Source organism: Amycolatopsis sp. NPDC034160, assembly GCF_055575355.1.
On record NZ_JBVISU010000018.1, the window covers coordinates 1 to 57,671 of the forward strand.

A 57,671-nucleotide genomic window follows, 5' to 3' on the forward strand; every position below is an offset into this window, starting at 1 on the left:
GGCAACGCCGTCGCCACCGTCCTGGTCGGCACCTGGACCAAGGAATTCGACCGCGAACGCGCCAACCGGGTCTTCACCGGACAGGCCCCGTTCGACGAAGCCACCCTGCTCGACGAGCACGACTCGTCCCCCCACGAGGATCGTGACGACGAGCGGGAGAAGGCCGTGGCGCGCGTGTAGCGCCCGGTGAAGATAAAACCGCGGTGCGAGGGTCCCCCGTCCTCGCACCGCGGTTTTTCGTTTCTGGAAAACTGAAGGACATGCCGGACGCCATCGACCGCTACGCGCGTGAGCGGTACTCGAAGCTGTTGCACGGCAACTTCGCCTCGATGATGAGCGCCTCGGGACGCGAGGTCTTCCTGCGCGAACTGGCCGAAGACGCGCGGCGGGTCACCGACGACGAACTCGAGGCACTGTTCGAAGCGGACTGGCGGCCACGGCTCACCGCGGCCTGGCTGGTCGGCGTCGATCGCCGGGCCGAATGGCGCGACCGCATCAGGGAACCGTTCCTGGGAAGCGACTTCGTCTTCGCCGGGCAAGGATATTGTTTCGCGCTGGCCCGGTTCGGCACGTTCGCCGACGCCGAGATCCTCGTGTCCTATCTGGACCATTACCTCGCCCGGCCGGAACTGCGCTACGACCAGGAATGGGCGCTCGCGGCACTGCACCACATCGACGCGGACCTCAGGACGGCGTACACCTCACGCTATCTGCGGCCCGGCGGGTTGTGGGAAAGCTGGTCCGCGGCGAACAGCACGGATCTGCCGTTCCACAAGATGTGGTTCGACCTGCTCTGCTCCCATGTCCAGCGTGCCGTGCACGCGGCAGGCGTCAGGCGCTGACCTTCTCGTCGTACACGACACGGGACTCGGCGATCGAATCCCGGTGCCGTTCCGCCCAGTGCAGCAAGCCACTCAGCGACGCGTAGAGCTCTTTGGCCATCGCGGTCGCCTCGTACTCCACCTTCGGCGGCACCGTCGGGTACACGGTGCGGACGAGCAGTCCGTCGCGTTCGAGGTTCCGCAACGTCAGGGTGAGCATCCGCCTGCTGATCCCCTCCACCGACCGCTCCAGTTCGGTGAACCGGACGGGACCGCGCGTGGCCTCCAGCAGGATGCCGATCGCCCACTTCCCGCTGATCCGGTTGAGCACCTCGAGCACGGTGCACACCTCGAGTTTTTCCGGGTCGACGACCCTGGCCTGCGCGGTCACATCGGTGTTCCCCTGGGACATGAAAGTGCCTCCTTCCGGCAGGGAAGAGAGTCACACAAGATGGGCGCTGTTACAAGTGATGCACCAAGGCGTCACCTGGGGAACTCTTCCGAATGGGACTCTTCATGCCACAGCGCGCTCTCGCTCTCGCCGTTCTTTGCGCCGTCTCGTTGATGGTCGTCCTCGACGGCTCGATCGTCGCCGTCGCGCTTCCCGCGATCCAGAACGACCTCGGCTTCACCTCGTCCTCGCTCGCTTGGGTGGTCAACGCCTACTTGATCGCCTTCGCCGGGCTTCTGCTGCTGTCCGGCAGACTGGGCGACCTGCTCGGCCGGAAACGGGTCTTCCTGGCCGGACTCGGCGTGTTCACCTTCGCTTCGCTGCTCTGCGGAATCGCACAAGACCAGACCCAGCTCATCGTGTTCCGCTTCCTGCAGGGCGCGGGCGGCGCACTCGCTTCGGCCGTCGTGCTCGGCATGATCACCACGCTCTACCCGGAGCCGCGGGCGCGGGCGAAAGCCATCGGCGTCTACAGCTTCACCCAGGCCGCGGGATCGTCGATCGGGCTCATCGCGGGCGGCACGCTCACCCAGCTGCTGGACTGGCACTGGACCTTCTTCGTCAACCTGCCGATCGGCGTGGTCGCGCTCCTGCTGGCCGTCCGGCTGCTCGAGACCGACCGCGGTGCGGGGCCGCGCGGCGGCACCGACGTCACCGGCGCCGGCCTGGTCACCGGCGGGCTGATGCTGCTGATCTACACGATCGTCAAGGCCGAGGAGTACACCTGGGCGGATGCCCGCACCCTCGGCCTGCTCGCCGTGTCGCTGCTGCTGCTCGCCGGGTTCGTGCTCCGGCAGGCGAAGGCGCGCGAACCGTTGCTGCCGCTGCGGATCTTCCGCGTCCGGGCGGTGTCCGGGGCGAACACGGTGATGGTCCTGATGGTCGCCGGTTTGTTCGGCTTCCAGTTCATCACCGCGCTCTACCTCCAACGGGTCCTCCAGCTCGACGCGCTGAGCACCGGATTCGCCTTCCTGCCCGCCCCGGTCTCGATCGCGGTGATGTCGCTGGTCTTCGCCGAGAAGCTGAACCACCGCTTCGGGGCGCGGACAGTGCTCGTCACCGGACTATCGCTGGTCGCGCTGGCGCTCGGTTTCCTCGCCACGGTCGAGGCGGACGGGAACTACACGACCGGCGTCCTCCCCTCGCTCGTTTTGATGGGCATCGGCTTCGGCGCGGCGATGCCCGCGCTGATGGGACAGGCGATGTCCGGGACCGCGCCCGCCGACGCCGGGATCGCTTCGGGACTGGTCAACACCACCCAGCAGATCGGCGCCGCGATCGGTACCGCGGTGCTCGCGACGGCCGCCGCGTCCCGGACGGGAACACTGCTGGCAGAAGGCGCGACCATGCCCGAAGCGCTGACCAGCGGCTACCGGACCGCGTACGCGCTGAGCGCCGGGTTGCTCGCTCTCGCCGTCTTCGTCGCGGCAGTGGTCCTGCGTGGTCGGAAGGTTCAGGAAGTGATCGTCGCGTAGGCCCATTCGGAGACTTCGCCGCCGAGACGTACCTCGGCGGCGCCTCCGGGTTTCCAGACCCCGCTGCCGCCGGACGCGGCCATCCCGCCGGTCTTGCCGGAATACTGGGAAAGCACCACCCACATCCCGTGGCCGGCCGCCACGCCGACCTGGTGGAGCAGCCGGTCTTCCTGACCCTCACTGAAAAGCGCGCTCAGGACATAGACCTCGGCTCCGGCTTCGGCGAGTTCCCTGGGGTGCTCCGGATTGGCGGCGTCGAGGCAGATCGCGAGTCCGAGCCGCCTGCCGCCGGCCTCGATGATCACCTGGCGCTCACCGGCGTCGAACAGCTCTTCTTCGCTGTTGTGCAGATTGCGTTTCGCATACGTGGCAACGGTTTCCCCGTCCGGTCCAAGGACGAGCGAACCGATGTACCGCCGGTCGTCCTCCAGGAGCGGGAGCCCGATGACGGCGTGCACCCCACTGGCCCGGCACGCTTGCCGGAGCGCTTCGAGGCGCGGATCGTCCCGCGTCAGCCAGAGTCCCTCTTCCGCGGCGAGCGCCTCGAATTCCAGTCCGGTCAGAGAAAGTTCAGGGAAGACACAGAAATCGGCGTCCGCGTGACGCAGCAGCCGCGTGTGCTCGGCGATATTGGCGGAGAGGTCGGCGGGGACGGTGAACGGCTGCACGGTGGCGACACGCAACGTCATGCGCGGAACCCTAACCCGCGGGCGCGAGCAGGTACCCCCGCAATCCGTGTTGCCCGCGTCGCATCATCAGCGCGTGATTGATCCGGAACACCGGCCTGGCGACGCGGTCGAGCTTGCGCAGCAAAGGTTTCCTGGCCTCGACCTCCTGCGTGATCTCCAGCCGGGTGCCGCTTTCCTCCGGGATCAGCGCGCCGGCGAGTGTTCCTTCCAGGTCGCCGCTGAGCAGCACCCGCACCCGGCCCTCGCGCTCGTCCTGCCGGTCGCGGTGCATCCGCACTGTCAGCGCGTACGGCAGTCTCGACCGGCAGACGAGTTCAGCGGTGTCTTCGTCGACTTGGCTGACCGAACGGACGTCACGCCACCACAACGGGTACGCGGCGAGGTCGACGACGGCGTCGAAAACCGCCTTCGGTGACGCGGGAAGCACCCACGTGTCACGGAAGCGGTACCGACCGCTTCCGTGACGCGCGTGCGAGCCCGTCATACCCGCGCCGACACCAGATTCCGGCCGTCCAAGGTCACGACGTCGACCGAGGCCACGTCGTCGGGGGCGACCAAGGCCGAGCCGTCGATCCCCGTGCCCTCCCGTTCGCCCTTCGCCGAGACCAGCCAGCTGCCCGCGTTGACCCGTTCACCGCTCTTGGTCACCACGACGAGCTGGCACTTCTCGCCCTCACGGACACCTTCGGCCTTCGCGTGAAGCCGGACCCAGCCCGCCGCCGGGATGACCCGGACCGCCAGCTGCGCACCCGTGCTCCGGTCGGTGGCCGCGAGATCGCGGGTGCCCGGTACCGGGGCGGTCGCCGTCGGCACCGGCAAGGCCACCGTCGAAGGTTCCGGCGACGTCTGCCGCCCGACCAGCACACCCGCGCCCAGCGCGACGACGACCAGCACGGCCGCGCCCGCCACGGCGAGGAACCGGCGCGGCTTTCGCCCCTGGGCGTCCTCTTCTTCGCGGACCTGACGCAACGTGCGCTGCAGGAGCAGGTCGCCGCCATCGGGAGGTCCTTCGAGGAACGCCTCCGGCGGCACCTCGTCGAGGTGATACCGCAGCTCCGCGAGCTCGCGCACCTCACGACGGCACGCGGGGCAGTTCGCCAGATGCGTCTCGAACGTGGCCGCTTCCACCGGCGTCAGCCCACCGAGGACGTAGGCGGCGAGCTGGCCCTGGTCGTGTCCCACCGCACTCATCGCGCTACCTCCTTCCCGGTTCCCGACATCGCGGCTCTGAGCGCCCGTAACGCGTAATAAGATCTCGACTTAACGGTACCCGGGGCGACGCCCAAGGACCTCGCCGCTTCGGCCACCGTCCGGCCCCGGTAGTAGATCTCCACCAGAACCTCACGATGTTCCGGGGACAGGCCGTCCATCGCCCCGAGCACGGCCATCGAGTCCACGACGCTCTGCGCGTGGTCCCGCGAGACCGCCGGGGTCGGCGCGCCTTCCTCGGGCTCCGGCACCTCCGGCGGCCGCGCCGCCCTGGCCCGCGCGCGGTCGGTGATGATGTTGCGGGCGACCGTGAGCAGCCAGCCCCGCACCGAACCCTTCGCGTCGTTCTGCAGGTCTTCGGCGTGTTTCCAGGCCCGGACCAAAGTCTCCTGTACGACGTCCTCCGCGGCCGCGCGGTCCCCGGTCAGCCGCGTCGCGTACGCCAGCAGGCTTCTCCCGTGTTCGGCGTACAAGTGCCGGACCAGGTCCTCGCCCTTGGCCTTTTTCGGCCGCCAGCCACCGATCGCCACTCGTGTCCTCCCGACGGTCTTCTGGGTCGGCGAGGACAGTACTGCAACCCGCACGGGCAAGGTGGATCGTTCGGCGCGCGCCGCGATCGAACCGTGCATCGGCACCGGCCTCTCCTCGCATCTCCATGGCCGCCTCCTCTTGCCTCCCACACGGACGGTGCGGGGATCCGGTTCAACCGGGTCTTGTCGATCACCGGGCGCGCTCGTATGCTGACGCCTCCGGACTCCGCCGCCGCCTGATCCCCGGGAGGGTCGAGGCGTGCCAAGGAAACTCGCGGCCGTTCTGCCGGTGATACTCTTCGCGTCGCTCGTGGCTTGTGGCGAAGAACCCGGTTTCACCGCGACACTGACGGATCCGGTGAACGTCGAGCTGAGCTGGCCGGACGACGATCCGAACGCCGCGGGCCGGATCGTCGAGTACACCACCGATCCGCGCGGGGACTACACGATCCTGCGGTTCTTGCCGCCGCGGCAGACGTCCTACCGGCATCCGGATTTGATGCCGGAAACGCGGTTCTACTACCGGATCCGGCCGTTCTACGGCGCCGTGTCCGATGCGGTCACCGTTCCCGGATCAGCTGACTCCGACACGGCCGGGCCGCCGGTCTCGCTGCGCACGGGCGGCCAGGAGGCCGCTCCCGCGGCGTTCCGGGCGGAGCCCGCCGCGGAGGAGATGGTGCGGTTCAGCTGGGCGGACCGATCCAATGACGAGGACGGATTCCTCGTGGAGATCAAGAAACCGGGTGCCGCCGACTTCGTGCCCGTCGAGATGTCGGATCCGGGGACGACGTCGGCCGGGCTCGCCTCGATGCCGGGCGAGGAGGGTTCTTCGTACCGGCTGCGCGCCTTCTACTACGGGGCCGCTTCGCCGGTGTTGGACCTCGTGAGTGGTAATGACGGTTAGAACCGTCATTACCACTCACGAGACCTCAGGCGAGAACGGTCTTCAAGAACTCGCCGGTGTAGCTCTCGGGAACCGAAGCGACGTACTCCGGGGTGCCCTCGGCGATCACGGTGCCACCACCAGAACCACCCTCGGGGCCCATGTCGATGATCCAGTCCGAGGTCTTGATCACGTCGAGGTTGTGCTCGATGACGATCACCGTGTTGCCCTTGTCCACCAGCCCGTTGATCACGCCGATCAGCTTGCTGATGTCCTCGAAGTGCAGACCGGTGGTCGGCTCGTCGAGGATGTAGACCGTCTTGCCGGTGGACCGCTTCTGCAGTTCGCTGGCGAGCTTGACGCGCTGAGCCTCGCCACCGGACAGGGTCGGCGCGGGCTGCCCGAGCCGGACGTAGCCGAGGCCGACGTCGACGAGGGTGGCCAGGTGCCGGTGGATCGCCTTGATCGGCTCGAAGAACTCGGCCGCCTCCTCGATCGGCATGTTCAGCACGTCGGCGACGGTCTTGCCCTTGTAGTGGACCTCCAGGGTCTCCCGGTTGTACCGGTCGCCCTTGCACACCTCGCAGGGGACGTAGACGTCCGGCAGGAAGTTCATCTCGATCTTGATCGTGCCGTCACCGGCGCACGCCTCGCACCGGCCGCCCTTGACGTTGAAGGAGAACCGGCCCTGCTGGTAGCCGCGCACCTTCGCCTCGGTCGTCGCGGCGAACAGCTTGCGCACGTGGTCCCAGACGCCGGTGTAGGTCGCCGGGTTGGACCGCGGGGTGCGGCCGATCGGCGACTGGTCGACGCGGACCAGCTTGTCGACGCCGGCGAGGCCGTTGACGCGCGTGTGCCTGCCCGGCACCTGACGCGCGCCGTTGAGCTTGTTCGCCAGCACGGTCGCGAGGATGTCGTTGACCAGCGTGGACTTCCCCGAACCCGAAACGCCGGTGACCGACACCAGGCACCCGAGCGGGAACGACACGTCGAGACCGCGCAGGTTGTGCTCACGCGCGCCGACGACGGTCAGCTGCCGCTTCTTGTCGACCGGGCGCCGGATCGCCGGGACCTCGATCTTGCGACGGCCCGACAGGTACGCGCCGGTGATCGAGTCCTTGTTCCGCAGGATCTTCTTGTACGGTCCACTGTGGACGATGTGGCCACCGTGCTCGCCCGCGCCGGGGCCGATGTCGACCACCCAGTCGCTGGAGCGGATGGTGTCCTCGTCGTGTTCGACGACGATCAGCGTGTTGCCGAGGTCGCGCAGCCGGACCAAGGTCTCGATCAGCCGGTGGTTGTCCCGCTGGTGCAACCCGATCGACGGCTCGTCCAGCACGTACAGCACGCCGACCAGACCGGAGCCGATCTGTGTGGCGAGCCGGATGCGCTGGGCCTCGCCGCCGGACAGCGTGCCGGAGGCGCGGTCGAGCGAGAGGTAGTTGAGCCCGACGTCGAGCAGGAAGCGCAGCCGCGCCTGGATCTCCTTCAGGACCGCACCGGCGATCACGGTCTCCCGCTTGCCGAGTTCCAGCTCGTCCAGGAACTGCGACGCCTCCGCGATCGAGAGCGCGCAGACCTCGGCGATCGACCGCTCGCCCTGGGTCTTGTGCTCCAAGGTGACGGCGAGGATCTCCGGCTTGAGCCGCGTGCCCTGACAGCCCGGGCACGGAACCTCGCGCATGTAGCCCTCGTACCGCTCGCGCATGTACTCGGACTCCGTCTGCTCCTGGCGCCGCTCGAGGAACGGGATGACGCCCTCGAAGGCCGCGTAGTACGAACGCTGGCGGCCGTAGCGGTTCTTGTAGCGGACGTGGACCTGCTCGTCGACGCCGTGCAGGACGGCCTTCTGGACCTTCGCCGGCAGCTTGCGCCACGGGGTGTCCATCCGGAAGCCGATGGTCTCCGAAAGCGACTCGAGCAGCCGGATGAAGTAGTCCGCGCTCTGGCCGCCCGCCCACGGCGCGATGGCGCCCTCACCGAGGGACAACTCGTCGTCGGGGACCACCAGTTCCGGGTCGACCTCCTTGCGGACGCCGATACCGGTGCATTCGGGGCAGGCGCCGTAGGGCGCGTTGAAGGAGAACGACCGCGGCTCGAGGTCCTCGATCGCCAGCGGGTGGCCGTTGGGGCAGGCGAGGTTCTCGGAGAAGCCGCGCACGCGATGCGGGTCGTTCTCCGGCAGGTCGACGAATTCCAGCTCGATCAGGCCGTCGGCGAGCCGGAGCGCCGTCTCGACCGAGTCGGTGAGCCGCTGCCGCGAACTCGTCTTCACCGAGAGCCTGTCGATGATGACGGCGATCTGGTGCTTTTCCTGCTTCTTCAGCTTCGGCGGGTCGGTGAGCGGGTGAACCGTCCCGTCGACCACCACGCGCGCGTAGCCCTGCTGCTGCAGGTTCTCGAAGAGGTCGAGGTACTCCCCCTTGCGCCCGCGCACGACCGGCGCGAGCACCTGGAAGCGGGTGCCCTCCTCCATGGCGAGCACCTGGTCGACGATCTGCTGCGGGGTCTGCTTGCTGATCGCCTCCCCGCACTTCGGGCAGTGCGCCTTGCCCGCGCGGGCGTAGAGCAGGCGCAGGTAGTCGTAGACCTCGGTGATGGTGCCGACGGTCGAACGCGGGTTGCGCGAGGTGGATTTCTGGTCGATCGACACCGCGGGCGACAGGCCCTCGATGAAGTCGACGTCCGGCTTGTCCATCTGGCCGAGGAACTGGCGCGCGTACGCCGACAGCGACTCGACGTAGCGTCGCTGCCCCTCGGCGAAGATGGTGTCGAAGGCGAGGCTCGACTTTCCAGACCCGGACAGGCCGGTGAACACGATCAGGCTGTCGCGGGGCAGGTCGAGATCCACGCCGCGGAGGTTGTGCTCGCGGGCGCCGCGAACAACGAGGCGATCAGCCACGCCAGGGTCCCTTCAGGTTTCATTCTCAGCTGCGGTCGCCGGCCCGGTCGATAGCTGCACGGGCGGCCGCCTCCATGCTACGAGGCACCACCGACAGAAACCGGTTCCGAGTCCTTGACCTGCGGTTTTCCGGGCTTTTCGCGTCGATCTCGGCGAGCGGTGAGCCACCGGTGGACCGGCCGCTCCACGCCCGCGGTGACCGCCCAGCCCGCCAGCACGGCGGCGGCCAGCACGATGGGGAGACGCAACCAGCCGGGGACACCGACGTTCAGCAGGGCACGGGCCAGGATGTAACCCAGTTCCTGGTGCACCAGATAAAGACCATACGAGATGCCCGCGAGCCAGGTGACAGCCGGGGCGATCCGGGCGAGACCGGGGAACCGCCAGTCCGGCCCCCGAGCCGCGAAGCAGACGGCTGTCAGCATGATCGCGAAGCCGATCAGCGAAGGCCAGCGCTCGGGATCGTTGGGCAGAGCCTGGTGGAACGGGAAGACCTGCAGGTCCTGCGCGGCGCAGGCGGCGAGCAGGAAGAGCGCGAGATGCCAGTGCGCCAGCCGCCGTTTCGCCCACAGCCAGATGGCGATCCCGATGGCGAAGACGTGCACACGGTGCAGGCCCAGGCCGTAGAAGAACGTTTCGACGAGCTTCGGCGTGGAAACCGGGTCGAACACGACGAACCGGAGGAACAGCGGGACCAGGATCAGCGCCCAGAGCAGCCCGACGGTGAGCCGGTGGGTGCGCCAGCGGCGTGGCCACAGCAGGGCGGCGGCGGTGAACGCGATGAGCTGGACCGGCAGCGTCCAGTAAGCGCCGTCGAGATAGTAGAAGAGCTCGTAGCGCCAGCCCCACTCCTGGACCATCCCCAGGTTGGCCAGCAGATCGGAGCCGGTGGGGATGTACCACGGCGACGGATCGGTCGGCGGGCCCTCCGGGGTGCCGAACAGGAACCCGGACAGGCCGGGCGGGAACGACAGTCCGCTGAACCGGATCGTCGCGTACCGGGCTACGACGTAGGTGACGGCGACGGCGACCAGGTAGGCGGGCACCAGCCGCGCGACCCGGCTCCACAGCCACCGCCGAGGTTCACCCTTTCGAAGGCTCGCGCACACGAAAAAGGCGGAGATCACCAGAAGGATGGCCGCACCGAACTGCGCGGTAACCCGGAAGGGGTACCCCACCAGTTCGGGATGCAGAAGCGCGCCCTGGTGGGTCACGTGCCCGAGCATGACCGCGAAGACTGCGACCACGCGAAGCAGGTCCCAACTGATCCGGCGCGGAGTACGCGATCCGGTCGGCGGCGAAGGGTCGGGCACGGGTGTCCTGATGGTTCGGCTGGCGGGGCGACGCGAGCCTACGGCCCACACCTGTGCGTCGCCTGTGCGGGTGGAACCGATTGCAGGCGAACGACTACCGTGTGCGCTGTGAACATCGTCGAGACCTACACCGGGCATGTCGAGCCCGGCGGTGACGCCGCCCGTCGCACCCTGGACGCGCTCACCATCACGAAGCTGTCGGTCGGTCCGATGGACAACAACGCGTATCTGCTCGTCTGCCGCGCCGAGAACGAGGCGCTGCTGATCGACGCCGCGAACGACCCGGAACGGATCTCCGACCTCATCGGCCACGGCCCCGACCGGCCCGCACTGAAGACCGTCGTGACCACCCACCAGCACCAGGACCACTGGCAGGCCCTCGGCGCCGTCGCCGGCGCGAACGGCTCGAACACCGCCGCCCACCCGCTGGACGCCGAACCGCTGCCGATCCCGCCGGACTTCCTGGTCGAGCACGGCGATACGGTCAAGGTCGGGCAGGTCACCCTCGAAGTGATCCACCTGCGCGGCCACACCCCCGGCTCGATCGCGCTCCTGTACCGGGACCCGGCCGGGCACCCGCACCTGTTCACCGGCGACTCGCTGTTCCCCGGCGGCGTCGGCAAGACGAACTCGGCCGAGGACTTCAAGTCGCTGGTGGACGACGTCTCGTCGCGCATCTTCGATGAGTTGCCGGACGAGACGTGGTTCTACCCGGGACACGGGGATGACTCGACGCTGGGCGAGCAGCGTCCGCACCTGGCGGAGTGGCGCGAACGCGGCTGGTGAGCTGAAGACGCCGGAACGGGGCTGCCTTCACAGTAGGTGGCCCCGTTTCACTGCAGGCAGCTAAATGGGGGCTGCTGGCCGCGATATCAGCGCGACTTGGCGGTCAACTTCCGGACGGACAACTCTCCCGGCCAGAGGGCGTCTCCTAGGACCAGCTGATCGAAGCACTCAGACGCCTCCGGGTATGTCCTCGGAGTGCTCCGGATACCAGTCGAGGTCGCTGTGGAGCGGGGCTGCGAATCCCTCACCCCTGCGCTGCCAGAAGCTCAAATCCTCGCCGAACACGTTCACATAGCGCTGCACGGTGTCCGATGGCCCGAACTCGACGCCTGCCAGGTCGCCTAGCTTCGCCTTGATGATGGTTGCCCTGGTAGCGGCTCAGGTAGCGCCCGACCTCGCGACGAAGTCCTCAATGGATTCGTCGTCCAACACCTGACCTGAGTTGATGGCGATCGCCTTAAGCGCCTCCCCGTTACGCCGTGCCGTCAACAGTTGTTTGGTGGCATTGACCCCAGCAAAGGCTGCTGGTGTCCGGGTCGTGCACAACGCAGAGCACCGGGATGTGGCCGTCGGCCCAGGTGCCGCCGTGGTCACCGGTCGGCACGGCGTTCCAGTCGGCCCTGCGCCACGAACGACCACCCTTAACCTGGATCTTGACCAGGTCGCCGGTGACCACCGTTCTCGCCGAAGTCGTTCTGACCGTCCACCTCCTGAATGATATGACTGTGTCGCTCCAGGAGCATCCGCAGCGCGTTGACCGCCGCAAGGCTGGGTTTGCGAGCGTTCGGCACCCTCGGCAATGGTCCCCCGGACCATGGCGCACGGCAGCCGGACAGTAGTCCACGCCTGGTGGGCGCATGTCCGTTAGGGGCGCCGCCAGAGAAATGCCGCCGTCAATCTACCGCGAGCACCTGCTACGCACAGGCATACCCCATCACCTTGAGTCACGATCACTTTCAGTAGTTTCTCCGGGACTCAACACAGCACCAAAACAGGAGGTTCTCGATGACACCGGACGGCGACGACGGCAAGGGCAGCGGCGGCGGTAACACCGGCAACTAACAGCCGGACGCCCGAAGCGAGCCACGTCACCTCTGGACGTGGCTTGGCTTCGATCAGGTTTGCGGCCAGCGGAAAGCGATGCCGTACTCCTCGCGGGGATGACAACGCTGCCCCACAAAGGTGTGCTCGACCACCCCTCTCCGGATCTCGAGCAGGTGCCGATCACCGGCCGGCGGCCGGACCTTGCGCTCGTACTCTGTCTGTTCCGCGTACCACCAGCAGGCTTCGGGGACACAGTCGTCGAAGGTGATGCTGACGCTCAAACCGCCGGTCACCTTGCCGTCGCGATCCACCACGCCCGGCCCGATTCCGTGATGGTCGACATCGACGTTGATCCACTCTCGTTTCTCGTCAAGGTGGTCGTCACAGGCGAGAGAGATGAACTCGTGCCGCTCCCCTTTGCGCAGTCGCTTTGGGAAGCGAAGGTTGACGATCAGCGGGTCCCCCGGTTGCGCTCCGGGTGAAGTCTCGACGTGACAGCCGTATATCGCCTTGACGGGAATCTCCGCCTTGTTTTCGGCCTCTCCAGTCAGCGCCCGCGCCACATAACTGTCGACGCCATCCTCGCAAGCGACGATGTCGCGCACCACCAGCCGTCGATACGCTGTTCTGTGCCGCATTTCCACGGCGACCACCATCCGTTCCACGAACACCGGCTGAGCCCCCTCCGACGGCGCACGATGACCAGAACGCCGCGACGGCGCCTCGCCGCGCTCGGACTCGACCGAGGACCGCCCGATCTCCAGGTAGCGGCACCAGGCTTCGTCTTGCTCCGCGAGTATGTCCAGATTCCGTGCTAGGCAAGGGGCCAGCTTCTCGCTCACCGCACGCCGCCAGGCCTTGTGCATCGGCGTCGTCGTACTGGGCGGCGGATCTCCGAACACCCCTGGCAAGCTCTTCAGCTGACCGAACCGATCATCAAGGGTCGACTTCCACTCCGCGCCCTTTCCCGGCCACAACCGAAACGCGGCGAGCAAAGTGTTGCGGCGCCTCGATTCGCTTGTCGATCCAACCTTGCCGATCTCGTCGAGAATCAATCCCCAGACGGCGAGTGCCCGCACCTCAGCGGTGGCCGTGGCCATGGACGCCGTCGGCCGGACCAGGCAACCGAGCGCGGCGGCCGATTCACTTGCCGGGTCTTCGATCGCGTAACGCAGGTATCTGAGCGGTCGGCCGTCTTTGCGGACCGCGAGCCAGCGCAACGCGCTCTCGACGGCGGCGGCCGCCGCCGCGGAACAGGAACCGTCAACACGTTCCTCCTCGGCCTGGATCGTCACGACGCCCTCCACCCCGATCCGATTCCCGACGATGATCGACAATTGCGCGACAAGGGAGAACAACAGTCGACAACCGGAGAACCCACCCTTGACGACAAGAAACTCCTCCTGACCGTGAAAGATCAGAGCCGGCGAAGCTTGCCGCCGGTCGTCACGCCTTACGGTGTACTAGTACACCACACGCGGAGGGTTCGACAAATGGTCAAACACGCATCAGGTGAAGAACACGAGGGAACCTTGAAGCTGATCAAGACATCCTTGGCCGGCGTGGGCGGCCTCTATTTGATCACCGGCTCCCTCCTTGTGACCGCTCTGGGTACGGCAGCCGCGATCCTCATGATTCATCTGAGCCGACTCCGGCACTAGTCCGACGTTGGCGCCGCGCCCGGCGATTCATGGGGAATCAATTCTTTCGCCGATAAGCAACGAAGAGGGCGCGGACACAAGCGCCTGCCGTGCAAGCGATTCCCACGATGACGAGCATCCGTACCGGCCAGACCGGATGGTGCTCGACCTGACCGCGGGCCCAGCTCCGACGGTATCGCCGACGGCTCGGGCGAGGGCGTCCGACTGGCCGGGACGCGGCCACTGGCGATCACGAAAGCCGATTGTCCATCCATCGGCCTCGGCGTTCGGTCCACGACACCGGTCACCGTGTTCACATTGACCGCCCCGATTCGTCTGGTCAACGACGTCGGAAAATGATCACCTGCGGGAACCCGTGGAGGCTTTCCCTGACTGCCCGGCGTTCGGTGATAAAAAGCCTTTTCGGGTTCCCGCGGTGAAAACCCCGGCACGCCCCAAAGGGCGATTTTTCGGCGAATCAGGTATCTGCGGTCCGGCATCGCGTTCCTTCCTTCCGTCAGCATCAACGCCGCTGCGAAGGAGAACCTCATGCCGACCCCACGCAATCCCGACACCCCATCTTTGGGCCCGGGTGGCGACAACCTCGAAGCGGGCCCGAGCAGTTCGGGTCTCGGAAGCTTCTCGAACAGCGAAATCGGTGAACTGGTCATCCAGGCCGCCGAAACGATGGCCGCGTCCGGTGCGGACGCCGAACGCAATTACCAGCGGAGCCTCGACCGGCTTCGCGAGCGTGCGGACGAAGTCGTCCCGGCGCTCGGCGAGCAGTACGGCGCCCTGTCCGAGGACCAGTACCTGGAACGCTGGGGCCTGGTCCAGCTGCTCACCGATCTACGGCATTCGGCGGCCGTTTCCGTACTCGAAAACGTGCTGCGGCAGCCGATCCCGCCGGAGCGTTCCGACGACCCGGCGCATGGGTTCAGCACCGTCGGCGAAGAGGTCATCATCCGCACCACCGCCGTGGAAGCGTTGGCCCGACTGGCATCCGCCGGGGATCGCGCGGCCAAGGATCTGCTGCTGCGACAGGTGCGGCACGAGGTGTTCACGGTGCGGCGCGCGGCCGTCCAGGCCATCGCCGAGACCGGTGACACCGACCTCACCGCCCAGGTGCGCGAGGCGCTCAGCGGCACCGAGGACGAACGGCTGCTGAACATCCGGCGTGTCGACGTCCGCGGTGTCCCGCAGGCCGTCGGCGGCCGCCACGTGAAGGACACACGGACCGACGACGTGCCGCCGCCGGAGCCCCCGCGCTCCTGAATCGAACGAATTCCTTCTACAGACAGGTGATCTCCGATGGCCACTTGCAGCTACACCGTGCCGGACAAGAACGTGACCGGGGACAATTTCTACGGTGCCTCGATCTGCAATCAGACCTATATCGACTACTTCTGGAACACCTACGGCTTCTCGGGCAACAAGGACTACTGGGACGACGGCTTCGGCTGGGAAGACCCGTGCAATACCGACAAGCCGCTCGCCCGGACGTTCAACGCGTGCTACCTGCTGACCTATTCGGCGGAGGACTACGCGAACGACGCCTATTCCGGGGCGATGTTGAACTGGGCACGCCGCTACGTCCGGGACAACTGTGACGACCTGCGCTCGCTTTGCGGCGACGGCAGTGCCGTCGCCCGGTCCTTCAGCGGCGCGTTCGTCGACGACCGGATCGAGGTGTACCTGGGTTTCTGGTACTCCAAGGACGTGCCCGGCCGTGCCGAGACGTTGATCCACGAGTCCCGGCACCAAGGCGGGAAGCCGCACAACGCGAATTTCCCGGCCGGTTCGGTGTTCGGCGCCGGCAAGAGCGGGGCCGACTCGACGTGGGGCTACGAAGGCGCGTGGATGTACGGCGCGCTCTACCTGTGGTGGTTCTACGCCCAGGGCGCACGCACGACGTCGGCGCTGCGTGAGCGGGCCCGCCAGCGCGGCAACCTCGTGATCGACAACGCTTTCGCGACCCACCCGGGTTTCAATATCTGAAGCCTGACCGACAGGGCCCTCTCGCTTCACCGCGAGAGGGCTTCGTCGCTATACCTCCGATGACTAAGCTAGTGTCCCACTCAACGGGGCTTGACCGCTCAAATATCACCCGCAATCATCGGATCTCTCGGTTACCACGCCCTGGATGAGAGCGGATGGTCATGAGAGTTCGAGCGCAACGCACCGCCTGGCTCGCCGTCGTCCTCGCCCTGCTCGCGGGCTTGCTCACCACGACGACCGCGAGTGCGGAGGTGCACCATCCCCGCCAGAAGTGGCTACGCGAGGCCACCGCGGGCCTTTTCCTGCACTGGGGCATGTTCACCGCACCGCGCCACACCGACTGCGCGGCCTGGGAACGCGCCGTCACCGACGGCGGCTGGAGCGCCGACTACTGGGTGGACGAAGCGCGCAAACTCGGCGCCTCCTACATCGTGCTCGCCACCTTCCACAGCAGGCTGGGATACGCGCGGCCGTGGCCGTCGAAGATCCCCGGAAGCTGCGCGACGCGACGCGACCTGCTCGGCGAACTCGTCAAAGCGGGCAACGCCAAGGGCGTCCGGACGATCCTCTACATGACCGACGATCCGCAGTGGCACAAGGAAACCGGTGTCGAGTCGCTGGATTCCGCGGCGTACTCCGCCTACAAGGGCAAGCAGGTGGACCTGACCACGCGGCCCGGATTCGGCGAGTACAGCTACGACCTCTTCCACGAGGTCATGGACCGCTACGCCGATCTCGCCGGGTTCTGGATCGACAACGACAACGAGTACTGGGAAAAGCACAAGCTCTACGAACAGATCCGCGAGAAACGGCCGTCCTGGTTGCTGAGCAACAACAACGAGGACACGCCGATCATGGACACCGTCAGCAACGAGCAGAAGACCGGCATCACACCGGCCTACGACTACCCGCAGGCCGCGTTCACCCCGATGCCGCGGCTCACCGAAGCCGACTACAAACTGCCGACCAACGGCGGCTGGTGGTACGACGGCACCGATCAGGCCGTCGACTTCCGGCTGTCCACCGGGCGTTACATCACCAACGCCGGTTCTTCGATGAAGTCGCTGATGGCCGAGACACCGATGGTGAACGGGAAGTTCCCGCCGCAGCAGGAGGCGTACAACAACTTCATGGCGAGCTGGGTACCGCCGATCAAGTCCGCGCTTCAGGGCAAAGAGGGCGGCGGGTACATGTACGGCGGGATGCAACCCGGGTTCTGGAACGACGGCGCGCACGGCGTCATCACCGTCGAGCCCGGCGCCGGAACGCAGTACCTCCACGTGGTCACGCGCCCGCGAACCGATCTGCTCCGGCTGCGCGACAACGGTTACCAGGTCACCAAGGTATCCGACCTGCGCTCGGGCAAAGCGCTGCGATTCAGCCAATCCGCCGGCTATCTGACCATTGTGGACATCAAGGACTGGGACACCTACGACACGGTGTTCAAGGTGGAAACGGCCGGGCAGCGGTACTTTTACGACTCGCGTACGATCAAAGCCACCGCGTCGTCCTCACGCGCGGGGCATCCGGCGTCGAACCTCGTCGACGGGAACTTCGAGAACTACTGGGACGCCGACGGCAAGCAGCCGGTCTCGCTGACCTTGGATCTCGGCAAGCGGCGGACGGCGACCTACCTCGCGGTGAACCAGCGTGAAATGTCGCCGACACACGCCCGGGAATCGTTCGGCAGGCCCGAGGATTCGTCCCGGATCAAGAACTACCGCGTCTACCGCAGCGACGACGGCAGGAACTGGGGCGAACCGATCCGCACCGGCGCGATGCCGAGTGCTCGCGGTGTGCACTTCATCGATCTCGGCGAACAGCGGACCCGGTTCGTCAAACTCGAAGTGCTCGACACCTGGGCCGGCCCGCAGGCGAAGCCGTTCTACAAGCAGTTGGCGATCGATGAGATCAAGGTTGCGTACGGCTATCCGAATTCGTTCCCCGGCACACCGGTTCCCTTGGAGGCCGAATCCTTCCGCAACGACCTCGACGGCCGCGCGCACCTCGACCGGTGCGCGTCCTGCTCCGGGTCGTTCCAGGTGACCGGGCTCGGCCGCGGCCCTCGCAACGCGGTCTCCTTTCCGGGGGTGACGGTGGCGGAAGCCGGGACCTACCGGCTCCAGCTCGACACCACGGGCGGACGCGCGACGTCGGTGGCGGTGAGTGTCAACGGCGGCGCGCCCGTGGAGACCACGGTCGACGCCGACACGCCCGGAGTCGTGACCTCGGCGGCGATCCCGGTCGCGCTGAACGCCGGTGCCAACACCGTCAAGGTGTTCAGCGATGCCGACGCGGGCCCGGGGCTGGACCGGATCGCGGTCGCTCCCCTGCCGCCCTCGTCCTACACACCGAAGACGACTCTGACCGTCGAACCCGGTGGCGTCCAATGGCTCTCCCCGGGACGGCAGTCCATGAAGGTGGCCGCGAGACTGCGGCTCGACGCCGATGACACCATCGGCAAGGTCTCCCTGGCGCCGGTCGTCCCGGCGGGCTGGACACTGCGGGGAACCCCGGCGACGGCGGCGTCGATGCGCGTCGGCCAAGAGCTCGAAGCTTCATGGACCTTGGACTCCCCCGAAGGCATCACCGCGACCGACATCCCGGTCACCGCGTCGTTCGACGTGCTCGGGCGGGCGAAAACGGTGAGCAAGCCGGTGCGGGTGAGCCCCCGGCCGGCGGACCGGGTCTTCATGCGGGAGGCCGAAGACTCGGCGAACGACGTCGGCGGCGCGGGCGTCACGAACTGCGGGGTGTGCTCCGGTGGCCAGAAGGTCCGCAACATCGGCGGCGATCCGGACTCGTTCGTGCTGTTCGAGAACGTCACCGCGACCGAGACCAGGCGGTACACCCTCTACCTCGACTTCACCGTCAACGGGCCGCGCTCGTACTTCGTCACGGTGAACGGCGGCACTCCGGTGGAGGTGAAGGTCGACGGCTCGGGGAACAACACCCAGTACACGACCTCGGTGCCGGTCGATCTGCGAGCGGGGGCGAACACGATCAAACTCCACAACGACAACGCGTCGGCCCCGGATCTCGATCGGTTGTCACTGGGGTGAGGTACCGGCTTGACCCTCTCCCGGGGAGAGGGTTCAGGCTTGTCCCATGACGACCTTGATGCCGATCGGCGTGTTCGCGCACGCCACCCGGCTGTCGGTCCGCGCGCTGCGGAACTACGACCGGCTCGGGCTGCTGGTGCCCGCCCTGATCAACCCCGGAACCGGGTATCGCCGGTACTCGCTCGAACAGTTCGCCCGCGCGGGGCTGATCCGGCGGCTGCGGGAACTGGAAATACCACTCGCGGAGATCGCCGAGATCCTCGACGCGGGTACGCCGGACGACGTGAAGGCCGCGATCAAACGGCATCACGACCGGGTGGTGACGCGGGCCGCGGAACTCGCGGCGATCAGCGGCGAACTCGATTCCGTCCTCGCCGAGCCGACGCGGTGGCTGCATGTCTACGAGCGCACACGCGCTCCGCAACAGATCGCCCGCTTGACGGTCCAGACTCCGCTGGGCGGCTTGGCCGAGCTGATCGGACCGGCCTACGGCCGCCTGTTCGCTGCGCTCGAAGCGCAAGGCGTCGCACCGGCGGGGCCGCCCGGGACCCGGTACCTCACCGACGATCCCGATGAGTTGACCGTCGAACTGTTCGTCCCGGTCAGCGAGCCGGTGCGCGCGGACGGAGACGTCGACTTCGCCGAACTCCCCGGCTGTCTGCTCGTGGCGACGATCCATGAGGGTGACTACGATGACGTCGAAACGGCCTATCGGTCACTGGGCCGCTGGATCGCCGAACGCGATCGCGTCCCAGCCGGACCCGCGGAGGAGTTGTACCTCGTGGCTCCCGGCCCGTCGGTCACGCCCGAGGCCTATCGCACCGAAATCGCCTGGCCGGTGCGCCCGTGATCCTCGACGGCATCAAGACCACTGGTGGCGAACACTGCGAGACCAGCACTCTCGACGTCCTCCTGCGGCACGCCGGGATCGAGCTGTCCGAACCCGATGCTGTTCGGGCTCGGGGAAGGTCTGGGCTTCATCTACTGGGACGGGAAGAACCTGCCGTTCCCGTTCCTCGGTGGGCGCAGCAAACCCCTGGAGATCACGCGGAGACTGACCGAACGGCTCGGGCTGTCCTTGGCCGTCAAGGAGACCACGTCGACGCGCACGGCGTGGCGGAACGTGGCCGAGCGGATCGACGCCGGACTCCCGGTCGGCCTGCAGCTCGATTCCTACCACCTCGAATACTTCACCTCGAAGGTCCACTTCGGCGGACACGTCGCCGCTTTGTACGGCTACGACGAAGAAAAGGCGTTCCTGGTCGACACGGCGCAGCAAGGCGGGGAGGTGACGACGTCACGGGAGAGCCTGGAACGCGCCCGAGGCGAGAAGGGGCCCATGACCGCGAAGAATCTCTCGTTCACCATCACCGCGGGCGGGTCGCTCACGCCGCTCTCCGACGCCGTTCGCTCCGCTGTGCGAGCCAACGCGGCGGAGTTCCTCACTCCGCCCATCGCCAACCTCGGCTACCGCGGGATCGGCAAAGCCGCCGTTCAGGTGCGGAAATGGTTCGACCGCAGCAGCGACCCGGCCCGCGACCTCCCGCAAGCCGCCACCCTGATGGAACGGGCGGGGACCGGCGGCGCGCTCTTCCGCCGGTTCTACCGCGACTTCCTCGAAGAATGCGCGGCCCTCGTCGACGACGCCGGTCTCCGTACCGCCGCCGAGAAATACCGTGAGATCACTCCACTGTGGACCGAAGTGGCGCGGTCGTTCACACAGGCGGGGGAAACGGGCGACACCCGGCACCTGGTGGACGCGTCCGCCGTCCTGTCCGAGCTGGCTCAGCGCGAACAGGAGGCGATGACGGCGCTGGCGACGGTTCAGCCCTGCCGCTCGTAGGGCAGCTTCTCCCCCGCTTCCACAGCGAACGGCAACCGGTTGCCGGCAGGCGGCAACGGGCAGGTCGCGAAGTCGGTGAACGCGCACGGCAGATTCGTCGCGCGCGTGAAGTCGAGGACGACGGACCCGTCCTCGGCGGGAGCCGCCACCGCGAGCGACCGGTTCGCCGCGTAGGTGGTGACGCCACTCGTGGCGTCGGTGAACAAGATGAGCAGGCCGTCCTTCTTGCCGTTGAACGCGGTGAGCGTGTGCTCCACGCCGTCGTGTTCGAAACGCACGATCCCCGGCGAGACGTAGACATGGCTGAGGCCTTCGACGACCGCACCGACCGTGGTCGGGCGCGGCTCGTCGAAAGCCTCGAAGGTGCCGGAAAGCACCCAGGCTTCGTCGGGCTCGTACGCCGGGACACCGCGGAAAGCGTTCAGCACGGGGGCTTTCGGATCGTGCACGCGGATCAGGTACCCACCGCGGCGCGCCACTTCGACCTCGATGTCCCCGGCGACGACGCGGGTGGTCGCGCCGCTGTTGACCAGCTCGAAGCGGTGGACGTCGGTGACCCGCTCGCCCTCGTGGGAGAGGTCCGCGCCCTGCGGGTCGAGATAGGCCGCGTCGGCGTCCTGCCACCACAAGCCGGGCAGCCCCTCATACGCGCGCGGGTTGTCCTCGAGCCAGTCGAGCGAGACCAGGGCGAGCCAGCCGAGCGGAGCGGCGAGATCGCGCTCGCGCTGGGTCTTCCAGTCCTGCCAGTCCCGCGTGAACGTGTCCAGGCTTGTGCTCATCGCCGGTCCCTTCCGTGACCTTGTTCGTTCTCCATGGTCAACGGCCTGTCGGCGGCGATATTTCCTGTCCCGGCATGTGGGCGGTCCTAGGCGCGGTAGTCCTCGGAGGAACGCCACCACACGATGTCGAGCCAGGTCTCGTCGTCGATCCGGATCAGCTGGGCGTCGAGGCGACCCTCCCGATCCGCCCGGAAGTCGGTGCGCATGGCCGGGCGGGCCTGGAGCAGTTCGTCCGCGCGGTCGGCCGGAACCTTGAAGCGGGTCAGTTTCACTTTCGTCATGGTGCCGATGTCAGGCGCCGGCGTTCGCGTTCGATCGCCAGTCAAACGTGGCGTTCCCCGGCACGGATCCGGACCGACTGGTGGAAGCCGCGCGGCGGCCCGGATGTCCGCAAGGGACACTTTTCGGTCGGGAGTGACAAGGAGGGTTCTGCCCAGCTTGGAGGTCGCCCGGCAACAACGGTCCGATGCGGGGGCGGTCGGCCGCCGATGAAGTGTTGGAAGTCCGTGAAGGCCTCCTTCCCTACCTTCACAGTAGGGAAGGAGGCCTTCACGACATCGAGCCGGTCACGCCACACCCTCCACCGCGTCTGACCCCGAGGAGCCCGCCGCCCATACCTGCGACGGGTCCCTCGGCAGGCCGCAGGCTTGAAAACTGTTCGGTACCGGCCGAAACCCGGAGATCGACTGGGCTATTCGGGCGTATTCGACGCGAAGATCTCCACGTCTTGTCGGTGTCCAGAGCAGGATCGTCCGTTCCGGACTTGGGAGGGGACGGAACGCCTCATGGTGAATCAGCCACGTGGCCCGGATGGCCGCTGGATCAAATACAAGTACGGCGGCGGCGCGGCGGCGCTGGGGGTCGCCGTGGCCGCCGGGAGCGTCAGTGCAGGCGGAGGCACCGCCGCCTCCCTCGATTCCGCCGCGGGCCAGGCCCTCAAAGGCAAAACCTCCAGCAAGAAATCCGCACAGAAGGGACGCCATTCCGAGGCATGGCAGCGCCTCGGCTGGCGTCAACTCAAGAAGGCCGCGAAACGCGAACTGAAATGCGGCCCGCATTCCTTCGGCGAAGTCCAGCGGTTCTTCCTTCGGCACCCTTGCGTCGATCTCGACCGCATGATCGTCACCGTCGATGACGGATCCGGTAACAAGATCGCCGTGTCCGTCGCCTGGGTGAAGATGCCCAAGGCGAACGAGGCAGCCGAGCTGAAACGGCTCGTCGACAAGGACGGCACCGGCAATGTCGCTCTCCTCGGCGAGGGACAGCACGGCGAACGCTTCACCGGCGAGGACTACGACTCCCGCCTCGACCGGAAGCTGGTCGTGATCGCCGAATCAGCTCGCGTCGCCGGACGGCCGAGCGAAGCGACGCTGGAGACCGCCGTCGAAATAGCCGTCGAATTCCCAGCACCTTGACCGCTACCAAAGGAACGGAACGTACGTGAGCAGGAGCGAACACTCGAGAAGGCGACTCGAAGCCCAAGCGAGACAGCTTCTGGAGAGAACCTTCACCGGCTTGGACTCGCTGCACCGCAATGTCCTCACCGCACTGCTCAGCCGGACCGGCGAGAGCTGGCGACTACTGGTCAGGACGGCGCTGCCGTCAGACGACGCCTGGAGCGCGGACGCGTTCCTGATCGGGCGCACCGGCGTCTTCGCACTCCTGATCGCCGACAAAGGCCCGGACGGCGAAACCGCGCGCCAAGTCTTGCGCCACGCGAAAGAACGCTTTGCCGGGATTCCCGGGCCACAGAGACGCGCTTTGGCCGAGAGCGCGATCCATCTCGTGGTGATCGGCTCGGGCGCCGGCAAACCCCGCCAAGACGGCATCTACTGGTCACTGACCGAATCCAGTCTCGACCGCGTCTTCCGGCGCGACGCGCTCCACCTCGACCAGAGACTGGTCGCCCGCATCGCGGAGCAGGCTGAACGACGCCTCCGCGGTTACCGGCCTCTGGCCGTTCAGCAGCTGGATCGCGCTCCGGACGCGGAGGGGCTGCTGGACGCGTCCGAACTGATCGAAGACCAGCTCGGCGCGGCACAGCAACGGTCGTTCGATTCCTGGCTCACCTTCCTGCATCCGCGGCAGAACGCCATCGTCAAACGCGACTACTCCGGTCCCGCGCGGATCAGTGGCCCCGCGGGGACCGGCAAGACGGTCGTCGCACTGCACCGGCTCAGGCACCTGGCCCGCCTCAGCACTGGACCGCTGCTGTTCACCACCTACGTCCACTCGCTGCCGTCGGTGATCAAAGCGGCCTTCGACCGGCTGGCCCCGGAACTGGACGGCCGCGCCGAGTTCACGAACCTGCACGGCTGGGTCCGCCGGTTCCTCGCTGAACGGGGCGTGCCGGTGAACGTCGACCGGCGCAAGATCGACACGGCGTTCAGCTTCGCGTGGATGGCTTATCGCGAGCGGCTGCAGCTCATCGAGCCGAGCGTCGATTACTGGCGCACGGAACTGGACAGGGTGATCAAAGGTCGTGGGATCACGACACTCGACGGCTACGTAGCGGCCGCTCGCCGGGGCCGGATCCTGCCGCTCAACGCGAGCCAGAGAGAAGACGTCTGGGGCCTCTACGAGCACTATCAGCGGGGACTCGCGGACAAGGGCGTGCACGACTATAACGATCTGATCGGACTGGGCCACGCCGAACTCAGGCAACGCCCGCTCGAATCGCCGTATGCGGCGGTTGTCGTCGACGAGGTCCAGGACATCACATTGGGCGGCTTGAAGCTGTTGCGTGAACTGGCCGGCGACGGACCGAACAAACTTTTGCTGGTCGGCGACGGGCAGCAACAGGTGTACCCCGGAGGTTGGCGGCTGTCCGACGCCGGTATCCCGATCCAGGGCCGCGGCGAGATCCTGAAGGTCAACTACCGCAACCGCGCCGAGGTGCTGGGTTTCGCACAGCGATTCGACGCGACGAACCGGGTGGACGACCTCGACGGCGCGGACGGCGTGGCCTTGCGTGCGGCCGAATCGGCCAGCGAGGGCGGCACCACCGCCGCCTGGCGCGGCACCTCACGCGATCTTCCCGACGCGCTGGCGAACGCCGTTCGAACCCTGCCGGTCCCCCTCGACCACGCGGCGCTGATCGTCTTCCAGCACAAGGACCTGAACAGGTGCACCGAAATCCTGCGCACGGCGGGGATACCCACGCTGGCGCTGGAGAACTACACCGGTGAAGCCGACGGCAAGCTCAAGATCGGGACCGTGCACCGCGCCAAGGGGCTCGACTTCCAGGCGGTGCTGGTGCTGGAGAACGTCCGCGAAAGCGTGACCGGGACGCAGGCCGAAGAGGAACGCCGTGAGCTGCGTGACAGACAGCATTTGGTCGCGGCGACTCGCGCCCGCGACTTCCTCTGGTGGGGCGTGCTCGATGACACCGGTACCGGCACCGAGCTCCCGGCCCAGCCCGAGTCACCGGCCAAAGAAGCCGAATGCGTTCACGACATGCCGATCTCGTGGTGTTCGCTGTGCCGGAAGCCACCACCGAACGTCCGCCCCCACGGCTACCGGACCGGTGAGGGGAACGCCTATCACAACGATCCGGACTGCACCTGGCTGCGCAAAGGCCAGGGCCGGGCGTATCGGCAGGGCAAGAACATCCACGACATCGTCCGGCTCGCCTGGGGTTCCGTCGCACCCGGCGAACTCGAACCCTGCGAGTTCTGCTGCAGTCCCCACTGGATGCGGCGCCACGGGCACCGACCGGACGCCGATTAGTTTTTTTGTCTTGACAACTTCGACCGTCGGACGGTTAGCTGAGCGCAGCACACCGACCGAAGGGATCCAGTCATGGCCAAGTTCGCGAACGTCGACGACTACATCGCCGCCCTGCCCGAAGACCTCCGCGAGGTCGCCGCCGCGCTGCGCCCGATCGTCAACGCCGCCTTGCCGGGCTCCATCGAGGCGCTGTACCACGGCTCCCCCACGTGGAGTGCGGGCGAAGCCGCGGGCAAGAACCTCGTCTGCTTGCTGAAGGCGTACTCGTCGTACGTCACCTTCGCCCTCTGGAAGGGACAGCTCGTTGACGACCGGTCCGGCAGGCTCGAGGCGAGCGCCCGCGAGATGGCGCACGTCAAACTGCGCTCGGTCACCGACATCGACGCCGACCTGTTCACCGGCTGGCTCAAGGAGGCACGGGACCTCGAAACCGCCGCGGCGGCGCGATGACACAATCGCCGTCGTGCCCACGATCACCGACGAATCCCGTTGCCCCTGCGGCCTTGGCGAGCCCTACGGCGCTTGCTGTGGCCGCTTCCACCAGGGAGCGGCGACAGCGCCGACCGCCGAACTCCTGATGCGGTCGCGGTTCAGCGCGTTCGCCGTCGGCGACACCGCTTATCTCACCACGACCTGGCACCCGGACACCCGGCCGTCGGACCTTGACCTGGACCCGGGGCAGCGTTGGACGTTCCTGGAAATCCTCGGCAAGACCGGCGGAGGACTACTGGAGAACGAGGGCACCGTGGAGTTCCGGGCCCACTACCGGCAGGACCGCCGAGCCGACAGCATGCGGGAGAACAGCCACTTCGTCCGCGTGGACGGGAAGTGGACCTACGTGGCGCCCGTCAGCTGACCGGACGGCCGCGCCTCCTCCGAGCCGGACCCCAACCGCGCGCCGACAAACCCCTCACGAGGGTCTGTTCCCCACGTGACGAGGCGGCTACTATCGCACCCAATTGTTAGGGAACTTTCTTAACGATATCCACCCCAGGTCCGCCGCCGTGTGCCCGAGGAGGCGCGCTCGTGAGTTTTCGGCAGAAGAGAACCCGGATCCCGTTACTGGCCATGACCGTCACCGCGCTGGCCGCCGCGGTCTGCGGGGTGACCACCGCTCCCGCCGCCACCGGCGCGGAAGTGGCCGTACCGCTGACCGTCGGCGCCGCCGCGGGCAACGCCACCCCGATCCCCGGTTACGTGATCCAGTCCTCGGCACAGGTCAGCGACGATTCAGCGGTGTCGAAGCCGGGCTTCCCCACCTCCGGCTGGTACCCGGTGTCGTCGCGGTCCACGGTCTACGCCGGTTTGCTGCAGAACGGCAAATACGCCGACCCGTTCTACTCGACGAATATGAAGAACGTCCCCGCGGCCCAGTTCTCCGTGCCGTGGTGGTACCGCACCGACCTCAACGTCGAGGACACCTCGTCGCGTACCTATCTCGACTTCAGCGGTGTGCTCTCGAAGGCCGACGTCTGGGTCAACGGTACCAAGATCGCGACGAAGGACCAGGTCAACGGCGCCTACACGCGGCACGACCTGGACATCACCGCGCACGTGCGCGCGGGCGTCAACAGCGTCGCCTTCAAGGTCTACCCCAACGACCCCAACAACGACCTCTCCATGGGCTGGATCGACTGGGCGCAGACCCCGCCGGACCAGAACATGGGCATCGTCCGGGACGTCCTCGTGCGGCGCGGCGGTCCGGTCGCGCTGCGCAGCGCGCACGTGGTCCAGAAACTGAACTCGGCGCTCGACCACGCCGACCTCACGGTGAAGGCCGACGTCCGCAACGACACGGCGAACGCGGTGCAGACCACGGTCGCGGGCACGGTCGCGGGCAAGCCGGTCAGCCAGACGGTCTCGCTGGCGGCCAAGGAGCGCAAGACCGTCACCTTCCCCGTCGTGGGTCTCGACAAGCCGAACCTCTGGTGGCCGGCCGGGATGGGCTCGCAGCACCGGTACGAACTCGACCTGACCGCGAGCGTCGGCGGCGCGCCGTCGGACAGCTCGAAGTCGAAGTTCGGTGTCCGCGACGTCAAGGCGCCGCTGAACTCCAGCGGCGGACGGCAGTACAGCGTCAACGGCAAACCGCTCCTGATCAGGGGCGGCGGTTACACGCCGGACCTGTTCCTGCGCTGGAGCGCGACCGCGGCAGCCGACAAGCTCAAGTACGTGCTGAACCTCGGGCTCAACACGGTCCGGCTGGAAGGACATATCGAGCCGGACGAGTTCTTCGACCTCGCCGACGACCTCGGTGTGCTGACCATGCCCGGCTGGGAATGCTGCGACAAATGGGAAGGGCACGTCAACGGCGAGGAGAAGGGCGAACCCTGGGTCGAATCGGACTACCCCATCGCCAAGGCGTCGATGTTCTCCGAGGCCGAGCGTCTGCGCGACCACCCGAGCGTCATCTCCTTCCACATCGGCAGCGACTTCGCCCCGGACCGGCGGATCGAGCAGGGTTACCTCGACGCGATGAAGGCCGCGGACTTCACCCTCCCGGTGATCCCGTCCGCGTCGAAGCGACCGTCTCCGATCACGGGCGCGTCCGGCATGAAGATGAACGGACCGTACGACTACGTCCCGCCGGTCTACTGGTACGACAAGTCGCAAAAAGACCGTGGTGGCGCGTGGAGCTTCAACTCGGAGACCAGTGCCGGTGTCGACATCCCGACGATGGACACGCTGAAGCGGATGATGTCGCCGAGCGAACTGGAGACGATGTGGAAGGACCCGTCGGCACCGCAGTATCACCGTTCTTCGTCGTCGACGTTCGCGAATCTGAAGCTGTTCGGTGACGCGCTCACCAAACGGTACGGCGCGCCGTCGAACCTGAACGACTTCGTGCGCAAGGCGCAGCTCGCGCAGTACGAGAACGTCCGTGCGGAGTTCGAGTCGCATTCGCGCAACTACACCGACTCGACCAACCCGTCGACCGGGTTGATCTACTGGATGCTCAACAGCCCGTGGACGTCCTTGCATTGGCAGCTGTTCGACGCCTACATGGACCAGAACGGCGCCTACTACGGCGCGAAGAAGGCCAACGAGCCGCTGCACATCCAGTACTCGCACGACAACCGTTCGGTCGTGGTGATCAACCAGACGTCGAACGCGGTCAACGGGCTGACGGCGACCACGAAGCTGTACAACCTCGACGGCACGGAGAAGTACAGCAACACCAAGACCGGGCTGTCGGTCGGCGCGCTGGGCGCCAAGGCCACCGCGGTCACCGTTCCGGTGGTGAGCGGGCTGTCGACGACCTACCTGGCGAAGCTCGTGCTCACCGACTCGTCCGGCAAGGAGGTCAGCCGGAACGTGTACTGGCTCTCCACCAAGGCAGACACGCTCAACTGGGCAGGCAGTGACTGGTACTACACCCCTCAGTCGGGCTTCGCGGATCTGTCCGGGCTGAACAACCTCGGCCAGGTGGCCGTCGGCGCGACGGCGAAGTCGGTCACCGGATCCGACGGGACGACCACGACGACCGTGACACTGAAGAACACCTCGGGCGGCAAGCTCCCGGCGTTCTACGTCGACACGAAGGTCGTGGATTCCGCGGGCAAGCCGGTGCTCCCGGTGGAGTGGAACGACAACGCGACGAGCCTCTGGCCGGGTGAAACGACCACGCTGACCGCGAAGTACCGCACGGCCGACCTCAAGGGCTCCAAGCCTTCGGTGCGGGTGTCGGGCTGGAACACCGGGACGCAGACCGTTCCGGCCGACGGCTCCGGCCCCGGTCCGGGCAACCCGGTCGACTACCAGGCCGAGGACGCCACGATCGGCCAGGGCGCGGTGGAGTCCAACCACGCCGGCTACACCGGTACCGGGTTCGTCAACTACGACAACGTGGCGGGCAGCTCGGTCGAGTGGACCGTCACCGCGCCGTCGGCGGGCACCTACGACGTCGTCGTCCGGTACGCCAACGGGACGACGACGAGCCGCCCGCTGGACTTCTCCGTCAACGGCTCGATCAGCGCGTCGGGCGTCGCCTTCGGCGGCACCGGGGCGTGGCCGACCTGGGCGACGAAAACCGTCCGGGTGACCCTGGCGGCGGGCGTGAACAAGATCAAGGCGGTCGCCACCACGGCGAACGGCGGCCCCAACGTCGACAAGATCACCCTCTAGCACGGGAGTCGCCGAAGGCCCCTTCGCCGCTCGGCGAAGGGGCCTTTCGGCGTACGCTTTCCGGGTGACCGGCAAACCCGACCCGCGCCTGCGCGACCTCGCCATGCTGCGACGCGTCCGCGACCGGATCGACCGCGACTACGCGCAACCGCTCGACGTCGAGGCACTGGCGCGCGGCGTCCACGTCTCCGCCGGGCATCTGAGCCGCGAGTTCCGGGCGGCGTACGGCGAATCGCCCTACAGCTACCTGATGACCCGCCGGATCGAGCGGGCCATGATGCTGCTGCGACGCGGGGACATGTCGGTCACCGAGGTCTGCTTCGACGTCGGCTTCTCGTCACTGGGCACCTTCAGCACGCGGTTCTCCGAACTGGTCGGCATTTCGCCGAGCGCCTACCGCAAACAGGCGATGGAAGACGGCCGCGGCATGCCCGGTTGCGTCGTCAAACAGGTCATGCGGCCGATCAGGAATAAAGAAGCGACTCCCCCGCGCGCCGACCTACCTTGAGTCGCATGTCCCTCTCGATTCACGCGTCCTTCCTCCCCGCGGACGATTTCGAGGCTTCACTTTCCTTCTATCGCGACATCCTGGGCTTCGAAGTGCGTGAGGAAGACCCGGCCGGAATCCTCGTCGGCCCACCTGGACAGCCGCGGACGTCGATCGTGCTCCAGTCCCCTGCCGCCGATCCGGAGCTCACCGAAGAGGAACGCGTCACGATCGCCGAACTGATGGCGAAGGGGACGTACGCGACCATCGTGCTCACCACCCGGGACCTGAACGCGACGTTCGACCGGATCCAGGCGACCGGCGCCGACGTCGTCCAGGAACCCATCGATCAGCCCCACGGCGTCCGTGACTGCGCTTTCCGCGACCCGGCGGGCAACCTGGTGCGGATCGAACAGCGGTAGCCCAGCCTCGGTGCGCGAGCACCGGGGCCCTCGGGTGATGATGAGCGGCGTGGAGATCGCGGTAGAACTCGTGGCACTGGTGGTGGCCGTCCTCCTGGTCACCGCCGCGGCGCGGAAACTCGACTGGTCGGCGCCGCTGTGCCTGATCGCGGTCGGGGTCGTCGCCTCGTACGTCCCCGGCGTCCCGGAGTACGAACTGGATCCGGAGGTCGTCCTGCTGGGGCTGCTGCCCCCGCTGCTGTACGCGACCGCGATCCGCACGTCGCTGATCGACTTCCGCCGTAACCGCGGGCCGATCCTGTTGCTGTCGGTGGGGCTCGTCATCTTCACCACGGCCGTGGTCGGCGTCGTGGCGTGGCTGGTGATCCCCGGCCTGCCGCTCGCCGCCGGGCTCGCGATCGGCGCGGTGGTCGCCCCGCCCGACGCGGTGGCGGCCACCGCGGTCGCCCGCAAGGTCGGCATGCCGCGCAAGCTGACGCGGCTCCTGGAGGGCGAGAGCCTGTTCAACGACGCGGCCGCGCTGGTCGCGTTGCGAACCGCCATCGCCGCCATCGCCGGTTCGGTCAGCCTGCTGCAGGTCGGCGGGGATTTCCTGCTCGCCGCGGGCGGCGGGCTGGTGATCGGGTTCGCCGTCGGCGCGATCGCCGCGATGATCCGCACCCACCTCGAAGATCCGGTCACCGACACCGCGCTTTCGCTGGTGGTCCCGTTCGTCGCCTACATCGCAGCCGAGGCGATCCACGGTTCCGGGGTGATCGCCGTGGTCGTCGCGGGCCTGATCCTCGGGCACAAGTCGCCAAGCATGCTCTCGGGCCGGTCCCGGCTGGCGAGCAGGCTGAACTGGCAGACCATCCAGTTCCTGCTGGAGAACATCGTCTTCCTGCTGATCGGCCTGCAGGTCCGGCGGATTATGACCGAGGTCGGCCACAGCGGCCTGACCTGGTTCCAGCTGGTCGTCATCTGCGCCGCGACCCTCGCCGCGACGATCGTCACCCGCATCGTCTGGATGGTCGGCATCGGGCTGGCGCGGCGGTTGTTCCGCCGTCACGCCTGGCCGTGGCGGTACTCGGCGGTGATCGCCTGGGCGGGGATGCGCGGGGTCGTCACGCTCGCGGCGGCGTTCGTGCTGCCGGCCGACACCCCGCAGCGGGCCGTGCTGGTCCTGGTCGCGTTCGTCGTCGTGGCCGGAACGCTGGTGCTGCACGGGACGACGCTGCCGGTGCTGGTGCGGCGCCTGAAACTGCCGCCGCCGGATCCCGCCGAAGACGCGTTGCAAGAGGCGGCCGTGCTCAACAACATGACGCGGGCCGCGATCGAGGAACTGGAGAAGATCCGGACTCCCGAGGACCCCGACGACATCGTCGAGCGCTTGCGCAGCCGCCTTCAGCACCGGTCCGATTCGGCTTGGGAGGAGCTCGGCAGGCAGAGCACGCTCACCGAGACGCCGAGCGACGCGTATCGGCGCCTGCGCTTGAAACTGCTCGAAGTGGAACGGGCGAAGTTCCTGGAGGCGCGCGACTCCGGCATGGCCGATGACGACGTCCTGCGCCGGATCCTCGAACGCCTCGACATCGAGGAATCCATGCTGGACAGGGAAGAGGAGACCGTGCCGGACTCCGATCGCGAACTGCGCACACCCGCCGCGACGGCGGGCTCCTGCAAGCATCTGACCAAAGACTGGCCGGAGGTCGAACCCAGCTCCCCTGACGAGTGCGCGGTCTGTGTCGAGAACGGGATGACCTGGGTGCATCTGCGCGAATGCGTCAAATGCGGGAACGTGGCCTGCTGCGACTCGTCGCCGGGCAAGCACGCGACCGAGCACTTCCACGACACCCTGCATCCGGTGATGCGCAGCCACGAGCCCGGCGAGACTTGGCGCTGGTGCTTCGTCGACAAGCAACTGGGCTGACTCGGTATCGTCCGGGTATGAGCACCCCTGAGCAGGAGATCGAATACCGCCAGCACCGGTTCTCACCCCCGCCGGGGTCGACCGAGATCTTCCTTGTCCGCCACGGTGAATCGGCTCCGGCCAAGGCCAGTACGCCGTTCGACATGGTCGACGGGCAGGCTGACCCCGACCTCGCGCCGGAAGGCCGCGAACACGCCGAACGGGTCGGTGGCCGTCTCGCGGACGAACGGATCTCCGCGCTGTACGTGACGACGTTGCGCCGGACCTCGCAGACCGCGGCACCGCTGGCGGCGAAACTCGGGCTCACGCCGGAACTCGAAGCCGATCTGCGGGAGATTCACCTCGGAGACTGGGAGAACGGGCTCTTCCGGCGCTACACCCACGAAGGCCACCCGATCGTCGAAAAGCTGTGGCAGGAGCAGCGTTGGGACGTCATCCCCGGCGCGGAGACGATGGAGGCGTTCGGCGGCCGGATCAGGGCGGCCATCGGCAGGCTCGCGGCGGCCAACCCGGACCGGCGGATCGCCGTGTTCACTCACGGCGGCGTCATCGGCGAGGTCTTCGCACAGGCCAGCGCCGCGAAGAACCGGTTCGCGTTCCTCGGCGCGGACAACGGCTCGATCTCACATCTGGTGGTCTCCGGTGACGACTGGATGGTGCGCCGGTTCAACGACACCTCGCATCTTCAGTCACCTCTCGGCTGATCCGGCCCGCCGCGACCAGGTGCACGACGACCAGGACCGCGGCGGCCTCCGCGGCCAGCAATCCGATGAGCACGAGCACCTGGGTCACCCCGGCCTGAACCGGCCCGGCGCCGCCGAGGAGGACACCGACGTAGGCGCCGGGCAAGGTCACCAGGCCGACCGTGCGGGTCTGGTCGAGCGCGGGGATCAGCGCCTGCCCCGCCGAGGGACGGCAGATCTCCAGCGCCGCCGGGCGCCGCAGGAAACCCAGTGCCAGCGCGGCTTCGTACTCGCCGTGCCGTGACGAGAGTTCGTCGAGCGCGCGCCTCGCGGCCTGAGAGGTCGCGGACATCGCGCCGCCGATGACGATCCCGGCGATCGGCACGACCGCGATGGGCCGCCACGGGACCACCCCGGTCGCGAGTACGAGCGCCAGCACCGGCACCACGCCGGACGCGATGGCGAGCGCGACCCACGCGAGATCCTTCGGCACGCCGATCCGGCGCGCGGAGGTGACCGCCGCGATCGCGAACATCAGCAGCACGAATCCGCCGGTCAGCCAGCCGGACTTCAGGATCCCGACGATCACCAGGGAAACGACGGCGAGCTGCACCACGGCGCGCGCGGCCGCGAACAGCACCGCCCTGCCCTGCCCCAGTTGCCCGAAACGCACCACGGCCGCGCCGAAGATCGCCAGTAAGGCGAGGACCACGGCGAGCACGGGGCCGAAGTCGATCGCGCCGTCCGTCATGCGGATGATCCTGCCGCTTCCGGTGACCGTTCGGTACAGGTGGTCGTGGGTGGCGATTCGGGTTAGAACCCGAATCGCCACTCACGACCACCTTGACCCACCCACGGCCTAAGCGGTGCAGGTCACCGGCGCGCCCGGGGCGGGAGCGGTGTGGTCGCTGACGACCACGCCGTCGACGATGATCCGGCACTTCAGCGCGCCGCGGCCGGAGCCCTGCGCGGAGACGCTGTAGAACTCGTCGCGGTGTTCCTGGCTCGCGCGCTCGAAGGTGGCACTCCACGGCGCCGCCACCTCGGTCTTCTGCAGAAGTTCCGAACCCTGCGCGACGTAGGTGACGTTCTGCGCGCCCTCCGCGCCGGAAAGCTCGTAGACGACTGAATGCGTCACGGTGTGCACGGCGGCCGCGGCCTGTTCGACCTGCGGCGCGGGCGGGCTCTGCACCGGCCTCGACGCCTTCGGGAGTACGTAACTGGTCAGGGTGACGGCGACGACCATCACGCCCAGCACGACCACGACCGTCCCGAGTGGCTTCAGCCTGCCCGGGGTCCCCGATGCCGGCGCCGATGCCGAAGGGGTCGCGGTGGGAACACCCATGGAGAGGTCTTCTCTCGTCCGAGCGCACTTCCAGCGAGTGCGTTGTCTACTTCTCGTTCGAAGGTGACTCCGCGTTAGCCGTTATCGGGAAGAAACCCGATATTCACCCTTTTGGGTGTCCCGAAGATCGGGAACGGCTGGTCACCGAGCTAACGGCGTAAACAGGCTGAGCCGGATGGCTCACTTTGAGTGATACCTAGTCCACGTACCCCGCGTCCGCGAGCATCCGGAGGACTCGCTGTCCCGCCGGCGGACACAGATGGGCGTCGGCCGAAGTGAGCCAGGTCGACTCCGCGATCTCCCGGCCGGGCTCGGGCTCGCCGCGATGTCCGGCGGTGTAACAGGTCATCCGGACCCGGCGGCCGTCCGCGTAGCCGTCGGCCTGCTCGTTCAGTACCGCGAAGAAGCGGAAGCTCAGCGGGTCGAGCTCGACGCCGAGTTCCTCCTTGATCTCCCGGCACAGCCCGGCCACGTCACCCTCCCCCGGCTCACGTTTGCCTCCCGGCAGGTAGAACTTGGCCTTCCCCTCGGTCCGCACCGACAGCAAACGGCGGTCGCGGACGTGGATCCACGCCAGGGAATCGATCTCTGTTTCCGACACGGCCTGATTCTGTCGTGGCACTGGGGCATCATGGCAACCGTGTATCGGGAGACGGCGGCCCCCGGCGCGCTGAGCGCCGTCGTGCGCTGCTTGTGGGAGGACACGGGCCAGGCGCCGAAGCGGATCGTGCCCGATGGCTGCGTCGACCTGGTCGAGAGCGGCGACGAGGTCTTCGTCGCCGGACCGGACACCGCCGCCTGGACGTGGGAGACACCGCCTGGCGTCCGGGCGCGGGGGGTGCGGTTCGCTCCCGGACGGGCGAGTGATGTCCTCGGGCTCGGCGCCGACGAACTGCGTGACCAGCGCGTTTCCTTGACCGACCTGTGGGGGCGGGAGGGCGGGCTGCTGGCCGAGCGGGTGCTCAGCGGCAGCGCTTCGCTCATCGACGTCGTCGCGGAACGCCGTGCCGGAGAAGCCGACCGGGAGGTCGCGGAACTGGTCGCCAGGCTCGACGGCGGCGTCCCCCGCGTTTCCGCCGCCTTGGGACCGTTCACGACCGGGGAACGGCAGTTGCGGCGGCGGTTCACTCTCGCGGTCGGCTACGGCCCGGCGACGTACCTGCGCGTCAGCCGGTTCCAGCGAGCCATCGGCCTCGCGGGGTCAGCGCCGGATCTCGCCTCGCTGGCGTTCTCCGCGGGTTACGCCGATCAAGCTCATTTGAGCCGGGATTGCCGGGAGTTCGCGGGCGTGAAGGCGAGTGAATTCTTCCGCGCCAGGAAGTGCACGGTGTCCACTGTGGACCGGTAGAGCGCGCGGTAGTGCGGGTAGAACTCGTCGTAGACGTCGGCGTCCGCGCCGGGGCGGACGACCTCGGCCACCGGGTTCCACGCTTCGATATCCGGTTCCCTGCCCAGCGCGATCGACGCTAGAACGGCGTCGCCGAACGCGGCCCCGATGGTTTCCGCGGGGATCTCCTGCTCGATCCGCGCGACGTCGCTGACGATCCGCGTCCACACGCCGCCCCGTGTCCCACCGCCGACGGCGACGAACCGGCGCGTGCCGCCACCGGCTTCCCGCATGGCTTCGAGGTTGTGCCGCACCCCGTACGCCGTCCCTTCCAGCGCCGCGCGGTACAGCTCGGCGCGGCCGTGGGAAGTGGTGAGCCCGGCGAGGACGCCGCGGGCGTCCGGATCCGGTATCGGTGTCCGTTCCCCGGCGAAGTAGGGCAGCATCAGCAACCCGCGGCTGCCGGCCGGCACCTCACCCGCCGCCGAGGCCAGCTCGCCGAACTCGCCGCCGACGAGATCCCGGAGCCAGTCGGTGATCGCACCGGAGGTGGCCATCCCCGCCGCGAGCGAATAGCTGCCGGGGACCACGCCGCGGGTCGTCCACAACCCCGGCCCGGGGCGGGGATCGGAGAGCACCTGGATGAGGAACATCGTGGTGCCGTACATGAGCATCGTGTCCCCTGGCGAGGTGACGCCGGCACTGGTCGCCTCCGCCCAGGCGTCCACCGTTCCGGCCGTCACTGGGATTCCCCGTGGCAGTCCGGTTTTCGCGGCCGCCTCGGCGGTGACCGAGCCGACCACCTCGGTCGGCCACGCGAGCCTGGGCAGGTCGATGCCGGGGCAGATCGCGGCGACCCGGTCCGGCGCCCACCGTGCCTCGCGCAGGTCGTACATCGGGTCGCATTGGCTCGCGGAATGGTGGTCGAGGACGTATTCACCGGTCAGGCGCAGGACAAGGAACGAACTCGCCATCAGGAAGAGTTTCGCGCGTCCGAACACGTCCGGCTCGTTCTTGGCGAGCCAGCGCCATTTCGGCCCGACCGCCTGCGAGCCGAGTGCGCTCCCACCCTGTTCCACAATGGATTCTTCGCCGAATTCCCGGGTCAATTCCCGGATTTCGTCGTGCGCACGGGTGTCGACGCCGTAAAGGATCGCCGGACGCAACGGTTTGCCGGACGCGTCCGCGGGAAGAAGTACCGGTCCGATCCCGCTGACCGACACCCCGATGATGGGATGATCCCCAGCCCCCGCCGAAAGTTCCCTCGTCAGCACAAGGAAATCCTGCCACCACACGGTTTCGGCGTCGTGCTCGAACCAGCCGGGACGAGGACGGGAAGTTTCGTGCGGCCGGGACGCTCGTGCCACCACGATGCCCCGGGAATCGACGAGGACGCCTTTGGAACTCGAGGTGCCGATGTCGATGCCGAGCACCAGGCCCGGGTCGCCCACGGCACCTCCGAGCCTCGAAACGCGATCAGCGTGACTAGCGCGATCAGCGGATGGTAACGATTGTCGGTCAAGCTATTCTTCCCGTGCGAAGGTGTCAAGACACCTGCAGAAGGGGAGGTCGCGGTGGCCACCATCAACGACGTGGCGGCGAAGGCCGGGGTTTCGACGGCGACCGTGTCGAGGACGCTCAACGGAAAGTCCACTGTGGATCCGGCACTCGCGGCCCGGGTACAGGCCGCCGCCGCGGAATTGGGATACCACCCGAACGGGCTCGCGAGAAATCTGCGCCGTCAGGAGACCGCGGTGCTCGCGCTGATCATCTCCGACGTGGAGAACCCCTTCTTCACCGCGATCGCCCGCGGCGTCGAGGACATCGCGCAGACGGCGGGCTACTCGGTCGTGTTGTGCAACGCGGACGACAACGAGGAGAAGGAGCGGCGCTACATCGACGTCGCCCTCCAGGAGCGGGTGGCCGGCGTGGTGCTCTCCCCCACCGGACGGGCCACCAACGTCGACCGGCTGACCCAGCGCGGCACGCCCGTGGTCGCCGTCGACCGCCCGCTGCAGGAGAACACCGGCGACCAGGTGCTGGTCGACACCCGGCTCGCCGCCCGCGACGCGACGCGGCATCTGCTCGACGGCGGATACCGGCGGGTCGCGTGCGTCAGCGGTCCGCCAGGGGTGCGCACCGCCGAAGACCGGTTGGCGGGCTATACCGACGCCGTCGGCGCGGAGAACGCGCTCACCCGGCGGGCCGAGTTCCGGGCCGAGGGCGGCAGGCTCGCCGCGCTCAGCCTGCTCGACGAGCCGGAGCCGCCGGACGCGCTGCTGGTCGGCAACAGCACGATGGCGATCGGCGTCCTGGAGGCGCTGGCCTCGCGCGGACTGCGCTCGGGGCAGGACGTGGGAATCGTGTCCTTCGACGACGCGCCATGGACCACACTCATCGATCCGCCGCTGACGGTGGTCGCCCAGCCGGCGAACGAGGTGGGCAAGGTCGCCGCCGAGTTGCTGCTCGCCCGGATCGGGGACAGCACGCGCAAGGCCACGACGACCACGCTGCAGGCGAAGCTGATCGTGCGCCGGAGTTCACGGCGCGACTGAAACCCGGAGATCCCGGTGCACGACGTGCCTGGGCGACCGGTTCACACCGGCCGCCCAGGAACGCCCCACCCCCTTGTTCCCCCAAGCCGGCCCCACGCCAGCCGGGTTCTCCGAAGCGGTGGGAAGAAATCGTTTACCGTTCGGACGGTAAATTCCTACTTACGACCTGTCAAGCCGAAGTCCTGGACAAGCTCGCCCGATCCGGGCAGACTATGGCGAAATTGCCTACTGCGCGTGTTGGATTACGTGCGCTCTGTGTTCATCTCTGGTGAATTCACCCACGAAATCGAGATGAGACCGCACGAATCCGCACAGACGCGTTACTCTAGGCGCTATGTCCATAGCGCTCGAGAACGTCCTCGCCAAGGCCGGCCTCAAGGTCGACGCCAACGAGTTCCTGACCCTCGTGGAGGACGCGGCGCGGAGGCTGTCCCCGCCGAACCCCGATCCGTCGCATTACTTCTCGGCGGATCAGCGCACCGCGCTCACCGACGTCGGCCTGGACCTCTCCCCGCGCGGCGAGGACGAACCGGACTTCCGTGCCCGCACGGTCGCCGCGCACGCCGTCCTCGCCGATTCCGCGCTGAGCGTCCTGGAAGCGGCGAAGGCGCTGGGTGTGGACGACAGCCGTATCCGTCACCGCCTCAAGGAGGGCAGGCTCACCGGCTGGAAGGACCAGGGCTGGCGACTGCCCGCCTGGCAGTTCACCGGATCCGGGGTCTTGCCCGGCCTGGAAGTCGTGCTGCGCGCGGTGCCCGAGGACCAGCCCGCGCTCGTCGTCGCCGCGTTCATGAGTACGCCACAGACCGAGCTGGTGATCAACGACCACCCCGCCACCCCGCGCCAATGGCTGCTTTCCGGTGGCGACCCCGAGCACGTCGCCAGACTGGTGGCCACCCTCGGATCCCCGTTCTGAGCGGGTTCCGCCGACGACGGAAAATTCCAGTCGGGGGCAGGCCGTAGGCTGACCCCACCGAGCAAGATCACCCGACAAGGACGGACGACTCCCGAGGTATGGCCCGGCTCCCCCTGCCGCCCGCACGCTCTGTCCTGGTCAAGGAGCTGCACCGCACCAGCGACGTGGTGACGGTGCATCCCGGCACCAGGCTGGTCAGGATCTTCACCGCGCACGGCAACCACCCCCAGCAGTGGAATTCGTTCCGCTACAGCGGCCCGCTCCCGCACGGCCGCTTCGATCCGCAGACCCCCGGTCGTGGCGGACGCCCGGTGACCGACCCCGGCAACGGTGTCCTGTACTTCGGTCTCACCGTGCGCACCAGCATCGCCGAGGTCTTCCAGACCACGTCGACGGTCGACCGCAAGTCCCGCGGTCCGCGGCTGGTCGTCGTGCGGCCGACCCGGACCCTACGGCTGCTCGACCTCGCCGGCCTGTGGCCGACCCGCGTCGGCGCCTCGCAGGAGATCTCCAGCGGCCCGAAGAAGATCACCCAGGCGTGGGCACGCGCCATCCGCGCCGCCTTCGGCGACCTCGACGGCGTCTGGTACCGGTCGTCCATGGATTCCGGTGGCCCCGCGCTCGCGCTGTGGGACCCGCCTGCCGGGAACTCGCTGCCGGTCGCGCCGGACGTGCTGCTCCCCCTCGACCACCCGGGACTCGACGTCCCGCTGGGCCGGGTGTGCGAAGAGCTCAACTACACACTGCTGAGCTGAACTCGGCCCGCGCCCGATTTGGGCCTCCTTGCGGAGCTCCGACGGGGGAAGCGTGCCGGCACCAAGCCGGTCGGATGCATTCGGGTCACCCAGGAAGCGCGGGCACGCCAAGAGACCCTGGCGCGACCTTGACAGTCCACAAGGGACACTGACGGTAACGATAGCGCTCGATTTGGGCGATTTGCGGTGAGTTGCAATGAGCGTTCTCTTCAGGGGTAAGGCAAAGGTGCCGTGTTCGGGAGAGCCTGTGAGACGTTGGACATCAGGCTTCGACACCGGGCAGTGGCGTCCCGAAGGTGTCGCGAAAGCCACTTTCGGGACACCACATGTCCCGAAAGTGGCTTTCGCGACACGAGCAGCGGGCGCCGCCTTCGCGAGAAACACGCACCACATAGGTGGCCGACCATGACACCTACGCCTCATCCCTCACTAACCCTCATTGTCTCGAGAGGTAGCAAAAGTGACATGCCCTGGGGCCAGGCTTGGTGTTGCGGAAGCGGCTTTCGCGACACCTCCCTGTGGCCGGGGAGGCTGATCACCCCTGGGTGGTGTGAGCACGCAATCGGGAAGTGGGCATGCCCCCAATGCGGCAGTGGAGACGATCAGCGTCCCCAATGCCGCATTGGGGACATCAGGCCACGGCGCGAGCCGACGTCGCTCGCAACACAACACGTTTGCCTTACCCCTCAATAACCCGAATCGCCACTCACACCCCCTCCTGAAACCGGATATATAGGCATCAATGAGGCATCGGATTGCCAGCTAGTGTCCTCTGTGGACACTAGCTCGGCCAGTCCTCGATAGCCGCCGGTCCAGCTTCTGCCGGTGTTATGAACGGGACTTTCATCGCAAATTTGGCGATGAAAGTCCCGTTCATAACACTCAGGGCCCTGAGGATCAAAGGTGGCGGCCCCACCACTCCAGTATCGCGTCGAACCGCTGCACCCGGTGCCGCGGCTGTCCCGAGCGCGTGAGCTCGTGCCCCTCGCCCGGGAACAAGAGGAACTCGGCGGGCGTCCCGTTCTGCCGCAGCGCCACGTACATCCGCTGCGCCTGCTCCAGCGGGCACCGCCAGTCCTGCTCGGAGTGCGCGACCATGAACGGGATGTCGATCTTCCCCGCGTAGGTCAGCGGGCTGCGCTTGCGCTGCTCTTCGACGTCGGTGCCGACGTAGCCTTCGGCGAAGAACCAGCCGATGTCCGAGCTGCCGGTGAAGGAGTCGTGGGCGTTGACCGCGCGCTCGCTCCACGCCGCGCGGAACCGGCCACCGTGGTGCGCGGCGAGCCAGCTGGTCATGAAACCACCGTACGAACCACCCATCACGCCGACGCGGTCGCTGTCCAGATTGGGCAGTTTCAGCGCTTCGTCCAGCAAGGTCAGCAGATCCAGCGCGTCCACGGTGCCGAAGCCGTGGACGATGCTGCGACCGTGGCTCTCGCCGTACCCGGCGGAACCGCGCGGGTTGCCCAGGATGACGGCATAGCCCGCCTCGGCGAGCACCTGCGCCTCGTCGTAGACCTTCCATTCGTACAGCGCGAACGGTCCACCGTGGATCATCAGCACCACGGGATGCGGGCCATCGCCCTCGGGCCGGACGACCCAGCCGTGTACCGGGTAGCCGTCGGACGCGGTCGCGTCCAGTTCCTCCAGCGGCCGGATCCCGGTGTCACGCAACGCCTTCGAGTAGTCGGTCAGCACACGGGGCTCAGTGTCCACTCCGGACAGCAGGACGACGTCACCGGCGCTCTCGGGCGTCCCGACGACCGCGGCGATCCGCGTGCCGTCGACGGCGAACGCCTTCACCGCGGCGAATTCACCCGCCAGGTACCGCAACGACTTCAGCTCCGCCAGCTCGGCGTCGAGCGGAACGGCGCGCAATTCCGCGGCACCGCGGGTGCGGACCACGACGAGAGCCTCGTCGCCGACGACGGCCGGCGGGCCCGCCGCACTGTCGCAGTCCACCGATTCGACGTCGGTCAGCCGACGCGGAGACGACGGCGCGTCACCGTCGGGCCACGGCGCCTGCCAGAGCCCGGTGTTGCGGGCGACCTCCTCCAGACCCGGGAATTCGGTGCCGTAGAACAGGATCGAGCCGTCCGGCGCGGAGACGGGCTGGGCGGCGGTGCCCGGCGTCCGCACCAGGAGGCGAGGCTCGCCGCCCCCGGCGGGGACGGCGTAGACATCCGAGCTGACGGTGTCCTCGACGGCCCAGTCACGGGGCGCGACGATCAGGACGAACTCGCCGTCGGCCGTCCAGGAAGGATGTTCGACATCGGCCCGGTCATCGGTCAGCGGGACAGGCTCGACCGGCGAGGACTCGCCCAGCGCGGCGACGGCGTCCACGACGAACAGACGCTGTGGACGGTCGTTGAGGAAGCCGATGTCGTCGACCCGGTAGAAGAGGTTGGTGATGTGCCGCGGCGCTTCTTCGTGCGGCTCCGGCGTTTCGCCGTCGGCGTTCTCCGTGCCGTAGCGGCCCGGCTCCGGCACACGGGCGACGAAGGCGATCCGGCGGGAGTCGGGTGCCCAGACCGGCGCGCTCGCGCCGAGTGGAAGGTCGGTGATCCGCTTCGCGTCACCCCCCGCCGCGGCGATGACGTGGACCTGCGGTTTGGCCGCACGGCCGGAACCTTCCCCCGCGCGGAGGAAGGCGACCCACCGGCCGTCCGGGGAGATGGCTGGGGCGGAGTCCTTGGTCCCGTGGGTCCAAGGCCCTTCCCCGCCGCCGAGGTCGACCCGGCGCAGGCCACCGCGATAGCTGTTCGTCTTCAGATCAGGCCTGCTCAAGGCGGTGAGCAGCAGGTCTCCGCGCAGCGCGGGGGTGCCGGGGACCGTCAGGGCTTCGATGTCAACGGGACGCACGGCCCCGACGGTACCCGATCCTTAGCAGTTCTAACTACTAATCGAAGACTCCCGCTCGGCGGCTTCCAGCTTCTTGGCCTTCGAGAGGCTGGCCAGCGTCGTCACGGTCAGGACCACGACGATGACACTCAAGGAGACCCAGTTGTTGATGTCCAGCCAGTCCGGCACCACGTGGTACTCGTGCAGCGCGTGCAGGAACAGCTTGGCGCCGATGAAGGCGAGGATCACCGCGAGGCCGTAGGACAGGTACACCAGCTTGGTGACCAGGCCACCGAGCAGGAAGTACAGCTGACGGAGGCCCATCAGCGCGAACGCGTTGGCGGTGAAGACCAGGAACGCCTCCTGGGTGATGCCGAAGATCGCCGGGATCGAGTCGACGGCGAACAACAGGTCCGCACTGCCGATCGCGACGATCACCAGGAACATCGGGGTGATCCAGCGCTTGCCGTCCTTCTTGACGAAGGACTTGTGGCCGTGCCATTCGTTGGTGACCGGGAACAGCTTGCGCACTCCGCGGGTGAGCGCGTTCTCCTCGTACTCCTCGTCTTCGTCCTTCTTCCGGACCATGCTGATCGCGGTCCAGATGAGCACGGCACCGAAGAGGAAGAAGACCCAGACGAACTGCGCGATGAGCGCGGCGCCCACGGCGATGAACACACTGCGCATGGCGAGCGCGAGCAGGATGCCGATCAGCAGCACCCGGTGCTGGTGGATCGCGGGCACCTTGAACGACGTCATGATGATCATGAAGATGAACAGGTTGTCGACGCTCAGCGAGTACTCGGTGATGTACCCGGTGAAGAACTCGACTCCGGGGTCGTGCCCCGCGAAGACCCAGACACCGACGCCGAACGCGATGGCGACGGCGACGTAGAAGATGACCCAGCGGGCGGCTTCGCCGGTGGTGACCTCGTGCGGCTTGCGATCGACGATGACGAGGTCGAGTGCGATCAGCCCGAGCAGACCGCCGACCGTGGCGATCCATAGCCACAGGGGAACAGACATCTAACCAACCCTCCGGATAGTGCACAGCAGCAACTAACCGGAGGTCTCTTCCGCCGGTACGAGACCGGCCGACGGTGCCGGGGGCCTGCGAAGACCACCGTGCTGACGACACCGCCGCGAAGGAATACTCCCCTCACAGCCGGTTTAGTTTGACCTGTCTGTACGCATGACGCCAGTTAAGGTTGCCCTTGTCACCAAGATGATGGCGTAACTCCCGTCACACCCACCACCTCTTGCAGCACGAGTACCCGTTCCGGTGGCGGCGCTAACCTCACGCTTGTGTGGTTCGCGTGAGCCGGACAAGCGACTCTCAGCATCGGTGAAATACGGTCGTTCCGTGCCCCGAATCCCGCTCCCTCGAACGCGAGGCGCGAAGCTCACCGCGCTCGCCGCGGTCGTGGTGGTCCTGGCCGCCGCAGCCGTCGTGTGGACGACCAGCGAGCCCGCGCCGTCCGCCGTGAAAGTCCAGGAAGCGACCCTCGATCTGCCCGAAACACCGGGCTCGTCGGAGGTCGTCAAGATCGACACCACGATGTACGTCCCCGAGCGGACACCGGCCCCGGCCGTCCTGCTCGCCCACGGTTTCGGCGGTGAGAAGAACAGCGTCGCCACCGAAGCCCGCGAACTCGCCGACAAGGGTTTCGTCGTACTCGCCTGGTCCGCCCGCGGTTTCGGCCGCAGCACCGGGAAGATCGCGCTGAACGATCCGGACCGCGAAGTCGCCGACGCCCGGAAGCTGATCGACCACCTCGCCGCGCGGCCGGAGGTGCTCAGCGAGAACGGCGACCCGAAGGTCGCGGCGTCCGGCGCCTCGTACGGCGGCGCGCTGTCCCTGCTGCTCGCCGGGACCGACAAGCGCGTCGACGCGATCGCGCCGGTGATCACCTACAACGACCTCGCACAGGGCCTGTTCCCGAACGCCGCCTCGGCCACGCCGCCGGCGGCCACCACTCCCGCCGCGGGCGCGTTCGCCACGGACGGCGTCTTCAAGAGGTCGTGGGCCGGCATTTTCTTCTCCGCCGGTTCCGGCGCGGCGGCGCAGGGGGGTTCTCCCGCCAACGAGGCACCCGAAGCCGGTGACGAGACGAGCGAATCCGGTGCGGCACAGGGCGCGGGCGCGGCGGGTGCCGCGGCGCAGTCCCTCCCGCTCGGCGGTCCGAACGGCCAGCGGACGCCGCCCGGACCGGCCGACCCTTGTGGACGGTTCACCGCCGACGTCTGCCAGGCCTACACCGAACTCGCCACCACCGGTAAGGCAAGCCAGCGGACGGTCGATCTGCTCCGCCGGGTCTCCCCCGCGTCCGTGACGGACAAGATCACCGTGCCGACCCTGGTGGTGCAGGGCGAAAGCGACACCCTGTTCGGTTTGGACCAGTCCGACGCGACCGCCAGGCAGATCGCCGCGGCGGGCGGCAAGGTCCGCACGATCTGGTACACCGGCGGCCACGACGGCGGGAAACCCGGCCAGAAACTGCGGGCGCAGATCGCCGATTTCCTCAAGTTCTCCTTGACCGGCGAAGGCACCGATCCCGGCACCGGGTTCAGCTACGACATCCAGGGCACCCTGCGCGCCAACGGCGCCCCGTCGGTCCGGACGGTCACCGCACCGGCGTACCCGGGAGCCACCGGCGACGCCACCGAGCGGCGGTCGTTCGCACTGGAAGGCCCGGCCCAGCCGGCCGTCCGGCCCGCGGGCGGAAACCCCGCGGCGGTCAGCGGCATCCCCGGGCTGAACGGAGCGGTGGCCGGCTCCTCCCGGCTGTCGGGGCTGTTCAGCATCGACCCACCGGGTCAGGCCGCTCAGTTCACGACACGGCCCCTCGACGCGCAGACGATCGTGGCCGGTTCGTCCACGGTCCGGTTGCAGGTCTCTGCCGATCCGGCCGCCGCGGCACCGCAGAAGGAAGCGGTCCTGTTCGCGAAGCTCTACGACGTCAACTCGGAAGGTGTCCGCACGCTTCCGGCGAACGCGGTAGCCCCGTTCCGCGTCTCCGGTCTGCCCGCTGACGGCAGTCCGGTCGAGGTGACGGTGACCCTGCCGGGCATCGTGCGGCCCGTGGAAGCGGGCCACACGCTCCGGCTCGTCGTCGGCACCACGGACCAGGCGTTCACCACGCCGGTCGAACCCGCGGTGTTCCGCATCGGGCTGGCGGGCGGCGGACAGCTCGGCGTCCCGGTCGTCCCCGGCAACTCGGTCGGCGTGGGCGCACCGGTCGCGCAATTGCTCGGAATCGGCGGCACGCTGCTGGCGGGCATCGCCATCGCGGTGATCGCCGCGTTCCGCCGCCGCCGCGCCCACGACGTCGACGAGAGCCTGGCGAAGACGCCGCTGGTGATCGAAGGACTGCGCAAGGCCTACGCGGGCGGATTCGTCGCGGTGAAGGATCTGTCGTTCCGGGTCGAACCCGGCCAGGTCCTCGGCCTGCTCGGACCGAACGGCGCGGGCAAGACGACGACCCTGCGCATGCTGATGGGCCTGATCACGCCGACGGAGGGTTCCATCCGGGTCTTCGGGCATCTGATCGCGCCCGGTGCGCCGGTGCTGTCGCGGATCGGGTCCTTTGTGGAGGGTTCCGGCTTCCTGCCGCATCTGTCCGGCAAGGAGAATCTGGAGCTCTACTGGGCGAGCACTGGCCGCCCGAGGGAAAAGGCGCATTTCGCGGAGGCACTGGAGATCGCCGGGCTCGGCGACGCGGTGAACCGGCGGGTCCGCACCTACAGCCAGGGCATGCGGCAGCGGCTCGCGATCGCCCAGGCGATGCTCGGCCTGCCGGAGCTGATGGTGCTCGACGAACCGACCAACGGGCTCGACCCGCCCCAGATCCACCAGATGCGGGAGGTGCTCCAGCGCTACGCGGCGACCGGACGCACCGTGGTGGTCTCGAGCCACCTGCTGGCCGAGGTCGAGCAGACCTGTACGCACGTGGTCGTGATGCACCGCGGCATGCTGGTCGCCTCGGGCGAGGTCGGCGAGCTGGCCGCGTCCAGCGGCGAAGCCACGTTCCGGGTCGACAAGCCCGCCGAAGCGGCCGAAGCGCTGCGGAAGGTCGGCGGCGTTTCCGGCGTCGACGTCGACGGCGAACTGGTCCACGCGGATCTCGACGGTCTCGCCCGCGCCGAGGCGGTCGCCGCCCTCGTGCGGGCCGGGGTCGCGGTCGAACAGGCCGGACCGAGACGCCGTCTGGAAGACGCGTTCCTGCAGCTGGTCGGAGAGGACTCGAAGGGTGAGTAAGACCAATGGTTCCGGCCCGGTGAGCCGGGCCGATCACGGGGTGCACACCGACCCGGCCGCGCTGCTGGAGCTGACCGAGGTCGCTTCGCACGAACGGACCGAGGTCGGCCCGGACGGGGCGGTAGCGGGTTACCGCGCCGACCGGACACTGCGGCTCGGCGTCGAACTGAAACGGCAGCTCAAACGGCGGCGGACCCAGCTCATGCTGGGGTTCGTCGCGCTGCTGCCGTTCGTCCTGGTGATCGCGTTCGAGATCGGGCAAGCCAGCCCGAACCGGCGCAGCGGTGGATTCGTCGACCTCGCCACCGCGAGCGCGCCGAACTTCGTGGTGCTCGCGCTGTTCGTCTCCGGGACCTTCCTGCTGCCGATGATCGTGGCGTTGTTCTACGGCGACACGATCGCGAGCGAAGCGTCGTGGTCGAGCCTGAAATACCTGCTCGCGATCCCGGTCCCCCGGCATCGGGTGCTGCGGCAGAAAGCGATCGTCTCCGGCATCCTCTCCGCGGCCGCGCTGATCCTGTTGCCCTTGGTGTCGTTGGTGGTCGGCGTGCTCTTCTACGGCGCGGGCGACGCGATCAGCCCGACCGGGGACGCGGTGTCGTTCGGCGACAGTCTCGTGGCGATGGGGCTGGCGACGATTTACATCATTCTGCAGCTGGCGTGGGTGGCCGGGCTGGCGATGCTGCTCTCGGTCGCCACCGACGCCCCGCTCGGCGCCGTCGGCGGCGCGGTGATCGTCGCGATCGTTTCACAGATCCTCGACCAGATCACCGCGCTGGAAGGGCTCCGGGACTATCTGCCGACGCATTTCGCGTTCTCGTGGATGGACCTGATCTCGACCGACATCGACTGGACGAACATGGCCAACGGCATGTTGTCGGCGGCGTTGTACGGCACGGTGTTCTTCCTGCTCGCCGGTCGCCGGTTCGCGAAGAAGGACATCACCAGCTGAGAGCGTTTTCCGCACCGAAAAACCACCGGGGTCCACCGGGAAGACGAAATCCTCTTCCCTGGTGGGCCCCGGTTTTCACGGGCCGTGGCGACCTTCACCCATTAGCGCTGGTAACCGGTGTTTCATGCGCATGAGAGCATTGATTTTCGGGTCATCGACTCATTGGGTGAAAAGTTCCCTTTCACCATCGACGACCTCCGGGAAATCCTTATCTTCAGTGCAAAGGTGCCGACGCGAGAAGAAAGCGGGGCTGTCACCATGACCCAGTCGATCGAGATCCCGGTCCAGGAATTCACTCTTAATTGGACCATGAGCTCCGGCAAAGGCGGCAGAGTCGGCTTCGCCGTCTCGGGTCAGGTGACGCTTCTCGACAACAAGCGGTTCTACAAGATCGACGGAGTCCTCTACATCTCCGAGGGCAGCGCCTATTGCCGCGACATCGGCAACCCGCACCTGTTCGTCCGGCGCAACGGCGTCGAGGAGAGCGGCAGGCAGTGGGGCTGGGAGACCATCTGCGGCCGCAAGTCCAGCAGCAGGCTCTGCACGATGGACGCGTACTTCGTCCGCACCGGCTACTGGGCGCCCGCCGACCGCGCCATCCAGCTGAGCATCGGCGCCGAGACCGGCTGGAACCGCAAGCGGTCCTTCAGTCCCACGGTCACCGTGCGCCTGGCGGACTGAGACGGGACACCCGTCGTTTCAACGAACCGTCTCTTAGGTACCTACTCGTGGCCTGCGGTCTTTGTCGAGCGAAGTACATGAAGGCCCCCTTCCTTGCGCCTGGCGCAAGGAAGGGGGCCTTCATGTACGGGGGAAGGTGTGAAGGTCGAGTCTCCTCGGCTGAGCCGAGGGAAGGGGGCCTTCACGCGCCACTGTTGTGACCGGTGGTGCTGCTGAGGCTCGTGATGGCCTTCCGGGACGAGTGAACACTCTTGGCTCTAACGACCCAAAACACTCACGAGAGCGCCTACCCGCGACGGAAGGCGCGCTTTGAGAGACGCGGACTGAGCGGTCCACTGTAGAGGTCCGTCGGCTCGGGTACGGTCGGGCCATGGCCACCTCTTCGATCCGCGTGGACGACGAAGGCGGGATCGCCGTCGTCACCCTGCAGCACGGCAAAGCCAACACCCTCGACACCGAGTTCTGCCGCGACCTGACCCTCCGGCTCGAAGACGTCCAGCTCGGTGGTTGTCGCGGTGTCGTGCTGACCGGCTCGGGAAGCATCTTCTCGGCGGGCGTCGACCTGCGCCGGGTGCACGACGGCGGTGCCGCCTATATCGAGGACTTCCTGCCCGCGCTGTCGGACGCGTTCCTTTCGGTGTTCGGCTTCCCCGGTCCGGTGGTCGCGGCCCTCAACGGCCACGCCATCGCCGGCGGGGCGGTGCTCGCCGCCGCCTGCGACCACCGGATCCTCGCCTCGGGCCCGAGCCGGATCGGGATCACCGAACTGCTCGTCGGTGTCCCGTTCCCGTTGGCGGCGCTGGAGATCCTGCGCTCCGGCTTCGGCGCCGACATCCTCGGTGAACTCGCGTTCCTCGCCGAAACCCACTTGCCCGACGACGCGCTCCGGCTCGGCCTCGTAAACGAGGTGACCGCGCCGGAGACCGTGCTGCCGCGAGCGGTCGAGCTGGCCAAGAAGCTCGCCGAGATCCCCGCGGCCGCGTACGCGCATACGAAAGCCCAGTTACACCGGCCGTTCCACGAGCGGATCGCCGAACACCGCACCGGCGACGACGCCCACGTCCTCGAACTGTGGAGCTCCCCCGAGGCGCTCTCGGCCATCGAGGCCTACGTCGACAGGGTGCTCCGCGGCCAAGGCTGAGCCGGGCTCGACCGGATAGCCGATTGCCGACCGGCGGGGACTCTGTGAGTATCCGACCGCTCGAAGGTCGGCGATGGGGAGTGCACGGATGCGGAAGCTCACGACCGCGTGGTCGGTTCTGGCGATCACCGTTCTCACACTGGCCGGGCTGACCCCGGCCGCGCAGGCGGCACCGGCGGACATCAAGGAGGCGCTCGGCCGGATCCCCGGCCTGACCGTCGTCTCGGAGAATCCGGCGCCGACCGGGTACCGGTTCTTCAAACTCACCTACGCACAGCCGGTCGACCACCGCAAACCGGGAGCCGGCACCTTCCAGCAGCGATTCACCTTGCTGCACAAGGAATTCCGCTCCCCGACCGTGGCGTTCACGAGCGGGTACAACGTGTCGGAATCACCCAACCGCTCCGAGCCGACGCAGATCGTCGACGGCAACCAGCTGTCGATGGAATACCGGTTCTTCACCCCCTCCCGACCGGACCGGCCGGACTGGGGCAGGCAACTGACGATCTGGCAGGCCGCCGCCGACCAGCACCGCGCGGTCGAGGCGTTCAAGCGGATCTACCCCGGCAAGTGGCTCGCGACCGGCGGCAGCAAGGGCGGCATGACGGCGACCTACTTCCGTAGGTTCTTCCCGAACGACGTCGACGCGACGATCCCCTACGTCGCGCCCAACGACGTGATCAATTCGCACGACCGCTACAACCGGTTCCTGGCGAAGGTCGGCAACGATCCCGCCTGCCGCTCGGCGCTGAAGGCGATCCAGCGCGACGTGCTGACGCGGCGCTCGGAATTCGCGGCGCTCGCCGCCGCCGACGCGGCCAAGAACGGCTACACGTTCTCGATCGTCGGCTCGGCCGACGTGTCGCTGGAGATCTCGGTGATCGACTCGTACTTCGCTTTCTGGCAGTACCAGAAGCAGGCGGACTGCGCGACGGTGCCGAAGGCGGGCGCGGCCGCTCCGGAGATCTACGCCTGGTTCGAGCGCGTCGAAAGCCTCAACACCTACTCCGACCAGAATTTGGAGCGCTACGTCCCCTATTACTTCCAGGCGGCGTACCAGCTCGGCGCTCCCGAGTCGTACGAGAATTACCTCCGGGATCTGCTGCGCTACCCGGGCGCCAACGTGTCGCGGACGTTCGTGCCGAAGTCGGTCGACATCCCGCGGTTCGATCACCTGGCGATGCCGGACATCGACTTCTGGGTGAAGACGCAGGGCAAACGGCTGCTGTACGTCTACGGCGAGAACGACCCGTGGAGCGCCGAGCCGTTCGAACTCGGCTTCGGGACGAAGGACTCCTACGTTTACACCGTTCCCGGCGGAAACCACGGCTCGCGGATCTCGCAGCTCCCGGCGGCCCAGGCCGCGGAGGCGACGAACACCGTACGGCGGTGGGCCGGTCTGCCGCCGGTTTCGGCCGGGGTGACCACGCGATCCGTGCCCGCCGGGTTCCCCGACTTCGACGCGGACCTGACCCTTCAGGAGCGCCCGCGCCTCTGACACCTCCGCGTTTCGTCCTCTGGGTGCGGTAGTTGCGCACGCAAGGACCGCAACCAGAGGACGAAACGCGTACTTACTTGATGCCGGCCGCGTCCATGCCGCGCAGCTCCTTCTTCAGGTCCGCGACCTCGTCCCGCAGCCGGGCGGCCAGTTCGAACTGCAGGTCGCGCGCGGCCTGCATCATCTGGTCGGTCATCTGCTGGATGAGGTCGGCCAGCTGGGCACGCGGCATCCCGGAGACGTCCTTGTCGGTCAGCATCCCGGAGCTGCGCACCCGGTCGCCCTGCTCGGGCTTCTTGCCCCGCGACGCGTTCCGGCCCGAACCGCCGACGGCGACCGTCTCTTCCGAGTCCTCGGCCTCGCTGTAGACGCGGTCCAGGATGTCGGCGATCTTCTTCCGCAGCGGCTGCGGATCGACGCCGCGCTCCTTGTTGTAGGCGACCTGCTTCGCGCGACGGCGATCGGTCTCGTCGATGGCGTGCCGCATCGAGTCGGTGATCTTGTCCGCGTACATGTGCACCTCGCCCGACACGTTTCGCGCCGCGCGGCCGATCGTCTGGATCAGCGACGTGCCACTGCGGAGGAACCCCTCCTTGTCCGCGTCGAGGATCGCGACCAGCGAGACCTCGGGCAGGTCGAGGCCCTCACGCAGCAGGTTGATGCCGACCAGCACGTCGTAATCGCCCGCGCGCAGCTGCCGCAGCAGCTCGATCCGGCGGAGGGTGTCGACCTCGGAGTGCAGATACCGGACGCGGATGCCGAGTTCCAGCAGGTAGTCGGTGAGGTCCTCGGACATCTTCTTGGTGAGCGTGGTGACCAGGACGCGTTCGTCCTTCTCGGCCCGCTCGCGGATCTCGTGCACCAGGTCGTCGATCTGGCCCTCGGTGGGCTTCACGACCACCTTCGGGTCTACCAGGCCGGTCGGCCGGATGACCTGCTCGACGAACTCGCCGCCTGCCTGCCCCATCTCGTACGGCCCCGGCGTCGCCGACAGGTACACCGTCTGCCCGATCCGGTCGCTGAACTCCTCCCAGGTCAGCGGCCGGTTGTCGATCGCGCTGGGCAGCCGGAAACCGAACTCGACCAGGTTCCGCTTCCGCGACATGTCCCCTTCGAACATGCCGCCGATCTGCGGGACCGTCTGGTGCGACTCGTCGATGACCAGCAGGAAGTCTTCCGGGAAGTAGTCGATCAAGGTGGCGGGCGCGGATCCGGCCTCGCGACCGTCGATATGCCGTGAGTAGTTCTCGATGCCGGAGCAGAACCCGACCTGGCGCATCATCTCGATGTCATAGGCGGTGCGCATCCGCAACCGCTGGGCTTCCAGGAGTTTGCCCTGCTTCTCCAGCTCGGCCAGCCGCTGCTCCAGCTCGGCCTCGATGCCGTGGATGGCCTTCTCCATCCGCTCCGGTCCGGCGACGTAGTGCGTGGCCGGGAAGATCCGGACCTCGTCGACCTCTTTCACGATGTCGCCGGTGAGCGGGTGCAGGTAGTACAGCTTTTCGATCTCGTCGCCGAAGAACTCGACGCGGATCGCCAGCTCCTCGTACGCCGGGATGATCTCGACCGTGTCGCCGCGGGCGCGGAAGGTGCCGCGCGCGAAGGCGATGTCGTTGCGGGTGTACTGCACGTCCACCAAGGCACGGAGGAAGACGTCCCGGTCGAGCTGCTCGCCGACCTTCAGCTTCGAGGACCGGTCGAGGTAGGACTGCGGCGTGCCGAGGCCGTAGATACACGAGACACTCGCGACCACGATGACGTCGCGCCGCGACAGCAGGTTCATCGTCGCCGAGTGCCGCAGCCGCTCGACGTCGTCGTTGATCGACGAGTCCTTCTCGATGTAGGTGTCCGTCTGCGCGATGTACGCCTCGGGCTGGTAGTAATCGTAGTAACTGACGAAGTACTCCACCGCGTTGTGCGGGAACAGCTCCCTCAGCTCGTTCGCCAGCTGCGCGGCGAGCGTCTTGTTCGGCGCCATCACCAGCGTCGGGCGCTGGACGCGCTCGATCAGCCAGGCCGTCGTCGCCGACTTACCGGTACCCGTGGCACCCAGCAGCACGACGTCCTTCTCGCCCGCCCTGATCCGGCGTTCGAGCTCGTCGATGGCCGCCGGCTGGTCACCGGCGGGCTTGTACTCGCTGACCACTTCGAACCGGCCGCCGGTCCGGGGGATCTCGGTGACGGGACGGAAGTCCGACTGGGCGAGCACGGGGTGTTCGGTTGCGAAAGCCACGTAGACCAGAGTAAGCGCTGGGTCCGACAGTTTCCGATCGCCCTGGTCAGAGCCGGTTTACGGTCGCCTTCGGCCGGCCTTACCGGACCAGAGCCCTTCACACGCCGGCGTTGTGCCTGGTGGGGTCACTGAGGCTCAAGGTGCGATGCCGGGGGCCTTTCATGGACCGGCTCACCCGCCGTAGGTCTCACTCACGAACCCTACGAACAGTCACACGAGCAGCAGTCGCAGCAATCGCAGTCGCAGTCGCACGCTTCACGCGGTTTCCCGCTCCACGGACCGGGGAACGGGTCCCGGCAGCAGACCTGACACGTGCAGCACATGTACGTGGCCACGGCGCAGCCGAAGAAGAAGTTCCGCGACCGCGGCGGGACCCGGAACTTCGGTACCCAGCAGCCGCCGCCCTGCCCGTCGACGGGCGGGTTCCCGCCGTGTTTGCCCTTCTTCGGCGGTTCCTGGGGTGGGCCTCCGCCACCGGGCGCGCCTTGAGGCGGAGGCGGCGGCTGATAACCGCCCTGGGGGTACTGCTGAGGCGGATAGGGCTGGTGGGGGTGCTGTTGCGGGTGAGGTCCGGGGCCGATCCAGCCCGGGGGCGGCTGCTGGGAGCCGTGGCCGTGTCCGACGAGGCCGTGCCCGAAGGCGCGCCGTACCGCCTGGCGCAGTTCGTGCACCAGCAACGCGTGCACCAGCTGGGGCTGGGCGAACTTGACCTCGCGAAGGGCCAGTTCGACACCGAGCACGGCGTCGTCGCACAGCCGTCGTGCCTCGGCGAGACCGGTTCCAGTGGCCGTCAGCGGGTTCCACGCGCCGGCTGCCTCGTCCTCGGCGAGGTCTTCGACGGCGTCGAGCAGATGCGCGGCCCGGCCGAACAGGCGTCCGGCCTCGGCCAGCGGCGCGGCGTTCTCCGGGCGGCCGGCCAGTACGGCGGTGTGCGCGAACGCCGCCGACGTCGCCAGTTCGGCGGGTTCGGTGGCCAGTACGGCCGAATCGCCCAGGCGGACGGCGCGTTCGATCTCGCCCTGCCGGTCGACGGCCTCGGTCAGGACCGCGGTGTCGAAGCCGATCCGCGTACCGGTGCGGCTGCCCTGGTCCGCCCAGCGCGTCGCCACCCGCCTGGCGGCGACGGCGACCGAGCGCCGCGCGAAGGCGCCGTCACGGTCTTCGACGTGGTCACTGATCTTGGCCGACGCCAGGACCAGGGAGACCGCGGCGGCGAGCTGGGCGCCGCCGCCCTGCGCGACCGAGGTCCCCTTCATCGCCCGAAGCGCGCAAGGCCCGGCGTCACGTCGTCCCTCCGCTCGTGGCGACTGGGCCTCGACAAGTGCGGAGATGATCAAGCCGTCGTAGTTCGTCACCATCCGGGCGAGATGTCCGTGTTCGTCGCGCAGTGCCAGGCAAAGGCCACAGAGATGGGCCATCCACTCCGCGTGCAGACCGTCGGAAAGCCGGTGGCGGCACGGCCTGATGATCCCGAACATGCGTTGTCTCCCACTCACCCTTATGGCGGAACCAGCGCACCTTATCCGGCCAGGCGGCTGTACTCAGCCAGAACGGGGAAACCGTGATCGTCCACCCGGTTGGGTGGTGGTCGCGGGCGCCGGGGCCTTCCAAGATGGGCGGATGACCGCGCTGCACCCGCCCAAGGTCGAGTACTTCGATCCGGCCGCGAAGACGAACACCGACCCCAAGGGCGTCGTGAGGGACGTGGAGGAATACCGCGAAGAACCCTTTGGCCTCTACATGGCGCGCCCGACCCCAGGACGGCGGCAGTTCCACTACCTCGAGTCGTGGCTGCTTCCGGACCTCGGACTGCGGATCACCGACTTCTGGTTCAACGCCGGCCACGAACGCGATCAGGACTTCTACCTCGACGTCGTCGACATCCGCCGTGAAGACGGGGTCTGGGTCGTCACCGACCTCTACCTCGACCTCGTCCTGCGGGACAAGAAGTCCGTCCAGGTGATCGACACCGACGAACTCCTCGCCGCCGTCACCACCGGGCTGCTCTCCCCCGCCGACGGCGAACGCGCGCTCGACATCAGCCACACGACCGTGGACGGGCTGGCCGCACACGGCCACGACCTGCGCGGTTGGCTGTCCACAAAGGACATCACGCTCGGCTGGCGACGGCACTGACGGCGCCGGGATCCATCGATCGGCTGACCCCGCGTCATCCTCCCGGTTGAGCGGCTCCTGACCGGCGGAAGGATTCTCACCGAGGCCGAAGCGCGGGACTCTCGATCACGAGCGAAACCGATCGAGAGGGGGCGGATGTCCATGGCCATCGAGGCCGGCGAACTCCGACAGAGGTACGGCGAACGGGAAAGAGCGGGGATCGCGCCGTTCGCCCGGACACCGGTGCTGGCGATCGCCGGTGCGATGGGGGCGGTACTCGCGGCGACGGCCGGACGCTACGGCTACTTCGGCGACGAGCTGTACTTCCTGGCAGCCGGTCGGCATCTGGACTGGGGATATGCCGACCAACCGCCGCTGCTGCCGCTCCTGGCACGCTTGATGGACGCGTTCGGCGCCGATTCGCCCCTGGTCTTGCGGATCCCGGCGATGCTGGCGATGGTCGCCAGTGTCGTGCTGACCGCGCTGATCGCCAGGGAACTGGGCGGCGGCCGCAAGGCGCAGACGATCGCGGCGGCGACGTTCGCGGTGTCGATCCAGATGCTCGGCAGTGGGCATTACCTGGCGACCAGCACCATCGACCCGTTCCTGTGGACACTGCTGATCTGGCTGCTCACCCGATGGGTGCGGACCCGCGCGGACGGTCTCCTGCTCTGGGGTGGCGTGGTGACCGGGATCGCGCTCAACGCGAAGTTCCTCATCGGGGCGTTCTGGGTGGTCGCGCTGGCCGCCGCGATGATCTGCGGCCCTCGCGACCTCGTCCGGCGTCCCGCGCTCTGGCTCGGCGCGCTGATCGCGGCCGCGATGATCGCGCCCACGCTCGTCTGGCAGGCCGCGAACGGGTGGCCGCAACTGACCATGGGCGCGGCCATCTCCCAGGAGGTCTCGACCGGCTGGGGTGGGCGGGCCACGTTCGTTCCGACGCTGGTGATGAGCGCGGGACTCCCGGTGGGCATGATCCTCGTCTGCTACGGGCTGTGGCGGTCGACCCGGTCCGAACGCCTGCGGCCGTACCGATTCCTGGGGTGGACGGCGATCGGCGTGCTCGCGGTCTTCCTCCTGGCGAACGGGCGCTACTACTACGCGGCCGGGATGTTCGCTCCGCTGTTCGCCGCGGCCGCCGTGGAGATCGAAGCGGGCCAGGCGTCCAAGTACTGGCGCTGGGTCACCACCTGGCCGGTGTACGCCCTGGCCGCGGTGATCGCGATCCCGCAGACACTTCCGGTCCTCCCGCGGACGGCGCTGGCGAACACCCCGGTCTGGGCAAGGCCGATCTTCGCCGACGAGGAGATCGGCTGGCGGGAGATCACGGAGTCGGTGGCGCAGGCGCACCGCGCCGTTCCCGACCCGTCGCATACGGGCATCGTCGCGGCGAAGTACTGGCAGGCCAGTGCCATCGACCACTATGGACCGGAACTGGGGCTTCCCTCGCCGTCGAGTCCCAATCGCGGCTACGCCACGTTGCCGAGACCGCCGGAATCGGCGCGGGACATCCTGTTCGTCGGGAATGACCCGTCGGTGCTTGTGCCGCACTTCACGCAGGTGCGCGAGGTCGGCGCCCTCGACAACCGGGCCGGGATCCCGAATGTGAGTCAGGGCATGAAGATCTGGCTGGCCACCGGCCGAAACGGCACCTGGGACACGGTATGGCCGGCGCTCACGGACTGGGGCTTCTGAGCCTCACCGGTCCTCTCACGACCGACGCGCCACGCCGGTGGCACGTAGGGTGCGAGAGGACCGGCATCCGAGGGATCTGCGAGGAACGCATGAAAGCCGCCAGCGCGGCCGAAACACCGATCGCGTCCGGTGCGGCGTTCGCCCGGCTTCCCGTGGCGCTGCTCGCGGCGGCGGCCGCGGCGGCCCTACTGGCGACGGCGTGGCGGTACGGCTACTTCGGGGACGAGCTGTACTTCCTCTCCGCGGGAAAGCGACTGGCCTGGGGCTACGCCGACCAACCGCCGGTGCTCCCGTTCTTGGCGTGGGCGATGGATTCCCTCGCTCCGGGCAACGTCTTCGTGCTCCGCCTTCCCGCCGTCCTCGCGACGGCGGCCGGTGTCGTGTTCACCGGGCTCATCGCGTACGAGATGGGCGGCGACCGCCGGACCCAGACCCGAGCGGCCGCCGCGTACGCGATTTGCGGGCAGTTCATCGGAAGTGGGCACTACCTGGCCACGTCGACGATCGACCCGGCCTTGTGGACACTCGTCGCGTGGCTGCTCGTGCGGTGGATGCGGACCCGGGACGACAACCTGTTGC

At 67.8% G+C, this 57,671-nt stretch carries 50 protein-coding genes and 1 pseudogene (1 of these 51 running past the window's edge); 32 read left to right on the forward strand and 19 right to left on the reverse strand.

The genetic code is table 11. The annotated features are described in order from the left end of the window. Positions 1 to 180: pseudogene (locus ACZ54P_RS29525) on the forward strand (C4-dicarboxylate transporter DctA); the annotation flags it as partial. An 80-nt stretch (positions 181 to 260) separates the two neighbouring features. Continuing rightward, entirely contained in the window at positions 261 to 842 is a 582-nt protein-coding gene (locus tag ACZ54P_RS29530; protein WP_465464851.1) for a DUF6000 family protein, read from the forward strand. On the opposite strand, the gene ACZ54P_RS29535 is transcribed toward ACZ54P_RS29530, so the two are convergent. Then, on the reverse strand, positions 832 to 1,233 hold the full coding sequence (locus tag ACZ54P_RS29535; RefSeq protein WP_465464852.1) for a winged helix-turn-helix transcriptional regulator: 402 nt from the start codon (positions 1,231 to 1,233) through the stop codon (positions 832 to 834). The genes ACZ54P_RS29530 and ACZ54P_RS29535 overlap by 11 nt on opposite strands. 104 nt (positions 1,234 to 1,337) lie before the next feature. Between ACZ54P_RS29535 and ACZ54P_RS29540 the strand changes: the two genes are divergently transcribed. Then, complete coding sequence (locus ACZ54P_RS29540) at positions 1,338 to 2,747, forward strand: MFS transporter (protein ID WP_465464853.1); 1,410 nt, start codon at positions 1,338 to 1,340, stop codon at positions 2,745 to 2,747. Here the strand turns inward: ACZ54P_RS29540 and ACZ54P_RS29545 are convergent. Genes ACZ54P_RS29545 through ACZ54P_RS29560 form a run of 4 tightly spaced genes read right to left on the reverse strand, consistent with a single transcriptional unit; the run spans position 2,726 to position 5,175 of the window. After that, positions 2,726 to 3,436 carry a carbon-nitrogen hydrolase family protein gene (locus ACZ54P_RS29545; protein WP_465464854.1) on the reverse strand — a complete coding sequence of 237 codons (711 nt, stop codon included), beginning with the start codon at positions 3,434 to 3,436 and terminating at the stop codon, positions 2,726 to 2,728. The genes ACZ54P_RS29540 and ACZ54P_RS29545 overlap by 22 nt on opposite strands. Before the next feature lie 10 nt (positions 3,437 to 3,446). Then, on the reverse strand, positions 3,447 to 3,920 hold the full coding sequence (locus tag ACZ54P_RS29550) for an SRPBCC family protein (RefSeq protein WP_465464855.1): 474 nt from the start codon (positions 3,918 to 3,920) through the stop codon (positions 3,447 to 3,449). Beyond that, a complete protein-coding gene (locus tag ACZ54P_RS29555) occupies positions 3,917 to 4,627 on the reverse strand; it encodes an anti-sigma factor family protein (RefSeq protein ID WP_465464856.1) in 711 nt (236 codons plus the stop codon). Before ACZ54P_RS29555 ends, ACZ54P_RS29550 begins: the two co-directional genes overlap by 4 nt. Continuing rightward, a complete protein-coding gene (locus tag ACZ54P_RS29560) occupies positions 4,624 to 5,175 on the reverse strand; it encodes a sigma-70 family RNA polymerase sigma factor (RefSeq protein WP_465464999.1) in 552 nt (183 codons plus the stop codon). Before ACZ54P_RS29560 ends, ACZ54P_RS29555 begins: the two co-directional genes overlap by 4 nt. A gap of 259 nt (positions 5,176 to 5,434) precedes the next feature. On the opposite strand from ACZ54P_RS29560, the gene ACZ54P_RS29565 reads away from it, so the two are divergent. Beyond that, positions 5,435 to 6,079, forward strand: coding sequence for a fibronectin type III domain-containing protein (locus tag ACZ54P_RS29565; protein WP_465464857.1), 645 nt, complete (start codon positions 5,435 to 5,437; stop codon positions 6,077 to 6,079). A gap of 25 nt (positions 6,080 to 6,104) precedes the next feature. Here ACZ54P_RS29565 and uvrA read toward each other — a convergent pair whose 3' ends face one another. Both uvrA and ACZ54P_RS29575 read right to left on the reverse strand, forming a co-directional pair. Next, the gene (gene uvrA / locus ACZ54P_RS29570; RefSeq protein ID WP_465464858.1) at positions 6,105 to 8,960 is read right to left on the reverse strand and encodes an excinuclease ABC subunit UvrA; all 2,856 of its coding nucleotides are present in this window, start codon (positions 8,958 to 8,960) and stop codon (positions 6,105 to 6,107) included. Positions 8,961 to 9,037: 77 nt separating this feature from the next. Continuing rightward, positions 9,038 to 10,273 (reverse strand): acyltransferase family protein, encoded by a 1,236-nt coding sequence (locus tag ACZ54P_RS29575; protein ID WP_465464859.1) that lies wholly within the window; start codon positions 10,271 to 10,273, stop codon positions 9,038 to 9,040. Positions 10,274 to 10,381: 108 nt separating this feature from the next. Between ACZ54P_RS29575 and ACZ54P_RS29580 the strand changes: the two genes are divergently transcribed. Beyond that, a complete protein-coding gene (locus ACZ54P_RS29580; protein ID WP_465464860.1) occupies positions 10,382 to 11,059 on the forward strand; it encodes an MBL fold metallo-hydrolase in 678 nt (225 codons plus the stop codon). Positions 11,060 to 11,531: 472 nt separating this feature from the next. Here the strand turns inward: ACZ54P_RS29580 and ACZ54P_RS29585 are convergent, their stop codons facing one another. Beyond that, positions 11,532 to 11,918: a DUF4365 domain-containing protein gene (locus ACZ54P_RS29585; protein ID WP_465464861.1), complete on the reverse strand. Its 387-nt coding sequence runs from the start codon at positions 11,916 to 11,918 to the stop codon at positions 11,532 to 11,534. A gap of 256 nt (positions 11,919 to 12,174) precedes the next feature. After that, entirely contained in the window at positions 12,175 to 13,323 is a 1,149-nt protein-coding gene (locus ACZ54P_RS29590) for a hypothetical protein (protein ID WP_465464862.1), read from the reverse strand. 117 nt (positions 13,324 to 13,440) lie between these two features. Between ACZ54P_RS29590 and ACZ54P_RS29595 the strand changes: the two genes are divergently transcribed. The 6 genes from ACZ54P_RS29595 (at position 13,441) to ACZ54P_RS29620 (ending at position 20,646) form a co-directional block, all read left to right on the forward strand. Further along, complete coding sequence (locus ACZ54P_RS29595) at positions 13,441 to 13,764, forward strand: hypothetical protein (protein WP_465464863.1); 324 nt, start codon at positions 13,441 to 13,443, stop codon at positions 13,762 to 13,764. A gap of 528 nt (positions 13,765 to 14,292) precedes the next feature. Beyond that, positions 14,293 to 15,018 carry a HEAT repeat domain-containing protein gene (locus ACZ54P_RS29600; RefSeq protein WP_465464864.1) on the forward strand — a complete coding sequence of 242 codons (726 nt, stop codon included), beginning with the start codon at positions 14,293 to 14,295 and terminating at the stop codon, positions 15,016 to 15,018. Between the two features lie 36 nt (positions 15,019 to 15,054). Further along, on the forward strand, positions 15,055 to 15,741 hold the full coding sequence (locus tag ACZ54P_RS29605; RefSeq protein ID WP_465464865.1) for a hypothetical protein: 687 nt from the start codon (positions 15,055 to 15,057) through the stop codon (positions 15,739 to 15,741). A 155-nt stretch (positions 15,742 to 15,896) separates the two neighbouring features. Then, positions 15,897 to 18,803, forward strand: a complete 2,907-nt coding sequence (locus tag ACZ54P_RS29610) for an alpha-L-fucosidase (RefSeq protein WP_465464866.1) — start codon at positions 15,897 to 15,899, stop codon at positions 18,801 to 18,803. A 46-nt stretch (positions 18,804 to 18,849) separates the two neighbouring features. Next, positions 18,850 to 19,653 carry a MerR family transcriptional regulator gene (locus ACZ54P_RS29615; protein WP_465464867.1) on the forward strand — a complete coding sequence of 268 codons (804 nt, stop codon included), beginning with the start codon at positions 18,850 to 18,852 and terminating at the stop codon, positions 19,651 to 19,653. Between the two features lie 96 nt (positions 19,654 to 19,749). Next, the gene (locus tag ACZ54P_RS29620) at positions 19,750 to 20,646 is read left to right on the forward strand and encodes a BtrH N-terminal domain-containing protein (protein WP_465464868.1); all 897 of its coding nucleotides are present in this window, start codon (positions 19,750 to 19,752) and stop codon (positions 20,644 to 20,646) included. Here ACZ54P_RS29620 and ACZ54P_RS29625 read toward each other — a convergent pair. Both ACZ54P_RS29625 and ACZ54P_RS29630 read right to left on the reverse strand, forming a co-directional pair. After that, a complete protein-coding gene (locus ACZ54P_RS29625) occupies positions 20,628 to 21,425 on the reverse strand; it encodes a DUF1684 domain-containing protein (RefSeq protein WP_465464869.1) in 798 nt (265 codons plus the stop codon). The genes ACZ54P_RS29620 and ACZ54P_RS29625 overlap by 19 nt on opposite strands. A gap of 86 nt (positions 21,426 to 21,511) precedes the next feature. Next, positions 21,512 to 21,706: an antibiotic biosynthesis monooxygenase gene (locus ACZ54P_RS29630; RefSeq protein WP_465464870.1), complete on the reverse strand. Its 195-nt coding sequence runs from the start codon at positions 21,704 to 21,706 to the stop codon at positions 21,512 to 21,514. Between the two features lie 504 nt (positions 21,707 to 22,210). Between ACZ54P_RS29630 and ACZ54P_RS29635 the strand changes: the two genes are divergently transcribed. From ACZ54P_RS29635 to ACZ54P_RS29675, 9 genes are all read left to right on the forward strand, one after another. Continuing rightward, positions 22,211 to 22,840, forward strand: a complete 630-nt coding sequence (locus ACZ54P_RS29635; protein ID WP_465464871.1) for a hypothetical protein — start codon at positions 22,211 to 22,213, stop codon at positions 22,838 to 22,840. Positions 22,841 to 22,940: 100 nt separating this feature from the next. After that, positions 22,941 to 25,154 (forward strand): UvrD-helicase domain-containing protein, encoded by a 2,214-nt coding sequence (locus ACZ54P_RS29640; RefSeq protein WP_465464872.1) that lies wholly within the window; start codon positions 22,941 to 22,943, stop codon positions 25,152 to 25,154. A 72-nt stretch (positions 25,155 to 25,226) separates the two neighbouring features. After that, positions 25,227 to 25,604, forward strand: coding sequence for a DUF1801 domain-containing protein (locus ACZ54P_RS29645; RefSeq protein ID WP_465464873.1), 378 nt, complete (start codon positions 25,227 to 25,229; stop codon positions 25,602 to 25,604). A 13-nt stretch (positions 25,605 to 25,617) separates the two neighbouring features. Next, complete coding sequence (locus ACZ54P_RS29650) at positions 25,618 to 26,010, forward strand: YchJ family protein (RefSeq protein WP_465464874.1); 393 nt, start codon at positions 25,618 to 25,620, stop codon at positions 26,008 to 26,010. Positions 26,011 to 26,180: 170 nt separating this feature from the next. Then, positions 26,181 to 29,279 (forward strand): glycosyl hydrolase 2 galactose-binding domain-containing protein, encoded by a 3,099-nt coding sequence (locus ACZ54P_RS29655; RefSeq protein WP_465464875.1) that lies wholly within the window; start codon positions 26,181 to 26,183, stop codon positions 29,277 to 29,279. 103 nt (positions 29,280 to 29,382) lie between these two features. Beyond that, positions 29,383 to 29,787 (forward strand): helix-turn-helix transcriptional regulator, encoded by a 405-nt coding sequence (locus tag ACZ54P_RS29660; protein WP_465465000.1) that lies wholly within the window; start codon positions 29,383 to 29,385, stop codon positions 29,785 to 29,787. A 5-nt stretch (positions 29,788 to 29,792) separates the two neighbouring features. Next, positions 29,793 to 30,188, forward strand: a complete 396-nt coding sequence (locus tag ACZ54P_RS29665; protein WP_465464876.1) for a VOC family protein — start codon at positions 29,793 to 29,795, stop codon at positions 30,186 to 30,188. A gap of 40 nt (positions 30,189 to 30,228) precedes the next feature. Further along, the gene (locus tag ACZ54P_RS29670) at positions 30,229 to 32,097 is read left to right on the forward strand and encodes a Na+/H+ antiporter (protein ID WP_465465001.1); all 1,869 of its coding nucleotides are present in this window, start codon (positions 30,229 to 30,231) and stop codon (positions 32,095 to 32,097) included. A 17-nt stretch (positions 32,098 to 32,114) separates the two neighbouring features. Continuing rightward, a complete protein-coding gene (locus tag ACZ54P_RS29675) occupies positions 32,115 to 32,801 on the forward strand; it encodes a histidine phosphatase family protein (RefSeq protein ID WP_465464877.1) in 687 nt (228 codons plus the stop codon). Here the strand turns inward: ACZ54P_RS29675 and ACZ54P_RS29680 are convergent. From ACZ54P_RS29680 to ACZ54P_RS29690, 3 genes are all read right to left on the reverse strand, one after another. Next, positions 32,764 to 33,531 (reverse strand): ABC transporter permease, encoded by a 768-nt coding sequence (locus ACZ54P_RS29680; protein ID WP_465464878.1) that lies wholly within the window; start codon positions 33,529 to 33,531, stop codon positions 32,764 to 32,766. The genes ACZ54P_RS29675 and ACZ54P_RS29680 overlap by 38 nt on opposite strands. Before the next feature lie 108 nt (positions 33,532 to 33,639). Further along, positions 33,640 to 34,125, reverse strand: coding sequence for an MmpS family transport accessory protein (locus tag ACZ54P_RS29685; RefSeq protein WP_465464879.1), 486 nt, complete (start codon positions 34,123 to 34,125; stop codon positions 33,640 to 33,642). A gap of 196 nt (positions 34,126 to 34,321) precedes the next feature. Next, positions 34,322 to 34,726 (reverse strand): NUDIX hydrolase, encoded by a 405-nt coding sequence (locus ACZ54P_RS29690; protein WP_465464880.1) that lies wholly within the window; start codon positions 34,724 to 34,726, stop codon positions 34,322 to 34,324. 30 nt (positions 34,727 to 34,756) lie between these two features. Between ACZ54P_RS29690 and ACZ54P_RS29695 the strand changes: the two genes are divergently transcribed. Beyond that, positions 34,757 to 35,473, forward strand: a complete 717-nt coding sequence (locus ACZ54P_RS29695; RefSeq protein ID WP_465464881.1) for a DUF6597 domain-containing transcriptional factor — start codon at positions 34,757 to 34,759, stop codon at positions 35,471 to 35,473. Here the strand turns inward: ACZ54P_RS29695 and ACZ54P_RS29700 are convergent. Then, positions 35,380 to 36,903, reverse strand: a complete 1,524-nt coding sequence (locus ACZ54P_RS29700; RefSeq protein WP_465464882.1) for an FGGY-family carbohydrate kinase — start codon at positions 36,901 to 36,903, stop codon at positions 35,380 to 35,382. The genes ACZ54P_RS29695 and ACZ54P_RS29700 overlap by 94 nt on opposite strands. Before the next feature lie 123 nt (positions 36,904 to 37,026). Between ACZ54P_RS29700 and ACZ54P_RS29705 the strand changes: the two genes are divergently transcribed. The 3 genes from ACZ54P_RS29705 (at position 37,027) to ACZ54P_RS29715 (ending at position 39,678) form a co-directional block, all read left to right on the forward strand. After that, on the forward strand, positions 37,027 to 38,007 hold the full coding sequence (locus tag ACZ54P_RS29705) for a LacI family DNA-binding transcriptional regulator (RefSeq protein WP_465464883.1): 981 nt from the start codon (positions 37,027 to 37,029) through the stop codon (positions 38,005 to 38,007). A gap of 334 nt (positions 38,008 to 38,341) precedes the next feature. Further along, positions 38,342 to 38,923 carry a DNA-binding protein gene (locus ACZ54P_RS29710; protein ID WP_465464884.1) on the forward strand — a complete coding sequence of 194 codons (582 nt, stop codon included), beginning with the start codon at positions 38,342 to 38,344 and terminating at the stop codon, positions 38,921 to 38,923. Between the two features lie 98 nt (positions 38,924 to 39,021). Then, positions 39,022 to 39,678 (forward strand): RES family NAD+ phosphorylase, encoded by a 657-nt coding sequence (locus tag ACZ54P_RS29715; RefSeq protein WP_037313256.1) that lies wholly within the window; start codon positions 39,022 to 39,024, stop codon positions 39,676 to 39,678. Between the two features lie 897 nt (positions 39,679 to 40,575). Here the strand turns inward: ACZ54P_RS29715 and ACZ54P_RS29720 are convergent. Beyond that, a complete protein-coding gene (locus ACZ54P_RS29720) occupies positions 40,576 to 42,540 on the reverse strand; it encodes a S9 family peptidase (RefSeq protein WP_465464885.1) in 1,965 nt (654 codons plus the stop codon). A gap of 30 nt (positions 42,541 to 42,570) precedes the next feature. After that, positions 42,571 to 43,545, reverse strand: coding sequence for a TerC family protein (locus ACZ54P_RS29725; protein WP_465464886.1), 975 nt, complete (start codon positions 43,543 to 43,545; stop codon positions 42,571 to 42,573). A 319-nt stretch (positions 43,546 to 43,864) separates the two neighbouring features. Here ACZ54P_RS29725 and ACZ54P_RS29730 point away from each other — a divergent pair, with 319 nt between their 5' ends. The 5 genes from ACZ54P_RS29730 (at position 43,865) to ACZ54P_RS29750 (ending at position 51,049) form a co-directional block, all read left to right on the forward strand. Beyond that, positions 43,865 to 46,777: an alpha/beta fold hydrolase gene (locus ACZ54P_RS29730; RefSeq protein WP_465464887.1), complete on the forward strand. Its 2,913-nt coding sequence runs from the start codon at positions 43,865 to 43,867 to the stop codon at positions 46,775 to 46,777. After that, complete coding sequence (locus tag ACZ54P_RS29735) at positions 46,770 to 47,729, forward strand: ABC transporter permease (RefSeq protein ID WP_465464888.1); 960 nt, start codon at positions 46,770 to 46,772, stop codon at positions 47,727 to 47,729. The genes ACZ54P_RS29730 and ACZ54P_RS29735 overlap by 8 nt, the downstream gene beginning before the upstream one ends. 258 nt (positions 47,730 to 47,987) lie before the next feature. Further along, on the forward strand, positions 47,988 to 48,410 hold the full coding sequence (locus ACZ54P_RS29740) for a hypothetical protein (protein ID WP_465464889.1): 423 nt from the start codon (positions 47,988 to 47,990) through the stop codon (positions 48,408 to 48,410). A 370-nt stretch (positions 48,411 to 48,780) separates the two neighbouring features. Then, complete coding sequence (locus ACZ54P_RS29745) at positions 48,781 to 49,551, forward strand: enoyl-CoA hydratase/isomerase family protein (RefSeq protein WP_465464890.1); 771 nt, start codon at positions 48,781 to 48,783, stop codon at positions 49,549 to 49,551. An 88-nt stretch (positions 49,552 to 49,639) separates the two neighbouring features. Then, positions 49,640 to 51,049, forward strand: a complete 1,410-nt coding sequence (locus tag ACZ54P_RS29750) for a S28 family serine protease (RefSeq protein WP_465464891.1) — start codon at positions 49,640 to 49,642, stop codon at positions 51,047 to 51,049. A gap of 73 nt (positions 51,050 to 51,122) precedes the next feature. On the opposite strand, the gene uvrB is transcribed toward ACZ54P_RS29750, so the two are convergent. Together uvrB and ACZ54P_RS29760 are read right to left on the reverse strand one after the other, a co-directional pair. After that, a complete protein-coding gene (gene uvrB, locus ACZ54P_RS29755; protein ID WP_465464892.1) occupies positions 51,123 to 53,282 on the reverse strand; it encodes an excinuclease ABC subunit UvrB in 2,160 nt (719 codons plus the stop codon). Between the two features lie 200 nt (positions 53,283 to 53,482). Then, on the reverse strand, positions 53,483 to 54,760 hold the full coding sequence (locus ACZ54P_RS29760) for a DUF5685 family protein (protein WP_465464893.1): 1,278 nt from the start codon (positions 54,758 to 54,760) through the stop codon (positions 53,483 to 53,485). 142 nt (positions 54,761 to 54,902) lie between these two features. Here ACZ54P_RS29760 and ACZ54P_RS29765 point away from each other — a divergent pair, with 142 nt between their 5' ends. The 3 genes from ACZ54P_RS29765 to ACZ54P_RS29775 form a co-directional block, all read left to right on the forward strand. Continuing rightward, positions 54,903 to 55,418: a ribonuclease FAU-1 family protein gene (locus ACZ54P_RS29765; RefSeq protein ID WP_465464894.1), complete on the forward strand. Its 516-nt coding sequence runs from the start codon at positions 54,903 to 54,905 to the stop codon at positions 55,416 to 55,418. A gap of 141 nt (positions 55,419 to 55,559) precedes the next feature. Continuing rightward, a complete protein-coding gene (locus ACZ54P_RS29770) occupies positions 55,560 to 57,092 on the forward strand; it encodes an ArnT family glycosyltransferase (RefSeq protein WP_465465002.1) in 1,533 nt (510 codons plus the stop codon). An 89-nt stretch (positions 57,093 to 57,181) separates the two neighbouring features. Then, positions 57,182 to 57,671, forward strand: the 5' end (the start) of a protein-coding gene (locus ACZ54P_RS29775) for an ArnT family glycosyltransferase (RefSeq protein WP_465464895.1). Its footprint extends 1,031 nt past the window's final position; the window shows 490 of its 1,521 coding nt (coding positions 1–490); its start codon is at positions 57,182 to 57,184; the stop codon falls past the right edge of the window.

What these genes read in the sequence shown, in the direction of transcription:
- ACZ54P_RS29610 (WP_465464866.1), top strand. Translation starts at nt 15,897, where the DNA reads ATGGTCATGAGAGTTCGAGCGCAACGCACCGCCTGGCTCGCCGTCGTC.
- ACZ54P_RS29670 (WP_465465001.1), top strand. Translation starts at nt 30,229, where the DNA reads ATGAGCGGCGTGGAGATCGCGGTAGAACTCGTGGCACTGGTGGTGGCC.
- ACZ54P_RS29685 (WP_465464879.1), bottom strand. Translation starts at nt 34,125, where the DNA reads ATGGGTGTTCCCACCGCGACCCCTTCGGCATCGGCGCCGGCATCGGGG.
- ACZ54P_RS29550 (WP_465464855.1), bottom strand. Translation starts at nt 3,920, where the DNA reads ATGACGGGCTCGCACGCGCGTCACGGAAGCGGTCGGTACCGCTTCCGT.
- ACZ54P_RS29680 (WP_465464878.1), bottom strand. Translation starts at nt 33,531, where the DNA reads ATGACGGACGGCGCGATCGACTTCGGCCCCGTGCTCGCCGTGGTCCTC.
- ACZ54P_RS29555 (WP_465464856.1), bottom strand. Translation starts at nt 4,627, where the DNA reads ATGAGTGCGGTGGGACACGACCAGGGCCAGCTCGCCGCCTACGTCCTC.
- ACZ54P_RS29615 (WP_465464867.1), top strand. Translation starts at nt 18,850, where the DNA reads ATGACGACCTTGATGCCGATCGGCGTGTTCGCGCACGCCACCCGGCTG.
- ACZ54P_RS29750 (WP_465464891.1), top strand. Translation starts at nt 49,640, where the DNA reads ATGCGGAAGCTCACGACCGCGTGGTCGGTTCTGGCGATCACCGTTCTC.
- ACZ54P_RS29535 (WP_465464852.1), bottom strand. Translation starts at nt 1,233, where the DNA reads ATGTCCCAGGGGAACACCGATGTGACCGCGCAGGCCAGGGTCGTCGAC.
- ACZ54P_RS29630 (WP_465464870.1), bottom strand. Translation starts at nt 21,706, where the DNA reads ATGACGAAAGTGAAACTGACCCGCTTCAAGGTTCCGGCCGACCGCGCG.
- ACZ54P_RS29695 (WP_465464881.1), top strand. Translation starts at nt 34,757, where the DNA reads ATGGCAACCGTGTATCGGGAGACGGCGGCCCCCGGCGCGCTGAGCGCC.
- ACZ54P_RS29530 (WP_465464851.1), top strand. Translation starts at nt 261, where the DNA reads ATGCCGGACGCCATCGACCGCTACGCGCGTGAGCGGTACTCGAAGCTG.
- ACZ54P_RS29710 (WP_465464884.1), top strand. Translation starts at nt 38,342, where the DNA reads ATGTCCATAGCGCTCGAGAACGTCCTCGCCAAGGCCGGCCTCAAGGTC.
- ACZ54P_RS29600 (WP_465464864.1), top strand. Translation starts at nt 14,293, where the DNA reads ATGCCGACCCCACGCAATCCCGACACCCCATCTTTGGGCCCGGGTGGC.
- ACZ54P_RS29620 (WP_465464868.1), top strand. Translation starts at nt 19,750, where the DNA reads ATGCTGTTCGGGCTCGGGGAAGGTCTGGGCTTCATCTACTGGGACGGG.
- ACZ54P_RS29545 (WP_465464854.1), bottom strand. Translation starts at nt 3,436, where the DNA reads ATGACGTTGCGTGTCGCCACCGTGCAGCCGTTCACCGTCCCCGCCGAC.
- ACZ54P_RS29665 (WP_465464876.1), top strand. Translation starts at nt 29,793, where the DNA reads ATGTCCCTCTCGATTCACGCGTCCTTCCTCCCCGCGGACGATTTCGAG.
- ACZ54P_RS29725 (WP_465464886.1), bottom strand. Translation starts at nt 43,545, where the DNA reads ATGTCTGTTCCCCTGTGGCTATGGATCGCCACGGTCGGCGGTCTGCTC.
- ACZ54P_RS29625 (WP_465464869.1), bottom strand. Translation starts at nt 21,425, where the DNA reads ATGAGCACAAGCCTGGACACGTTCACGCGGGACTGGCAGGACTGGAAG.
- ACZ54P_RS29660 (WP_465465000.1), top strand. Translation starts at nt 29,383, where the DNA reads ATGCTGCGACGCGTCCGCGACCGGATCGACCGCGACTACGCGCAACCG.
- ACZ54P_RS29740 (WP_465464889.1), top strand. Translation starts at nt 47,988, where the DNA reads ATGACCCAGTCGATCGAGATCCCGGTCCAGGAATTCACTCTTAATTGG.
- ACZ54P_RS29645 (WP_465464873.1), top strand. Translation starts at nt 25,227, where the DNA reads ATGGCCAAGTTCGCGAACGTCGACGACTACATCGCCGCCCTGCCCGAA.
- ACZ54P_RS29585 (WP_465464861.1), bottom strand. Translation starts at nt 11,918, where the DNA reads ATGCGCCCACCAGGCGTGGACTACTGTCCGGCTGCCGTGCGCCATGGT.
- ACZ54P_RS29635 (WP_465464871.1), top strand. Translation starts at nt 22,211, where the DNA reads ATGGTGAATCAGCCACGTGGCCCGGATGGCCGCTGGATCAAATACAAG.
- ACZ54P_RS29675 (WP_465464877.1), top strand. Translation starts at nt 32,115, where the DNA reads ATGAGCACCCCTGAGCAGGAGATCGAATACCGCCAGCACCGGTTCTCA.
- ACZ54P_RS29760 (WP_465464893.1), bottom strand. Translation starts at nt 54,760, where the DNA reads ATGTTCGGGATCATCAGGCCGTGCCGCCACCGGCTTTCCGACGGTCTG.
- ACZ54P_RS29540 (WP_465464853.1), top strand. Translation starts at nt 1,338, where the DNA reads ATGCCACAGCGCGCTCTCGCTCTCGCCGTTCTTTGCGCCGTCTCGTTG.
- ACZ54P_RS29745 (WP_465464890.1), top strand. Translation starts at nt 48,781, where the DNA reads ATGGCCACCTCTTCGATCCGCGTGGACGACGAAGGCGGGATCGCCGTC.
- ACZ54P_RS29715 (WP_037313256.1), top strand. Translation starts at nt 39,022, where the DNA reads ATGGCCCGGCTCCCCCTGCCGCCCGCACGCTCTGTCCTGGTCAAGGAG.
- ACZ54P_RS29770 (WP_465465002.1), top strand. Translation starts at nt 55,560, where the DNA reads ATGGCCATCGAGGCCGGCGAACTCCGACAGAGGTACGGCGAACGGGAA.
- ACZ54P_RS29765 (WP_465464894.1), top strand. Translation starts at nt 54,903, where the DNA reads ATGACCGCGCTGCACCCGCCCAAGGTCGAGTACTTCGATCCGGCCGCG.
- ACZ54P_RS29605 (WP_465464865.1), top strand. Translation starts at nt 15,055, where the DNA reads ATGGCCACTTGCAGCTACACCGTGCCGGACAAGAACGTGACCGGGGAC.